General features: G+C 38.4%; 55 protein-coding genes (2 of these 55 only partly in view). 35 read left to right on the forward strand and 20 right to left on the reverse strand.

What is annotated here, in order from left to right:
- The 5 genes from BN8061_RS12375 to BN8061_RS12205 form a co-directional block, all read left to right on the forward strand.
- A protein-coding gene (locus BN8061_RS12375) for a four helix bundle protein (protein WP_317039022.1) crosses the window boundary here: on the forward strand, positions 1-62 show its final stretch. The gene continues 130 nt to the left of window position 1, outside the view; the window shows 62 of its 192 coding nt (coding positions 131-192); its start codon lies off the left edge, out of view; the stop codon is at positions 60-62.
- 59 nt (positions 63-121) lie between these two features.
- The gene (locus BN8061_RS12190) at positions 122-304 is read left to right on the forward strand and encodes a hypothetical protein (protein WP_235802712.1); all 183 of its coding nucleotides are present in this window, start codon (positions 122-124) and stop codon (positions 302-304) included.
- A gap of 3 nt (positions 305-307) precedes the next feature.
- On the forward strand, positions 308-556 hold the full coding sequence (locus BN8061_RS12195) for a hypothetical protein (RefSeq protein WP_235802713.1): 249 nt from the start codon (positions 308-310) through the stop codon (positions 554-556).
- 24 nt (positions 557-580) lie between these two features.
- Positions 581-805 (forward strand): HAMP domain-containing protein, encoded by a 225-nt coding sequence (locus BN8061_RS12200; protein ID WP_235802714.1) that lies wholly within the window; start codon positions 581-583, stop codon positions 803-805.
- Positions 806-983: 178 nt separating this feature from the next.
- A complete protein-coding gene (locus BN8061_RS12205) occupies positions 984-1,541 on the forward strand; it encodes a sensor histidine kinase (RefSeq protein WP_235802715.1) in 558 nt (185 codons plus the stop codon).
- Between the two features lie 177 nt (positions 1,542-1,718).
- On the opposite strand, the gene BN8061_RS08230 is transcribed toward BN8061_RS12205, so the two are convergent.
- Positions 1,719-3,884, reverse strand: coding sequence for a S46 family peptidase (locus BN8061_RS08230; RefSeq protein WP_068598306.1), 2,166 nt, complete (start codon positions 3,882-3,884; stop codon positions 1,719-1,721).
- Between the two features lie 102 nt (positions 3,885-3,986).
- On the reverse strand, positions 3,987-5,261 hold the full coding sequence (locus BN8061_RS08235; protein ID WP_235802716.1) for an exo-beta-N-acetylmuramidase NamZ family protein: 1,275 nt from the start codon (positions 5,259-5,261) through the stop codon (positions 3,987-3,989).
- Positions 5,262-5,297: 36 nt separating this feature from the next.
- Between BN8061_RS08235 and BN8061_RS08240 the strand changes: the two genes are divergently transcribed.
- From BN8061_RS08240 to lptB, 3 genes are read left to right on the forward strand one after another with little or no spacing between them, the layout of a single operon-like run.
- On the forward strand, positions 5,298-6,527 hold the full coding sequence (locus tag BN8061_RS08240) for an ABC transporter permease (RefSeq protein ID WP_068598308.1): 1,230 nt from the start codon (positions 5,298-5,300) through the stop codon (positions 6,525-6,527).
- The gene (locus BN8061_RS08245) at positions 6,528-7,889 is read left to right on the forward strand and encodes a pyridoxal-phosphate dependent enzyme (RefSeq protein WP_068598311.1); all 1,362 of its coding nucleotides are present in this window, start codon (positions 6,528-6,530) and stop codon (positions 7,887-7,889) included.
- Between the two features lie 15 nt (positions 7,890-7,904).
- Positions 7,905-8,633, forward strand: a complete 729-nt coding sequence (gene lptB / locus BN8061_RS08250) for an LPS export ABC transporter ATP-binding protein (RefSeq protein WP_068598312.1) — start codon at positions 7,905-7,907, stop codon at positions 8,631-8,633.
- A gap of 38 nt (positions 8,634-8,671) precedes the next feature.
- Here the strand turns inward: lptB and BN8061_RS08255 are convergent, their stop codons facing one another.
- The 3 genes from BN8061_RS08255 to BN8061_RS08265 are packed head-to-tail and all read right to left on the reverse strand — an operon-like array spanning position 8,672 to position 10,829.
- Positions 8,672-9,379 (reverse strand): nucleotidyltransferase family protein, encoded by a 708-nt coding sequence (locus BN8061_RS08255; RefSeq protein ID WP_068598313.1) that lies wholly within the window; start codon positions 9,377-9,379, stop codon positions 8,672-8,674.
- Positions 9,380-9,394: 15 nt separating this feature from the next.
- Complete coding sequence (locus BN8061_RS08260) at positions 9,395-9,820, reverse strand: RapZ C-terminal domain-containing protein (RefSeq protein ID WP_068598315.1); 426 nt, start codon at positions 9,818-9,820, stop codon at positions 9,395-9,397.
- Positions 9,813-10,829, reverse strand: a complete 1,017-nt coding sequence (locus BN8061_RS08265) for an aminoglycoside phosphotransferase family protein (protein WP_068598317.1) — start codon at positions 10,827-10,829, stop codon at positions 9,813-9,815. The genes BN8061_RS08260 and BN8061_RS08265 overlap by 8 nt, the downstream gene beginning before the upstream one ends.
- A 331-nt stretch (positions 10,830-11,160) precedes the next feature.
- Between BN8061_RS08265 and BN8061_RS08270 the strand changes: the two genes are divergently transcribed.
- The 7 genes from BN8061_RS08270 (at position 11,161) to BN8061_RS08300 (ending at position 19,524) form a co-directional block, all read left to right on the forward strand.
- Positions 11,161-11,583, forward strand: a complete 423-nt coding sequence (locus BN8061_RS08270; protein ID WP_068598319.1) for a hypothetical protein — start codon at positions 11,161-11,163, stop codon at positions 11,581-11,583.
- Positions 11,584-11,683: 100 nt separating this feature from the next.
- Complete coding sequence (locus tag BN8061_RS08275) at positions 11,684-12,238, forward strand: RNA polymerase sigma factor (protein WP_068598321.1); 555 nt, start codon at positions 11,684-11,686, stop codon at positions 12,236-12,238.
- Positions 12,222-13,538 carry a hypothetical protein gene (locus BN8061_RS08280; protein WP_068598323.1) on the forward strand — a complete coding sequence of 439 codons (1,317 nt, stop codon included), beginning with the start codon at positions 12,222-12,224 and terminating at the stop codon, positions 13,536-13,538. The genes BN8061_RS08275 and BN8061_RS08280 overlap by 17 nt, the downstream gene beginning before the upstream one ends.
- 29 nt (positions 13,539-13,567) lie before the next feature.
- The gene (locus BN8061_RS08285; protein WP_068598325.1) at positions 13,568-14,266 is read left to right on the forward strand and encodes a pseudouridine synthase; all 699 of its coding nucleotides are present in this window, start codon (positions 13,568-13,570) and stop codon (positions 14,264-14,266) included.
- A gap of 10 nt (positions 14,267-14,276) precedes the next feature.
- Complete coding sequence (gene tilS / locus BN8061_RS08290; protein WP_068598326.1) at positions 14,277-15,584, forward strand: tRNA lysidine(34) synthetase TilS; 1,308 nt, start codon at positions 14,277-14,279, stop codon at positions 15,582-15,584.
- Positions 15,578-17,668 (forward strand): protein-disulfide reductase DsbD family protein, encoded by a 2,091-nt coding sequence (locus tag BN8061_RS08295; RefSeq protein WP_068598328.1) that lies wholly within the window; start codon positions 15,578-15,580, stop codon positions 17,666-17,668. Before tilS ends, BN8061_RS08295 begins: the two co-directional genes overlap by 7 nt.
- Positions 17,669-17,985: 317 nt before the next feature.
- A complete protein-coding gene (locus BN8061_RS08300) occupies positions 17,986-19,524 on the forward strand; it encodes a T9SS type A sorting domain-containing protein (protein ID WP_068598330.1) in 1,539 nt (512 codons plus the stop codon).
- A 141-nt stretch (positions 19,525-19,665) separates the two neighbouring features.
- Here the strand turns inward: BN8061_RS08300 and pepE are convergent, their stop codons facing one another.
- Genes pepE through BN8061_RS08320 form a run of 4 tightly spaced genes read right to left on the reverse strand, consistent with a single transcriptional unit; the run spans position 19,666 to position 23,072 of the window.
- Positions 19,666-20,385 (reverse strand): dipeptidase PepE, encoded by a 720-nt coding sequence (pepE, locus tag BN8061_RS08305; RefSeq protein WP_068598332.1) that lies wholly within the window; start codon positions 20,383-20,385, stop codon positions 19,666-19,668.
- A gap of 48 nt (positions 20,386-20,433) precedes the next feature.
- Positions 20,434-21,759, reverse strand: coding sequence for an ABC transporter permease (locus BN8061_RS08310; RefSeq protein ID WP_068598334.1), 1,326 nt, complete (start codon positions 21,757-21,759; stop codon positions 20,434-20,436).
- Positions 21,756-22,688: an ABC transporter ATP-binding protein gene (locus BN8061_RS08315; protein ID WP_068598335.1), complete on the reverse strand. Its 933-nt coding sequence runs from the start codon at positions 22,686-22,688 to the stop codon at positions 21,756-21,758. Before BN8061_RS08315 ends, BN8061_RS08310 begins: the two co-directional genes overlap by 4 nt.
- A 60-nt stretch (positions 22,689-22,748) precedes the next feature.
- The gene (locus BN8061_RS08320) at positions 22,749-23,072 is read right to left on the reverse strand and encodes an MGMT family protein (RefSeq protein ID WP_068598337.1); all 324 of its coding nucleotides are present in this window, start codon (positions 23,070-23,072) and stop codon (positions 22,749-22,751) included.
- 20 nt (positions 23,073-23,092) lie between these two features.
- Between BN8061_RS08320 and BN8061_RS08325 the strand changes: the two genes are divergently transcribed.
- The 4 genes from BN8061_RS08325 (at position 23,093) to BN8061_RS08340 (ending at position 27,151) form a co-directional block, all read left to right on the forward strand.
- Positions 23,093-23,638 (forward strand): hypothetical protein, encoded by a 546-nt coding sequence (locus tag BN8061_RS08325; RefSeq protein WP_068598339.1) that lies wholly within the window; start codon positions 23,093-23,095, stop codon positions 23,636-23,638.
- 110 nt (positions 23,639-23,748) lie between these two features.
- Positions 23,749-25,518, forward strand: coding sequence for an arginine--tRNA ligase (argS, locus tag BN8061_RS08330; RefSeq protein ID WP_068598341.1), 1,770 nt, complete (start codon positions 23,749-23,751; stop codon positions 25,516-25,518).
- 138 nt (positions 25,519-25,656) lie between these two features.
- Positions 25,657-26,325: a monofunctional biosynthetic peptidoglycan transglycosylase gene (gene mtgA, locus BN8061_RS08335; protein WP_068599483.1), complete on the forward strand. Its 669-nt coding sequence runs from the start codon at positions 25,657-25,659 to the stop codon at positions 26,323-26,325.
- A 106-nt stretch (positions 26,326-26,431) separates the two neighbouring features.
- Complete coding sequence (locus BN8061_RS08340; protein ID WP_235802717.1) at positions 26,432-27,151, forward strand: transposase; 720 nt, start codon at positions 26,432-26,434, stop codon at positions 27,149-27,151.
- A gap of 5 nt (positions 27,152-27,156) precedes the next feature.
- Here BN8061_RS08340 and kbl read toward each other — a convergent pair whose 3' ends face one another.
- Entirely contained in the window at positions 27,157-28,356 is a 1,200-nt protein-coding gene (kbl, locus tag BN8061_RS08345; RefSeq protein WP_068598342.1) for a glycine C-acetyltransferase, read from the reverse strand.
- Positions 28,357-28,430: 74 nt separating this feature from the next.
- Here kbl and BN8061_RS08350 point away from each other — a divergent pair, with 74 nt between their 5' ends.
- The 4 genes from BN8061_RS08350 to BN8061_RS08365 all read left to right on the forward strand — a co-directional run bounded on the left by BN8061_RS08350 (position 28,431) and on the right by BN8061_RS08365 (position 39,213).
- On the forward strand, positions 28,431-29,270 hold the full coding sequence (locus tag BN8061_RS08350) for a GNAT family N-acetyltransferase (RefSeq protein ID WP_235802718.1): 840 nt from the start codon (positions 28,431-28,433) through the stop codon (positions 29,268-29,270).
- Positions 29,271-29,380: 110 nt separating this feature from the next.
- Positions 29,381-31,522: a M3 family metallopeptidase gene (locus BN8061_RS08355; protein ID WP_068598344.1), complete on the forward strand. Its 2,142-nt coding sequence runs from the start codon at positions 29,381-29,383 to the stop codon at positions 31,520-31,522.
- A gap of 121 nt (positions 31,523-31,643) precedes the next feature.
- Complete coding sequence (locus BN8061_RS08360; RefSeq protein ID WP_094745920.1) at positions 31,644-37,559, forward strand: alpha-2-macroglobulin family protein; 5,916 nt, start codon at positions 31,644-31,646, stop codon at positions 37,557-37,559.
- A 124-nt stretch (positions 37,560-37,683) separates the two neighbouring features.
- Positions 37,684-39,213 carry an IS1182 family transposase gene (locus BN8061_RS08365; protein WP_068596427.1) on the forward strand — a complete coding sequence of 510 codons (1,530 nt, stop codon included), beginning with the start codon at positions 37,684-37,686 and terminating at the stop codon, positions 39,211-39,213.
- A gap of 220 nt (positions 39,214-39,433) precedes the next feature.
- Here the strand turns inward: BN8061_RS08365 and BN8061_RS08370 are convergent, their stop codons facing one another.
- From BN8061_RS08370 to porX, 4 genes are read right to left on the reverse strand one after another with little or no spacing between them, the layout of a single operon-like run.
- Positions 39,434-39,817, reverse strand: a complete 384-nt coding sequence (locus BN8061_RS08370) for a hypothetical protein (RefSeq protein ID WP_068598348.1) — start codon at positions 39,815-39,817, stop codon at positions 39,434-39,436.
- Entirely contained in the window at positions 39,814-41,013 is a 1,200-nt protein-coding gene (locus tag BN8061_RS08375; protein WP_068598350.1) for an alanine dehydrogenase, read from the reverse strand. The genes BN8061_RS08370 and BN8061_RS08375 overlap by 4 nt, the downstream gene beginning before the upstream one ends.
- On the reverse strand, positions 41,013-41,423 hold the full coding sequence (tsaE, locus tag BN8061_RS08380; protein ID WP_068598352.1) for a tRNA (adenosine(37)-N6)-threonylcarbamoyltransferase complex ATPase subunit type 1 TsaE: 411 nt from the start codon (positions 41,421-41,423) through the stop codon (positions 41,013-41,015). The genes BN8061_RS08375 and tsaE overlap by 1 nt, the downstream gene beginning before the upstream one ends.
- The gene (porX, locus tag BN8061_RS08385) at positions 41,423-42,976 is read right to left on the reverse strand and encodes a T9SS response regulator signal transducer PorX (protein WP_068598355.1); all 1,554 of its coding nucleotides are present in this window, start codon (positions 42,974-42,976) and stop codon (positions 41,423-41,425) included. Before porX ends, tsaE begins: the two co-directional genes overlap by 1 nt.
- Positions 42,977-43,018: 42 nt before the next feature.
- On the opposite strand from porX, the gene BN8061_RS08390 reads away from it, so the two are divergent.
- The 8 genes from BN8061_RS08390 (at position 43,019) to sucD (ending at position 50,089) form a co-directional block, all read left to right on the forward strand.
- Complete coding sequence (locus BN8061_RS08390; protein ID WP_235802719.1) at positions 43,019-43,837, forward strand: HD domain-containing protein; 819 nt, start codon at positions 43,019-43,021, stop codon at positions 43,835-43,837.
- Entirely contained in the window at positions 43,834-44,238 is a 405-nt protein-coding gene (locus BN8061_RS12210; protein WP_235802720.1) for a hypothetical protein, read from the forward strand. The genes BN8061_RS08390 and BN8061_RS12210 overlap by 4 nt, the downstream gene beginning before the upstream one ends.
- Before the next feature lie 70 nt (positions 44,239-44,308).
- A complete protein-coding gene (gene lpxD / locus BN8061_RS08395; protein WP_068598356.1) occupies positions 44,309-45,331 on the forward strand; it encodes a UDP-3-O-(3-hydroxymyristoyl)glucosamine N-acyltransferase in 1,023 nt (340 codons plus the stop codon).
- A gap of 3 nt (positions 45,332-45,334) precedes the next feature.
- Entirely contained in the window at positions 45,335-46,723 is a 1,389-nt protein-coding gene (locus BN8061_RS08400; protein ID WP_068598358.1) for a bifunctional UDP-3-O-[3-hydroxymyristoyl] N-acetylglucosamine deacetylase/3-hydroxyacyl-ACP dehydratase, read from the forward strand.
- Between the two features lie 10 nt (positions 46,724-46,733).
- Positions 46,734-47,522, forward strand: coding sequence for an acyl-ACP--UDP-N-acetylglucosamine O-acyltransferase (lpxA, locus tag BN8061_RS08405; protein WP_068599488.1), 789 nt, complete (start codon positions 46,734-46,736; stop codon positions 47,520-47,522).
- A 16-nt stretch (positions 47,523-47,538) separates the two neighbouring features.
- On the forward strand, positions 47,539-48,105 hold the full coding sequence (gene efp, locus BN8061_RS08410) for an elongation factor P (protein WP_068598360.1): 567 nt from the start codon (positions 47,539-47,541) through the stop codon (positions 48,103-48,105).
- Between the two features lie 86 nt (positions 48,106-48,191).
- Positions 48,192-49,127 carry a UDP-3-O-(3-hydroxymyristoyl)glucosamine N-acyltransferase gene (locus tag BN8061_RS08415; RefSeq protein ID WP_068598362.1) on the forward strand — a complete coding sequence of 312 codons (936 nt, stop codon included), beginning with the start codon at positions 48,192-48,194 and terminating at the stop codon, positions 49,125-49,127.
- A 92-nt stretch (positions 49,128-49,219) separates the two neighbouring features.
- Positions 49,220-50,089: a succinate--CoA ligase subunit alpha gene (gene sucD / locus BN8061_RS08420; RefSeq protein WP_068598364.1), complete on the forward strand. Its 870-nt coding sequence runs from the start codon at positions 49,220-49,222 to the stop codon at positions 50,087-50,089.
- Positions 50,090-50,342: 253 nt separating this feature from the next.
- Here sucD and BN8061_RS08425 read toward each other — a convergent pair whose 3' ends face one another.
- The 3 genes from BN8061_RS08425 to BN8061_RS11910 form a co-directional block, all read right to left on the reverse strand.
- Entirely contained in the window at positions 50,343-51,095 is a 753-nt protein-coding gene (locus BN8061_RS08425; protein ID WP_068598366.1) for a T9SS type A sorting domain-containing protein, read from the reverse strand.
- Positions 51,056-51,322, reverse strand: a complete 267-nt coding sequence (locus BN8061_RS08430; protein ID WP_068598368.1) for a hypothetical protein — start codon at positions 51,320-51,322, stop codon at positions 51,056-51,058. Before BN8061_RS08430 ends, BN8061_RS08425 begins: the two co-directional genes overlap by 40 nt.
- Positions 51,323-51,471: 149 nt before the next feature.
- On the reverse strand, positions 51,472-51,621 hold the full coding sequence (locus tag BN8061_RS11910) for a hypothetical protein (protein ID WP_154662296.1): 150 nt from the start codon (positions 51,619-51,621) through the stop codon (positions 51,472-51,474).
- A 528-nt stretch (positions 51,622-52,149) separates the two neighbouring features.
- On the opposite strand from BN8061_RS11910, the gene BN8061_RS12445 reads away from it, so the two are divergent.
- Positions 52,150-52,260 carry a DUF7716 domain-containing protein gene (locus BN8061_RS12445; RefSeq protein WP_456293449.1) on the forward strand — a complete coding sequence of 37 codons (111 nt, stop codon included), beginning with the start codon at positions 52,150-52,152 and terminating at the stop codon, positions 52,258-52,260.
- A gap of 37 nt (positions 52,261-52,297) precedes the next feature.
- The gene (locus BN8061_RS08440) at positions 52,298-52,930 is read left to right on the forward strand and encodes an Imm43 family immunity protein (RefSeq protein WP_068598372.1); all 633 of its coding nucleotides are present in this window, start codon (positions 52,298-52,300) and stop codon (positions 52,928-52,930) included.
- Between the two features lie 361 nt (positions 52,931-53,291).
- On the opposite strand, the gene BN8061_RS08445 is transcribed toward BN8061_RS08440, so the two are convergent.
- The gene (locus tag BN8061_RS08445; RefSeq protein ID WP_068598374.1) at positions 53,292-54,797 is read right to left on the reverse strand and encodes a succinate CoA transferase; all 1,506 of its coding nucleotides are present in this window, start codon (positions 54,795-54,797) and stop codon (positions 53,292-53,294) included.
- 176 nt (positions 54,798-54,973) lie between these two features.
- On the opposite strand from BN8061_RS08445, the gene BN8061_RS08450 reads away from it, so the two are divergent.
- Both BN8061_RS08450 and BN8061_RS08455 read left to right on the forward strand, forming a co-directional pair.
- Positions 54,974-55,798 (forward strand): AraC family transcriptional regulator, encoded by an 825-nt coding sequence (locus BN8061_RS08450; protein WP_068598376.1) that lies wholly within the window; start codon positions 54,974-54,976, stop codon positions 55,796-55,798.
- Positions 55,798-56,460 (forward strand): alpha/beta hydrolase, encoded by a 663-nt coding sequence (locus BN8061_RS08455; protein ID WP_068598378.1) that lies wholly within the window; start codon positions 55,798-55,800, stop codon positions 56,458-56,460. The genes BN8061_RS08450 and BN8061_RS08455 overlap by 1 nt, the downstream gene beginning before the upstream one ends.
- Here the strand turns inward: BN8061_RS08455 and truB are convergent.
- Complete coding sequence (gene truB / locus BN8061_RS08460) at positions 56,457-57,161, reverse strand: tRNA pseudouridine(55) synthase TruB (RefSeq protein WP_068598381.1); 705 nt, start codon at positions 57,159-57,161, stop codon at positions 56,457-56,459. The two genes, BN8061_RS08455 and truB, sit on opposite strands and share 4 nt — an antisense overlap.
- A protein-coding gene (locus BN8061_RS08465) for an undecaprenyl-diphosphate phosphatase (RefSeq protein ID WP_068598383.1) crosses the window boundary here: on the reverse strand, positions 57,158-57,671 show its 3' portion. 365 nt of this gene lie beyond the right edge of the window; the window shows 514 of its 879 coding nt (coding positions 366-879); the start codon falls outside the window, past its right edge; the stop codon is at positions 57,158-57,160. The genes truB and BN8061_RS08465 overlap by 4 nt, the downstream gene beginning before the upstream one ends.

The raw sequence follows: 57,671 nt of genomic DNA on the forward strand, positions 1-57,671 counted from the left end.
ATTTTAGTACAGTTTATTCGATGCAAACGAAATATTTAAAATGCTTCGAAGCGCCATTATAACCTCAAAAAACAAACTCAAATAACTTATCACTTATCATTTATCATTCAAAACTAACAAAGTGAAAACAAGAACTCGCCTTACGATATTATTCACACTGATTACCGCAACTATTTTATTGGTGTTTGCAGCGGTGATCTATTATACCGCAAAAGAAAATCGAGAAAAAGAATTTTATACCCTTCTGAAAAAAGTAGCAATCACAAAAATCAACTTATATTTGAATGCAAGTGTGGATAAGTAAATTTTGCAGGACATTTACCTAAATAACCGAAAAATTTTAAATGAAGTTGAGGTCGCGATTTATGACACTGCATTTAATCTGTTGTATCATGATGCCGTGGAGATTGATTTTGTAAAGGAAACCAAGCAAATCACAGACGACACCAACAAAAAGGGTGAAATTAATTTTTATCAGGAAGATTGGCAGGTTATCGGCTTGCGTGACGAATTTCAAGACAAAAATTACATCGTTACCGCCACAGCCAAAGACTAGTATGCTTGAGGTAAATTGGATATCTTGTTCAAAACCATTGTAGTAATTTTCGTTATCTTTATTTTGGTTATTTATGTTGCAGGTCGTTTCTTTTTTAGAAAAGCATTCGAATCTGTGAAAGAGATGACCGAAAAAGCGAGGATAATTTCGGCTACAAATCTAGATTTGCGATTGCCGAGCAATGGCAACAAAGACGAGCTCTCGCAGTTGGTCAATACATTCAACGAAAAAGCTAAACCGATTAGATAATTCTTTTGAGGATAGAAAAATTTTGTTTCTAACATATCATACGAATTGTGCACGCCGCTTGCCGCCATTATTACCGAGTTAGAACTTTCGGCAGACAAAGAAAAAAGCAGAAGAATATAAATCTGCCATCCAATACGCACTGAACGATGCCCGAAAATTAGTCTGCCTTTCGAATAGTTTGTTGGATTTGGTTAAAGCGAGTTACGACCCTACCGAAATTGCTTTTAAACCAACCCGAATAGACGAAGTATTGTTGGATGCACGATTGCTGGTACAAAAGGCAAATCCGGATTATAAAGTAGATATACACTTCGAAAATGATTTTGAAGACGACAATCAAATCTCGGTAAACGGCAATGAATACCTCTTGAAAGTAGCGTTTACCAAGCTGTTCGAAAACGGTTGCAAGTTTTCTGAGGATAATAGTTATAAGGTTTCCATTGCATTCAACTCAGCCGAAATTATCCAATCAGATGCCAAAATCGTTAAATCGCCATCGTTCATTATGCTCCGTTTTCAAGACAAGGGAACAGGGATTTCGCCAGAAGATCAACAAAATATTTTTACGCCTTTTTATCGGGGCGAGAACAAAGCATTTGCAGAGGGCAACGGCATTGGACTTTCTCTTACCCAAAAAATTATCAGGCTACACCAAGGCGAAATCTCGGTACAATCCGAACCAAATAAAGGCACAACGTTCAGTGTTGAGCTGCCTTCGATCACAGAAAACGATTGATGAAGTGTAATCATCGGGAAAACTTTTAACGCTGTGATTTTCCAATTCAGAACCTCATTATAATAAACTTGGATAATAGTTTTTTTGATGCGATAAGGGGAGTGTAGGCATTAAAAAAAAAGCCGCCTCAGTTTTGAGACAGCTTATTGTGTTGGGTTGTGATTTGAAAATATAGTTTTATTCAACTATGGTCAACTCGTCGATGATATTGGTTGCTCCAGCAAATTTATCAACCACCCACAATACATAACGGATATCTACCGCAATGGTACGTTGTAATTTAGGGTCAAAGATTACATCACCAGCCATTGCTTCGATATTTCCATCGAATGCAATTCCGATCAATTCACCTTTACCGTTGATCACAGGCGAACCCGAGTTACCACCTGTAATATCATTATTCGTTAAGAAGTTGATTGGCATAAAACCAGCTTTGTCTGCATAACGTCCATAGTCTTTTTTCGCTGCCAAATCCAACAAGTGTTGTGGGTTTTCGAACTCTTCATCACCTGCTTTATGTTTAGCTACCAAACCATCCATAGTGGTGTAGAAGTTAGAAGCAGCATCTGGTTGACGGTTTGGGTTTGTACTTTTCGGTAACGATTGAATGGTACCGTAAGTCAAACGCAAGGTGCTGTTTGCATCTGGGTATCGAATGGCTGCAATGCCAGATTCGCGTAAACCTTGCACCAACAGACGGAAGTTTTTATTGTATTGATCTTGTAATTTTTTAGCTTCGTCCGAATTGTTGTTGTAACGATCGACCAAAGAAGACGATAACTGATACAACGGATCATTTTTCAATAAATCAATATCTGGGCTATTCAAGAAGTTCTCTACTTGTTTTTTATCTGCAAAGAAACTTCTACTGAAAGCATCTTTTACCCAAGCGGTGAAATCGTTATTATTCTGGCTAGCAAGCTTTGCTACATAAGGTGCCAGCCCAGCATCTTTCGCTTTGGCGCTATACAAATTAAGCTGAGCAATCAGAACATCTTGTTCCAAAGGCATATAGGCTTTGTCGTAAACGGCATTCAACAATTGTTGAATTTGAGGTCGTAATTCACTGCGTTTTGCCTCATTAGCGTTTGCATAGTTTTCCAACGCACTCCCGATTCGGTAGGGTGCCATGGCAAAAGCACTAGAGCGCATCATACCCGTGAGATAGTTATCGTGGCGAGCTGTGAGATTTGTTTTTTTATAATAATCATTCAACAAGGTGATAACGTTACCATAGGTTGCTTTGTTTGCTTTTTTATTAGCCCATTTATCAAATTTTCGTTCTGTTTTAGATTTTGCGGCTACTGTACCGTGCAACTTCAACGCATCAATCATTCCTTGACGATTTTTCCAATAATTGGCTACACCAGCGTATTTAGAAGCATAATTGATTTTTACTTCTTGTTTTTGGTCCATGTATTTTTTCATCTGATCCATGCCCACCTTAGACGCTTCTACCCATGCTGGGTATGCATAATCTACGTTTTGTGCAACGCCTTGTGCAGGCATCCAGCGGTTGGTTCGCCCTGGATATCCCAATATCATAGCAAAATCTCCTTTGTCGAAACCATTCAAAGAAATGGGTAAATAGTATTTTGGTTTCATTGGGATGTTGTCTTTAGAATACGGCGCAGGATTTCCGTCTTTATCGGTATAAACACGGAAGATTGAAAAATCTCCTGTATGACGCGGCCACTCCCAGTTGTCGGTGTCACCACCATATTTACCTATGGCATTTGGTGGCGTACCTACCAAACGCACGTCTTCGTAATCTTGGTAAACAAAATAATAATATTCGTTTCCTTGGAAGAAAGATCTCACCGAAACGATGTATTTGCCACCTTCGCTATTTTCTTGTTCGATTTTGGCAATTTCTTGGTTGATCACTTTTTCGCGATCGGCTTCAGACATCGATGCGTTTACTTTGCTCAGAATTCGATTGGTTACGTCATCCATACGAACAAAGAAGCGCACTTTTAGATTGTCTGGTTTCAACTCTTCGCTTTTGTTTTTAGCCCAAAAACCATTGGTTAGATAGTCGTGTTCTGGGGACGATAATTGTGCAATATTTCCATATCCACAGTGATGATTGGTCAAGACTAAACCTTGATCCGAGATGATCTCTGCGGTACAACCGCCTCCAAATTGCACGATTGCATCTTTCAAGCTGTTGTTGTTGATGCTGTAAATTTCTTCGGGAGTCAATTGCAATCCCAGTTTTTGCATATCGCGACCGTTGAGTCTTTCGATGTGCATCAAAAACCACATTCCTTCATCTGCTTTTACCTTAGCAAAGGGTACAACCAACATCATGAGGAATGTCGTAATTAAGAATTTTCTCATTTTTAAACAATTTTTACTATAATATTGCGAATTTAAGATTTTCTAAAGAGAACAGCTAAGAAAGTGACGTTTTTGATGAATTTTGTAGTGTTGTTTTTTTTTCTAATCCCGATAAATCAAATATTTGGCTCGAATGGTTTTGAATTTTTCTAAATCTTTTTGCCAAGTCGCCTTTATCTGCTCGGCAGTCCAACCTTCTTCGATTTGTTTACGCAATTCGTCTGTACCAGCGAGTTGATCGATCCAAAAGTGTTTGCCATTCTTGGTCCAAAAAGGTTGTTTGGTATTGTTCTGATAGGCTTTGATCAGCCAATCTAGGTTGATATAATCCAAATCGGGTGTATCTCGTAAATCTTCTCCATAACAGCGTTGATTTTTGAATTTTGGTTCAGAAGCGCCAGGTTTTGAAACGGGCGTATACTGAAACGGCATGTTTTTCAGGTGGGGAGACCCATAAACCTGAAACTGCATATCGGTTCCGCGTCCTTCGTTTACTAGAGTTCCTTCGAACAGGCAAACCGACGGATAAAGGTTGATGGATTTATCGTTCGGTAAGTTGGGAGAAGGTTTTACGGGCAAACTGTATTTTGACCGATGGGTATAATGGGCAATCGGAATGACCTCGAGGTCGAGTTTGTTTTTTACATCTAACCAGCCCTCGCCATCGATCATTTGCGCATATTCACCTATCGTCATGCCATAGACAATTGGCACCGGATGCATTCCTACAAAAGAGGTAAATTCAGGCTTCATCACCGGACCATCTACGTAGTGACCATTCGGATTCGGACGATCCAAAACGATGACTTTTTTATTCGATTCGGCTGCCGCTTGCATTACATAATGCAACGTAGAAATATAGGTGTAAAATCTAACGCCAACATCTTGCATATCAAATAATAAAATGTCGATATCTGTTAGCTGACTTGAAGTTGGTTTTCTGTTGTTGCCGTAGAGCGAAACAATAGGCAAGCCAGTTTTGGCATCTTTAGACGAGTTGACTTTTACCCCGGCGTCTGCATCTCCCCGAAAGCCATGTTCGGGTGAGAATATTTTGATGACGTTTACCTCATTTTTCAATAAAAAATCGACCAAATGGATGGTTTCATTATTCAGTCGCAAAATACCTGTTTGGTTGGTCACCACGCCAATTTTTTTACCGATGAGTTTTGGCAAATACAAATCAAAATTTTCTGCAGCTGGTAAGATACGTTCTTTTATCGTTTGTTTTTCGACCGTAGATTTCGGTTTTCTTGTTGTTTCTTGTGCATTAATCGATGCACAACTTCCAATTAATAGTGCAATTGATGTATATTTGACAAAAATTTTGAGCATGTTGTTATTTTCTTTTAGAATAGCATAAGCTGATTTGGTCATCTCGTTCATAGTTTCATTGTAAAAATAGAAAACAAATTGAATTTTACTTGGTGGTTTGCACAAAAAATAGCAAAAGATCGCAATAATAAGAATAATCTGGCGAAGACGATCATCACGGTAGGTCGGGTGGCAGTAGCTTTGGGCATCATCGTTTCAATGATTTCTATCTCTACTGGTGTTGGAGCTCGCAAAGCGATTAAAAGCAAACTGGCCGATTTCAACGGACATGTGACCATCAAAAATTACAACAGCAACATTTCGCTCAATTCAGATTCTCTATCCATAAAACAGGCTTTTTACCCAAACTTTACCACTGTTCCAGAGGTTGAGCACATACAAGCTGTTGCCATGCGTAGTGGCGTGATAAGAACTGCAGAAACTTTTAGTGGCGTGGTTTATAAAGGAGTTGGAACTGATTTTGATGCAAATCGATTCGAAGATTTTTTGATAAAAGGAAGGATTCCGGCTTTGAAATCGAACGAATTTTCGAATGAGGTTGTGATCTCAGAAAAAATTGCCAACGAACTCAAATTGGATGTCGACAGCTCTTTTGTGATGTATTTTGTAAAAGATGAATCCAAACCAATTTACCGCAGATTTGATGTTGTGGGATTGTATAGAACCGACATCAAAAATTTTGATGATGTTTATTTAATCGGCGACATCAAGCACGTGCAACGACTCAATGAATGGGATATTCTCACAGTAGGATCGTTTGAAGTTTTTGTAAAGGATATCGAAAAAATAGACGCCGTAGCCGATAAAATAAATGATGAAATCGGCTATAATCTCTATGCAGAGTCGGCTTCGCAATCTTTTGCACAAATCAATGATTGGATCAATATCTTCGATAAAAATATTGTGGTCATTGTGATCATCATGTTGTTCGTGGTGGTCATCAATATGATCATGGTGCTGTTGATTTTGATTTTAGACCGTACTCCTTCGATCGGATTGTTGAAGGCTTTCGGCGCAACAAACTGGCGAATTCGTAAGTTGTTTGTAAATTATGCAATTTTGATAATGATTCCGGGGCTTATCGCCGGGAATTTCATCAGTTTAGGATTTCTTCTTATTCAGAAATATTTCAAACTCATCAAACTTCCATCAGAAAATTATTATTTATCCTATGCACCTGTCTACTTAGATGTTAAATATATCATATTGTTAAATTTAGGAGCGATTATAATTTGTGCAATTGTGTTACTTTTGCCAACATATCTCATTGCCAAGATTTCGCCATCAAAAGCAATAAATTTTAAATAGATGAAATACGCAAACAACATATTAGAAACCATTGGGAATACCCCACTGGTGAAAATCAATCACCTGACCAAAGACTTACCTTGTACCGTCTTGGCAAAAGTAGAATATTTCAATCCAGGACACTCTTGTAAAGACAGAATGGCTTTGAAAATGGTTGAAGACGCCGAGCGAGATGGACGATTGCAACCCGGCGGCACCATCATCGAAGGAACGTCGGGCAATACTGGTATGGGACTCGCCTTGGCTGCAATTGTAAAAGGTTATAAACTCATCTGTGTCATCACTGATAAACAATCGAAAGAAAAAATGGATATCTTACGGGCAGTGGGAGCAGAAGTCATTGTTTGCCCTACAGATGTAGAGCCAGACGATCCGCGTTCTTACTATTCGGTTTCGAAAAGATTGGCCGAAGAAACGCCTGGAGGTTGGTATGTCAATCAGTACGATAATCCTTCGAATACACAAGCAAATTACGAACAAACCGGGCCAGAAATTTGGCAACAAACCGAAGGGAAAGTAACGCATTTTGTAGTAGGAGTAGGAACGGGCGGAACCATTTCTGGTGTGGCTAAATATTTGAAAGAACAAAACCCGAAGGTTAAAATTTGGGGTGTCGACACCTACGGTTCTGTTTTCAAGAAATACAAAGAAACTGGGATTTTCGACGAAAACGAAGTTTATTCTTACGTTACCGAAGGCATTGGGGAAGATATTTTACCTCAAAATGTTGACTTCGATTTGATCGATGGATTTACCAAAGTTACCGACAAAGATGCCGCAATCTACACTAGAAGATTGGCTTTGGAAGAAGGAATTTTTGTAGGAATGTCTTCAGGTGCTGCCATTAAGGGATTGTTGCAATTGAAAGACCAATTTGGTCCAGACGACGTGGTGGTGGTCTTGTTCCACGACTCGGGTTCACGGTATGTGGGCAAAATTTTCAACGACGATTGGATGCGAGATCGAGGATATTTAGACCAAACCTTTTCACAAGCGATCAATCTTATTCAAAATCATGTCGATACGCCTTTGGTTGTTGCACGCACAGAAGAGTTGGTTGCCCATGCTTTGGATCGAATGCGACAATACAAAATTTCTCAAATTCCGGTAAGAGATGCCGAAGGATTTGTAGGCAGTTTAGACGAGTCGGCACTATTTCAAGCCTATTTATCTGATCGTAACATAGCCGAAAAACCGATAAAAGATTTGATGGGTAAACCTTATCCAATTGTACAAGAAAATACATCGATAGAGGAGGTTTCGAAATTAATAACCAATGATAATCAGGCGGTTTTGGTGGAGTTGGCAAACGGAAAATTTCACATCATTACCAAGCACGATATCATCAATTCTATTCAATAAAAACAACCCAAGGGCATGATATTAAAAGGACAAAATCTTGTCAAAGATTACGGTAAAAAACATGTGGTAAAAAACGTTTCGTTCCAAGTAGAACAAGGAGGAATCATTGGTTTACTCGGCCCAAATGGAGCAGGGAAGACGACCTCGTTTTATATGATTGTGGGTTTGGTAAAAGCAACGGCAGGAAAAGTTTTTTTGGACAAGCATGATATTACCGAAGATCCCATGTACAAACGTGCCCAAAAAGGAATTGGATATTTGGCGCAAGAAGCATCAGTTTTTCGAAAACTCTCGGTAGAAGACAACATCAAGTCGGTGTTGCAGTTTACCAAATATTCTAAAAAGGAACAGCAAATGCGCACCGACGCTTTGATCGAGGAATTTAGTTTGGAACACGTTCGTACCAATCGAGGCGATTTGTTGTCTGGAGGTGAACGCCGAAGAACAGAAATTGCTCGTTGTTTGGCGACCGAGCCCAAATTTATCTTGTTAGACGAGCCTTTTGCTGGTGTGGATCCGATTGCGGTAGAAGACATTCAGAAAATCGTTCGCTCGCTGAAAGATAAAAATATTGGAATCTTGATCACCGACCACAATGTTTCGCAGACCTTAGCCATTACCGATAAAACCTACATCATGTTCGAAGGTAAAATCTTGAAAGAAGGTTCGCCAGAAGATTTAGCGAACGACCCAGATGTTCGTCGTGTTTATTTAGGTGAAAACTTCCATTTTCAACAGATATAAAAAAACAAATCCTCTAAGTTTTCTCAGAGGATTTTTTTTTACTTAAAATATTTTTCGGCCTCCAAGACACTTTCGGGTCGGCCGACATCTATCAGCTGATAGTCACTATGGTTGTAACCCAAAATTTGCTCGTTTTTCATCAGCTGCATATAAACTTGCATGATCGAGAATTTCCCTTCTTTTTCCATCAAATCAAAAAGTTTTGGATTGATGACGTGAATGCCACTAAAAGCGTATTCATACAAGCGGAGTTCAGTATTTGCGATGATTTCTTCTTCCGTTTTCAGATTACGCCAACCTTGTAAACGCATGTCGTTGGTAAACAACAATTTTCTCGATGATTGTCGTTCGCTTACTGCCAAACTTACCAATGGATGATGAGTTTGATGAAAGGCAATGAGTTTGCTCAACGGAAAATCGGTGAGGATATCGACATTCATGACCAAAAAATCGTCATCGAAATATTGTCTTACATTCAGCAATCCTCCGCCAGTTTCCAAAACTTCGGGTTCATATACAAGTTGAATGTTGATACCGAAATTTTTATTTTTATCTAAAAAATCTTCAATCTGATCGGCAAAATGATGGGTATTGATGATAATTTCGGTAACACCAGCGTTTTTCAAATATTCAATATTGCGTTGCAACAATGTTTTCTGGTTTACCAAAGCCAATGCTTTGGGATGTTTCAAGGTAAAGGGCTGCAAACGAGTGCCTAGACCAGCAGCAAATAACATAGCTTTCATGGCGCAAAATTGTATTTAATAGGGTTGATTGATCCAGTTTTTGGCTTCCTGAACCACATGTTCTACGGTAATATTCGCTTCAGGGAATTTTGTTGCAATGTGTTTTGCAGTGGCATCAGCAGCGTAAACCGATCGGTGTTGCCCGCCTGTACAACCAAAATTGATCTCTAAATTTTCGAAATCTCGAATCAAATAATCTTCAATCGAAATATCGATGACTTGAAAAACTCCTTCCAAAAAGGTCAACATTTTAGTTTCGGTTTCTAGATAATTGATAACGTCTACATCTCGACCAGTTTGCGTCTTGTATTCGGCAATTCTACCCGGATTCAAAATGCCGCGACAGTCGAATACAAAGCCTCCGCCATTGCCAGAATGATCGGTCGGGATACCTCCCTTTTTGTATGAAAAACTTCGCACGTTTATGTTCAGTTTAGCCATTGATTTTATGATTTATATGTTCTAATGTCCTTGGGGCAATCAACAGATTGATAATGTGTTTCAATTCGTTGTAATCATCTAAAATCGAATAGGAAGTTATGGATTTTAGATTTTCTAATCCATACGCAATACTCTCTACAAAATGTGGTTTTCGTTCGATCAAACCTCGCAAACCGTAGGCTCCCAAAACCTGTAACAATCGAGCAACAACGCAATATTGATAAGAGCGTTCAGCATCTTCGGCTTTTACGGTGGTATCGCATTTCATCACCTGATCCAAGTAATAATGGTATAATTCTTCTTTGAAATTTTGATCCAAATTTGCTTTTGCTTGCCAAATCAGCGAAACCAAATCATAGAAAATTGGACCGAATAATCCTCCTTGATAATCGATAAAATAAGGCTTTTGATCCTTAATCATGATATTTCGCGACTGAAAATCTCGAAAAACAAATCCGCTTGGCGAAAGCTGATCGAATTGGACAGCAAACGAATCAAAATCGGCAATCATTTTGCCTTGATTGTAATTGATTTCTAAAAGATTCAAGAAATAAAACTTGAATTGAAATAAATCTCTTAAAATCAGTGTTTTATCTAATTTTGGGTACGAAAATGTTTGATGAAAATCGATCGCAGTTCGACCTTTGAGCTGAGCTTCTGCCAGCCTCGATACAATTTCGAAATAATAGGTTTTTGCTTGATTCGAATCCCGAGATAGCACATCCATCAAGCTGGTATCGCCCAAATCTGTTTGCACATAAAGACTCTGATCTTCGTTGCAAATCAAAACTTTGGGATAATTTGTGCCAACTGTATTCAAACGCTCGGTAAAATCAATGAAAACTCGATTTTCTTCTAAATTATCACTTTCTGCCAAAATATAGGATTGATTTGCTGACCAAAATCGGTAATATTTCCTCGCCGATCCGCCACCCGATAGCAATTGAAGGGTTTCGATTGCCGTATTGGAAAAATGTTGATTCAGAAACTGAATGATTTTAGGATTCATACTGCAAATATCTATATTTTTGAATGAAGTCTAATTCTAAAATCGATTTTGTTTGTTGCCATTCAATTAATCTTTGTCGATTGAGCATTAGCCCAAAAAAAACTTCTGTTAGATTGAATTCCATTCGATCGGTTTTATCAATTTTACAGAATCGAAAAATGTAAGAACAGAAATTTTATACAAAAAAATAAGATGTAATATGTTGGTTAAGAGATTTTATAATTTATATCAATATAAAAAACAATCTAAATTTTGAAAAAAAACAATCATGAGACGCAACCTTTCTGCATTTGATTCATCTTATAAGTATAAGAATTAAAATTTTAGACACATGAGAAATTTAGTTGTAGGAGGATTATTATCGTTGGGATTATTGTTTACAAGTTGTTTGGATGACGAGTTCGAAGGGCCAAACACCACATTAGAATATTTGGCAACAGACAGCATACAAGTAGATAGCGTGTATAGTATAAGAACCAAGATTCCGTTTAAGGTCTTTTATACCTTACCAGCTTCTAATTATAGTTTTTACAATTTTCAGGATATTCGAACAGATCGTACTCAAGACAGTGTACAAGAAGTTGCCGTAGTGGTGGCAAAGAAAGAAGGGATATCTGACAATACTGTAAAAGCAGAAAACAGAACTTTGGTGTTTTCGCCGTCGAGAACGGGTAAATATGTCTTCAAGTTTTACTCGGGAAAAACACCAGGCGGAACTCCAACTTTTGTGCGCAAAGAAATTCGAGTAGAATAAACTGAAGTTTTGTTCTTATCAAGACGGATTGTGAATTTATCTCTTATTTTTATAGAGGCTAAGATTCACCATCATCAACACGTTAATTGTTTGACAAACTTTGAAGCTTTCTATCGACCATATTATACTAAAATGTCAGCGAAATGAGGATCAAGCACAGCGAGAATTATATCAATTATATTCTCATGTGCTTTTCTCTATTTGTAAGCGTTATGCCGCGAACGATGATGATGCAAAAGATTATTTTCAAGAAGGATTCATTACCATTTTTCAGAAAATAGATCAATATAAATTTCAAGGTTCTTTTGAAGGTTGGGCAAAACGCATCATGGTCAATACTTGCCTCGAAAAGTTGAGAAAAACCGAAGCCATACACGATGAATTGAATGATAATACCATTGCTGGAGAAGAATGGATTGATGAAGAAGCCTACACGATTTCTTACCAAGAATTGCTCGATATCGTAAGACAACTTCCACCCCAATACCGCAAAGTTTTTAACCTGTATGTTTTCGAAGAACTGAAGCATCAAGAAATTGCGCAAATGCTTGGAATTTCGGTCAATACATCGAAATCAAATTTGGCACGAGCACGGCAAATTTTAGTACAAAAAGTAGAAGATTTTAATAAAAAGAAGAATGAAGAAAATAGATGATTTGTTCAAACAACAACTGACGCAACCGCAAGAACCACCTGCAGATTCTTGGGCTACGATAGAAGAAGCTTTGCATCCTAAAAAGAAAAAAAACAGAGCGATTCCGCTTTGGGTTTATGGGTCGACGGCGGCGAGCCTGTTGCTGGTCGGAATCTATTTTTATTTCGATAGGAATCCAATTCATCATACCGAAAAAGAAAAACATTATACCAACTCGAAAATCGTAAAACAATCGGGAAATACCAAGATTGAAGATAATTTAACCGAAATAGAAGCGATTGAGGCGAAAAATGAAATCAGAGAAAATTTTGAAAATTCAACTCAAAATTCGAGTAAATATTCTTTCAATCCGATCTATTTTCATGATGAATACGATCATCTGTATTCAAAAGTTGAAAATAATTATTTAACTGAAAATCAATTAACTTGCTGTACGTTTGTCTATCAAATAACACGTGAACAAAACTTGATAGATTTACAACCAGTAGCAGAAAATGCAAAAAACGAAGATGATATTTACCAAGCTATTCAGCATCACGAAATGAATTTATCTAAAGCCAAACCAAAATCGTCCACTGCCCAATGGAAGGTGATGGGTTATACTTTGGCCAATAAAATAGCCAATCAAAACCAATCGTTGTTGTTTGACGATGCTCGCTCGCAACAAATTCAAAATCAGTTGGTTGTGGGCTATGGTGCAAAAGTCAGTTATCAATTGAATGATAAATTGGCGCTTCGTACGGGTATTGCAAAATTAGATTTTCGACAACAAACCCAAAATATACAAATAGAAAGCGTGGGTGCTCGAAATGCGATGATAAATTCAAAATCAGAGACTTACAATTCCAACATCCGTTACAAAAACAATGTGAGGGTTTTATCTTCCAAAGGCGTGGTAGATCAGCAGTTTCAGAGTGTTTCGAATAGAACCAATTTGCAAAATCAACTGATTCAACAAATCGGTTATCTCGAACTACCAGTAGAGGTTGAGTATAAATTGCTCAATACAAAGCGCTTAGAACTTGGTTTGGTCGGAGGGACGAGTGCGATGATTTTAGCAACGAATCAGATTTCGGCTAGAATAGCAGAGAACGAGGTTGTGGATGTTGGCGAAGCCAACAATTTGAATCCCATCAGTTTTAGTGGAAATGCAAGTATGAAATTGGGGTATAAGGTGAATGAACGAATTTCACTCAACCTCGAACCTTCTGTGCATCATCTATTCAATGCGGTGAGTAATGTACCATCAAAAGATCAAACAATTGTAGGAATCAATACAGGATTATCGATAAATTTTTAAACTATCGAGCTTCTTTTTATTTTTGTTCGATGTTAGAAATTCTATACCGAGACCAACGCCTAATTGCCATCAACAAACCAGCAGGATTATTGGTTCATCGTTCATACTATGCACGCGACGTGAAGCAATTTGCGGTGCAAGAACTGCGAAACCAAATTGGTCAACATGTTTACCCAATTCATCGATTAGACAGAAAAACTTCGGGTGTCTTATTGTTTGCACTCGATACCAAAATGTTAACCGAGATGAATACGCTATTCAACACACGTGAGGTAGAAAAAGAGTATTTTGCCATCGTGAGAGGGTATACCATCGATCGAGAACTTATCGATTACCCTTTGACCAACGATAATGGTGTCTTGCAAGAAGCACAAACCTATTACGAAACCTTATATCGTGCCGAGATCGATTTGCCGTTTGGGCAACATCCAACCTCGCGTTATTCGCTCGTAAAAGCTTTGCCACAGACGGGTAGAATGCATCAGTTGCGCAAACATTTTCGTCATATTTATCATCCGATTATCGGCAGTAGACCACACGGATGCAACAAACAAAATAAATTGTGGGCAGAGCAATTCGACCTGCATCAAATGATGTTGTGGGCAAGGGGTTTACGGTTCACTCATCCCGAAACAAAACAATCTGTAAGCATTAGTTCTTCTCCTTCGGATGAATTTCAGCGCGTTTGCAAAATTTTAAACATTCCATTAGCCAATTTTATTTCCTAATTTTGCTTAGATGGAAAAACAGCAACTCAACATTCATCTTCAACAACTTCTCTCCAAGCATCAGTTGCAACACAAACGGTTTTTGCTTGCCGTGAGCGGTGGCGTCGATAGCATGTTGTTGTTGGATGTATTTCTGAATCTTCGATTAGATTTTAAGGTGGCGCATGCCAATTTTCAATTACGGGGCGAAGCGTCAGACGCCGATGAAGATTTGGTGAAAAAAATCTGTAATCGAAATCATATCGAATTGTTTACCAATCGCTTCGATGTGCAAGCTTACCAACAAATCGGAAATTATTCTGTAGAAATGGCTTGTCGAAATTTGCGTTACAATTGGTTTGAAGAATTACTGCAGCGAGAACAGCTCGAGGTTTTGGTAACGGCTCATCATCTCAACGATCAGTTGGAAACGTTTTTCATCAATCTTTCTCGTGGTTCGGGGATCAAAGGATTGGGGGTTATGCAGACTTATCAACATGCTATTTTTCGGCCTTTTCTGACTTTATCACGTGATCAAATCGAGCAGTTGGCACAGGCATTGGACGTCGAGTGGCGCGAAGATGAAACCAATCTGACCAACGATTATTTGCGAAATTACATTCGGCACGAAATCAGTCCGAAACTAGACGAATTACATCCGACTTTTCTATCCAACTTTCAAAAATCCGTCAGGCATCTTCAAGACGATTATCAGCTGATTTTACAACAGATAGAAAGCGTAAAAATACAATTGTTTAACACTGGAAATGATGAGGTTATAAAAATAAACATCGCCCAATTAAAGGCTTTGCAACCTCGAAAAGCCTATCTGCATTATCTTTTCAAAGAATACGATTTCGAAGCAAAGGCAATAGAAAAATTGTTCGATGCCTCAACAGGAGCCGAGCTCAGCAACTCAAAATTTAGGCTATTAAGAGATCGAGATTTTTTGTTATTAGCTCCAAAAAAACAAGATTTTTGGAAAGAATTAACCTTTCATGTTAGTGAAAATCCTTATTATTGTGCGAATTTTGTTTTTCAAAAATCTAAAAATCATCCCTTATATTGGGATGAAACTTTGGATGCCGATCTCATACAATCTCCTTTGACGCTTAGAGAAATTATACCAGGAGATACTTTTTACCCGTTGGGAATGACGAGGAAGAAAAAAATAAGTAAATTTTTGAAGGATGAAAAAGTCTCTAAATTCGATAAAGAAAAGGTAAAAATCTTGGTAGATGCAGAAGGCAAAGTATTGTGGGTTGCGACCTATAGAATCGATAATCGTTTCAAAATAAGTGAAAACACCAACAATTTTTTAAATATCAAATTATGTTAAAATACATCTGGCTCTTTTTATTACTACCCTTTACATTGAATGCGCAGTTCTTCACGCCTGTGAAATGGACTACTAGCGTAAAAGAGGTAAGTCCGAAAGAATTCGACATCACCGTTTCTGGTAAAATCGATAAAGGTTGGCACCTTTATTCGATGAAGCATCCCGACGGCGGAATTGGTATTCCAGCGAGTTTTACGGTAACGCCCCACAAAGGAATCCAATTGGTTGGAAAACCAAAAGAAATAGGAAAGTTGATTGACAAATACAGTACAGTTTTTGAGCAAGATGAAAAATATTACGAAAACAACGTACAATTTGTTCAACGGGTAAAAGTACTTGGAAATCAGCCAACTGAAGCGACTTATTTAGTGGAGTTTCAGATGTGTGATGCCGAAAAATGCTTGCCTCCAGATGAATATTCTAGTCAGGTAAAATTGATTTCTGAGCTGAAAGAAGTTGTTGAAGAACAAGCCGAAACGGTAAAAGAAGAAGCCAAAGAGCTTGTTGCGTTACAAGAAATAGATTCGGTGAATCTTCAACAAGCCGAAAATTCGAACGATAGCCTCATTGCACAAGACACCGTTGCTACTGCTGCGAAAAAAATAGCAGTTGATGAGTCGTATCTTTCTGATGCTGAGAAAAATAAAAATGGTTTGTGGCGGATATTCATCCTTGGATTTTTGGGCGGATTAGCTGCTTTGCTCATGCCGTGTATATTCCCAATGATTCCGCTTACGGTGAGTTTGTTTACAAAACAGAGCAAAACTAGAGGCGAAGGAATCGGAAAAGCAATCATTTACGGGCTTTCGATCATCTTCATTTATGTATTGCTGGGACTTGTGGCAACGAAAATTTTCGGAGCTTCTGCCCTTAATGAAATGTCGACCAACCCGTGGGTGAATTTAGCATTTTTTGCGGTATTCATTGTTTTTGCCCTGTCATTTTTTGGCGCTTTCGAATTGACTTTGCCTAGCAAGTGGATCAATTTTGCAGACAAAGGAGCAGACAAAGGCGGCATGATCGGGATTTTTTTCATGGCGTTTACCTTGGCTTTGGTTTCGTTTTCTTGTACCGGTCCAATCATCGGGACGCTCTTGGTGCAAGCTACACAAGAATCCAATTATTTTGCTCTCATTATGGGGATGCTTGGATTCTCTTTAGCATTGGCAATACCGTTTACCTTATTTGCCATGTTCCCGAGTGCCCTCAATGCTTTGCCAAAATCTGGAGGATGGCTCAATACCATCAAGGTTTCTTTAGGATTTTTAGAATTAGCATTGGCATTCAAATTTTTGTCAAACGCCGATTTAGTATGGCAATTACATTGGCTCGAGCGTGAATTGTTCATCGCTATTTGGGTCGGAATTTTTGTATTGCTTGGATTGTATTTATTAGGAATGTTCAAATTAACTTTAGACAGTTCAGATCAGCGAATTGGCACTACGCGTTTGATGTTTGCAGTACTCACCTTTTCTTTTGTTTTTTATCTCCTTCCAGGACTTTGGGGAGCTCCAATAAAATTGTTGAGCGGACTCCTACCTCCGTTGCAATACGCCGAATCGCCAAATGGTTTAGGCGGCAGCATGAGTACGACTTCGGAAAATACCACACGATTCGACGATCCTCATTTGATGAGCGGACCACACGGAATTCCGGTTTTCAAAGATTTCGATTTCGCTAAAGAATATGCTCAGAAAGTAAACAAACCGATTCTGATAGATTTTACAGGTCATGCTTGTGCAAACTGTAGAAAAGTAGAAGATAGGGTTTGGATAGATCCGCGAGTGAAAAAAATTTTGACCGAAGATGTAGTTGTCGCTTCTCTATATGTCGATGAACGAAAAGAATTGCCCGAGTCTGAAAAAGTATTTTCAGAAGCTTTGGGAAGAAATCTACGCACAATCGGGAACAAATGGACAGCCTTCGAAATAGAACACTTCAAGGCGAACGCTCAACCATATTATATTTTGGTAGATGAAAATCTTACGCGTTATTCCAAACCGATGGAAGCCGAATATGATATTGATGTCTACCTGAAATGGCTAAATGATGGCATCGAACAATACCGATTGAAAAGGAATTAATCAAAATAAATTCAGTGCTTTTGCGCTGGATTTTTTTTTAAATTTATGTAGCGAATTATTTAGTTATAATGAATCTTGCTGTGTAATTATTTTTTTACCAACTTTTGTTCATAGATTTCAATTCACTTGTTAGCAGTAATTTTTTTATTAAACCATAAAAAAGAAGTGCAAATTGTTAAAAATCAATTGTATAAAATGATTTATTTGTAGAAAATTCTTCTATCAATACTTATTTAAGGCGATATGTATTCTAGAATCGTTCTTTTATGCGTTATTTTTATTATACTTTTGCTTTTTGATAAAAAATTGAATAAAACATGAAAAAACATCTTTACTCCCTCGCCTTTTTATTGAGTTCCCTTGCAATGGGGCAAATCCACATCGGAAATGACACTTATTCTTCCAATCTTCCCATTTCTGTTTTCTATAATTATACCTATTCGCAATCGATCTACAAAGCTACTGCTATAGGTACTGCCGGAAATATAAATGCGATAGAATACACCATGAAAGCAGGTAGCAATCTGAATAATTCTGATCTGGTCGATGTCTATTTGTCACACAAAAAAGACGACGAATTCCTTTCGACAACCGATTGGTCGCCTTATTCTGAGTTGACCAAAGTGTATTCTGGTAACTTGGTTTTGGGAAGTGACAACAAAGTGAAAATTGTTTTCGACCAAGAGTTTGCTTACAATGGTGTAGATAATTTGGTGGTTACCGTGCACGAGAAAAAAACTGGATATGGCAGTTTTTCAAGCGCTTTTATAGGAACGATGGCGTCGAGCAATTCGTCATTGTATCGTAGAGAGTTGTCTGATTCTAGTGTTATCGATCCTGCAAATTTAGGAACGGGAATATTGTACAATATTCTTCCCAATATCACGATTTACGGATTAGAAAGAGAGAATTCTGTGCCAAGTTGTACCAAAGCAGTACTACCAGCAGATGGTGCAACCAATCAGATTTTTTTACCAAAAATAGTTTATGATGCAGCGGCCGGAGCAGAAAAATATTTGGTTTCGGTAGGAGATGAAGAAGGAAACTGGAACATCGCCAATCGTGTTGATAATGAAGATTATTTGGACTTTTTCTTCGTTTACGAACTGAAACCGAATACGAAACATTATGTGCAAATAACGCCTGTAAATGCTGTAGGAGAAGCAGAAAATTGTCCGATCACAACTTTTACTACGGCGATGCCGGTAGAAAACGATAATTGTTCTACGGCAGAAGTAGTTGGTGGCTTGCCTTATGCTAAGGATATTGACGGAAGCTTTGCTTCTAACTCAGAAGGTCCTGTAGAATGCGATGGCGTTGGTGTTGCAAACGACGGTTTGTGGTACGTGGTAGAAGGGAACGGAGGCGATATTACCATAAAAGTAACCCCTACCTCTTTTTGGGATCCGCATATTGTAGTAAAAGAAGGCAGCTGCCAAGAGAATTTATGTGTGGCAAATGTAAACGATCATTCTTTTTCTCAGGCAGAAACGGCAACTTTGTACAATACAGTAGAGGGTAAAAAATATTATATAAATATTGGAGCAACCTCTATTATCGATTTTACAGCAGGAAAATTCAATCTAGAAATTACCACCAACAAAACGATGGGCGTTTATGATGTTCATTTGAATAAAACTAAAGTTTATCCGAATCCAACAAAGGATTTTTTAACCATAGAAAATGCTGAAAATTTCGTTGCATACGAATTGATTGATGCGATTGGAAGAAGTGTTAGAAGTCAGCAACTTGTTGGAAAACAAATAGATGTGCAGAACCTTTCGAATGGGGTTTATATCCTGAAATTAATAACCAAAGACCGCAAAGAGATTGTACAAAAAATTGTAAAAAAATAATCGTTTTTTTTGTACGTAATTGTGTTAACGCAAAAGGTGAGCCTGTGGCTCACCTTTTTTAGTATTACAAAAATATAGCAAATGCAATTGTTGGTCTATTTTTTTTTGGTAATGTGACTTGTGCAAAATGCGTTTGTCGCGTTACTGTAGAAATGAAAGTAAAGAATTGTCAGGTAAAATGCTAAGCAGCTGAAAGGGTTTGGTAAAAAGTAAAGCGTCCAAATGACCTTTCAAAATAATATCGCCATTTTCTACTTCGAGCCAGCTACCTTCTTTCAATCCGAGAACAGCAATATCGTTTTGCGTTAAAAACTCTTCGATTCGTTGTTCGCGCGTTTCACCTTTGTGTGTCGAGTTTGGATCTGCAACCAAAAAATGCGGATTGATGTTGAACGGTAAGATGCCCAATGCCTCAAAACTTGGCGGATACACAATGGGCATATCGTTGGTCGTGCCTATCGTTTTACCCGTAATATTGCTACCAGCGCTGGTCCCAATATAAGGTGTACCTTGCAGAATGGTTTCTCGCAAACAGTCTACCACATCGAGGTTGTAAAGCGTTTTGAGTAACAAAAATGTATTGCCACCGCCAGTGAAGATCGATTTAGCGCGTCGAATTGCGGTTGGTTTATCTTCGAATTCGTGCAGTCCATAAACCTTTATCTGCAGGTCTTTTACAGCCTCCTGTACCTTTTGGGTGTAGGCTTCGTAGCTTATTCCGCCGGGTTGAGCATAGGGAATGAAAAGTATTTCGTCGGTTTGGATGAATTGTTGAATTTCTTCTCGAATGTATTCTAAAAATCCACTTCCGTAGATGGTACTTGTACTGATGACCATCATTCTACATACCTTGTTTATCATACTTGTTTTTTTGTAAAAAAATCACGAAATGCTTCGGGAATGTTTGGGTTAGTTTTTATAATTAATCCATTTCAACATTTCTTTTAAACTTGGTTTTTTACCAAACATCAGAATACCAACTCGGTAAATTCTCGCTGCAATCCAAATCATCAAAATAGTGCTAATCGCGAGTATGCTAAGCGATAATAAAATTTGCCAAAATGGTACGTCGTAGGGTAATCGAGTCATCATCGAAATAGGCGAGGTGAGCGGAAACATCGATAACCAAAATGCTACAGGACCATCTGGATTTTGCACCGTAGACATACTGCCATACAAGCCTATCATCATTGGAACCAAAGGTAAAAAAGTAAATTGTTGGGTGTCGGTATCATTGTCTACTGCCGAACCTATGGCGGCAAAAATACTGCTGTAAAACAAATATCCTAAAATAAAAAATCCTATAAAAGCAAAGATAATTAATGGATAATTCAAGTCGAGCAGAGCCATAGAAACCGAATTGATTTGCTCCAAAACATCGGAGTTGTTGGTAAGGTTTTCCATGTCGGAATTTGCCGCTAAGCTGCCCTGATTCATTTCTATTCTCGAAGCCATCAACGCCGGAAAAGCCAACGCCAAAATCAAAGTCATGGCAATCCAAATGATGAATTGGGTTGTGGCAACCATTGTGGTACCCAATATTTTACCCATCATCAGTTCGAACGGTTTTACCGAAGAGATGATGATTTCTACTACTCGGTTTTGTTTTTCTTCTACCACAGAGCGCATCACCCGCACGCCATAAATCATGATGAACATGAAAATGATGTAACACAAAAACATCGACAAACCTACTTTTACAGCCAAGCCGTTATCTTCCTTGCCTTCTTTTACATTGAAAATTTTGAGGGCAATATTCGATTTTGAATTTTCGATCGCTTTAGCATCCACTCCTCTGTTGTGGAGTTCCATTTCTTCTATTTTCTTGTCGATTACCGTTTTTATTGCAAGTCGTTCGTCCATACCCAAATTTCCGTTGGTATAGAGTTGGGTGTTGGTTTTTATGGCGTTCAAATTGGTTTCGTTTCCAACCGGTATATGCAGCAAAGCGCTCACATACTCACTACCGTTCAAGGTGTCTTTGATACTGTTGAGCTCGTCTTTGGAATAAAACGAGTAAGAGGTATTGGCGTCCGATTTGAAGCTGGTGATAAACAACGAACTCTCATCGACAACTGCTATGTTTTGATGTTGTTTGTTGATGACGCTAAACCAAACAATCGCTGCAATTGCTAAAATGATGAGCAAAGGCGACATGATGGTCATGATGATAAAAGATTTGTTTTTTATTTGCGTAAGAAATTCGCGGTAGGCAACTAATAAGATTTGTTTCATAATGTAGGATGATTAGAAGCATGCACTGCTTGTAAGAAAATATCGTTCATCGATGGGATGATTTCATTGAATTGATGAATCTCTCCAACTTGGGTCAACTGTTTCAACAGATCATTTGGTGACGTGGTTTTGTCTAATTGAATATCGAAGCTGTAAAAATCATTATTTTCTGAAATATTATGCAATTCATTCGATTGTTTGAAGTTTTCGAATACAGAAGCATCTACCCGGTTCAACCATACTTTGTATTTTCCTGTTTTGTACAAATTTCTCACTTCTTCAATCGTTCCGTCTAAAACTTTATTCGACAGGTTGATTAGTGCTACGTGGTCACACATTTCTTCAACCGACTCCATGCGATGGGTAGAGAAGATAATGGTCGTGCCTTTGTCGCGCAGTTCCAAAATTTCGTTGGCAATCAAATGAGCATTTACAGGGTCGAATCCACTGAAAGGTTCGTCGAATATCAACAAATCGGGTTCGTGAATTACGGTAATCACAAATTGTACTTTTTGTCCCATCCCTTTCGATAGTTCGCCCAATTTTTTGTTCCACCAAGAAGAGATTCCCAGTTTATCGAACCAATATTGTGTTTTTGCTTTGGCTTCGGCGTTAGTCATCCCTTTGAGTTTGGCAAAATACATGGCCTGTTCACCAACTTTCATGTTTTTGTAGAGTCCACGTTCTTCGGGCATGTAGCCAACGTGTTGTATACTATCTTTACCAAGGGGTTTTCCGTTCAACAAAATTTCACCTTCATCTGGCGCCGTAATCTGATTGATGATTCGTATAAAAGTTGTTTTTCCGGCACCATTCGGCCCAAGTAAACCGTAAATAGATCCTCTCGGAATGTTCAGGTCAAAAGCATTCAATGCAGTTTTGTCGGCATATCGTTTGGTAACTTTCTTTGCTTCTAGTAAATAGTCCATTTTATCGTTATATCGTTCACAAAGTTAGTAATCCTTCGGGTGATAATGTTACATCCCGATTTAAATTTCTGGCCACAAATTTTCTTCGAAGTTCATGATTTTATCATTTTCTACAACAAATCCTTCATTTTCTAATAATTGTTGCATCAATTCTGGTGGGTGAAAATGTGCTTTGCCAGTCAGCAAACCATTACGATTCACTACCCGATGCGCTGGAATTGTTTCATCTAGATGGGCGTGATTTAGAGCATATCCCACCATTCTAGCCCCAGTTTTTCCGCCAACGATTTCGGCAATACGCCCATAAGTAGAGACTTTTCCTTCAGGAATTTGTCTTACAATTTTATAAATTTTATCGTATATTGACTCTCGATTGTCCGTCATATTGTTGTAAATTTATTCAAATGAAAGATAATAATCATAAAGTTCATATAAAATCGATACGATCGCGTCCACGATTCAAAGTTTTTTCGACGAGGAGCAAAAAAGTAGTCGAAGAATTGATTCGCAAACATTTGGCATTCAATCCAGATTTGGGCGGCTATTGCAACGATTTGCAAGCGATAATTCGTGTACGAAAAGAAAAAAACAAATATTGGTCGCCACAATTACAACTCAAACTCGAACCAAATGAAGACGATCAGCAGGTTTTGGAAATGCGCGGCGTGCTGGGGCCAAGACCGAGTATTTGGACGTTTTTTATGTTTTCGTATGGCTTTGCTGGCGCTTTGACGCTCACCGTGGGGATTTATGGTTTGGTAGAATGGATGTTGGGCATGGGTAATTTTTGGATTTGGTCTTTAGTTTTGTCCGCCCTTATAACGGCGCTTACCTATGCGGCTGCGAAATACGGTCAACACTTGTCAAAAGATCAGCTCGAGCGTTTGCATCAGTTTATAGACGATATTTATGCCGAGGGTGGTTTTTCGCATCATCATCCGAAAAATTAATTTATAATGCGTATCAAAAAAAATTGATGCTTTTTTCTACCGAAATACTGAGAAATTTCACTATTCAAGACTCAGAATGTTGTAAATTTGCGCCATTAATAATGATAGCGATGAATACCAAACAACAATTAATCCTCCAACTTCTTTCTGCGATCGAAAATTTATACCAAATCAAAGTAGAGCAAATCGAAATTCAATCGACCCGAAAAGAATTCGAGGGTGATTATACCTTAGTTGTTTTTCCATTAATAAAATCTCTGAAAAAGAAACCCGAAGATATCGGACAAGAAATCGGTGATTATTTACTTGCACAACAGCAAATTGCAGCCTACAACGTGGTGAAAGGTTTTTTGAATTTGAGTCTAAAGGATTCTGATTTCTTATTGAACTTCGACCAAAATGTGAATAATCCTACGTACGGACTCGCTACTGCTGGTGAAAATGCTAAAACCGTAATGGTCGAATACTCATCACCCAACACCAACAAACCGCTACATTTGGGGCATGTGCGCAACAATTTATTGGGCTATGCTGTTGCCGAAATCATCAAAGCCAGCGGGGCGAACGTGATCAAAACTCAAATTGTAAACGATCGAGGAATTCATATCTGTAAATCGATGATTGCTTGGGAAAAATTTGGGAATGGTGAAACGCCAGAAACTTCGGGAATCAAAGGCGATCATTTGGTAGGAAAATATTATATAGAATTTGATCAGCATTATCGCGAGCAAATAAAAACGCTAATGTCGCAAGGCATGACAGAAGAGGAAGCTAAAAAACAAGCGCCAATCTTTTTAGAAGCGCAAGAAATGTTGCGCAAATGGGAAGCAAACGATGCCGAAGTGAGAGCCTTGTGGGAAAAAATGAACACTTGGGTTTACGATGGTTTCGAGGAAACTTACCGCAGACTGGGCGTCGATTTTGACGAGTATTTGTACGAAAGTAATACCTATATTTTGGGTAAAGATTTGGTAGAAGAAGGCTTGGCAAATGGGGTATTTTATCGCAAAGAAGACGGCTCGGTTTGGATAGACCTCACCGAAGACGGACTGGACGAAAAATTGGTTTTACGATCAGATGGTACATCGGTTTACATCACGCAAGATTTTGGAACTGCTGTCGAACGATTCAAAAAACACAAGCTGAACGAATTGATTTATGTGGTTGGAAATGAGCAAGATTATCACTTCAAAGTTTTGTTTTTGATCCTGAAAAAATTGGGGTATGATTGGGCAGATCATCTCGAACATTTGTCGTACGGCATGGTCGATTTGCCACATGGTAAAATGAAATCACGCGAAGGAACCGTGGTGGATGCCGATGATTTGATGCAAGAGATTTACGAGACAGCAAAAGAAATTTCGGAAGAATTGGGCAAACTCGACGGTTATACCCAAACCGAGAAAGAAAAGCTCTATGAGATTATTGCGATGGGAGCGCTCAAATATTTTATTTTGAAAATCGACCCTAAAAAACGAATTCTTTTCGACCCGAAAGAAAGTGTAGATTTCAACGGTAATACCGGTCCTTTTATACAATATACCTATGCTCGAATTCAATCGCTGTTGCGAAAAGAAACGCCACAAAAAATGGATTGGACCAACTTGCAATTATCGTTGTTGGAGAAAGAAATTTTACGCGCATTGAACGATTTTGAAGAAACGATTCAGAAAGCTGCCAAAGAATTGAGTCCGGCAATTATCGCCAATTATGTGTACGATTTGGTAAAATTATTCAATTCATTCTATCAAAACACGCCTATCTTGAAGTCTGAAGATGAGCGCACAAAACATTTCAGGCTCAACCTTTCGTTGATGGTAGCCAATACCATCGAATCTGGACTGAGACTGTTAGGAATTGGCGTGCCAGAACGCATGTAATAATTAACCATAAAAAAGAGTTATCGCTGAAGGCAGTTTTTATCTGTGTTTTGTTCATTTTTTTGTAGGTTTGATCGAAGCTGTGGCAAAAAGAATATTTATACAAAAATTTTACAATTTTAAAGCTTTTCAATGATTATCATACGATTTCTCAAACGATTGTTGCTCGTGCTCTTGATTTCGCATTTGGTTTATCTAATTGCGCTCAAATGGGTAAATCCGCCGATTACCATTACTCAATTATCCCAAATGATCAATCAAAAAAAATTGAAACGCGATTATATTGCGTACAACGACATGGGCATCAATAGCAAATTGGCGGTCATTGCATCGGAAGATCAACTGTTTCCGACACATAACGGATTCGATTTCAAAGAGATGGAGAAGGCTTATCAAGATATTCAGAAAGGAAAACGATTTAGAGGCGGTTCTACGATTTCGCAACAAGTTGCAAAAAATGTTTTTTTGTGGCAAGGACGATCTTGGGTGAGAAAAGCTTTAGAAGCCTATTTTACCTTTATGATCGAGATGATTTGGGGAAAAGAACGAATTTTGGAAATGTATTTGAATACGTCGGAAATGGGAATTGGCGTTTTCGGGATAGAAGCGGCTTCGGATTATTATTTCAATAAACCAGCAAAAGACCTTACAGCAAGCGAGGCGGCACGTATTGCTGCAGCTTTGCCAAATCCAAGAAAATATCGGGTGAATCCTCCGTCTCCTTACATTAGTGCTCGAGCGTCTGCCATTCAGCGGCATATGCGAAACCTGAGAGGTTCTAAAGTTTTTGAAGAATTATTAAAATAAAAGAAGCCGTCTCACAACTGAGGCGGTTTTTTTATATAAATAATGGATTGATTATTAGGTGGTTAATATAGAATTCACTATATTTAACTACTTAATTTTCAGCGAAATGAACTATAGAATTAAAGAATATAACCAATCCCAAAACTGGTTATTTCCACCTTCGATAGAAGAATTAATTCCGACTAATCATCCAGTAAGAATCGTAAACAACGTAGTTGAGAAGATAGACTTAAAACCTCTTTTAGAAACTTACAGTCGGGAAGGTCATCCTAGTTATCATCCTAAAATGATGCTCAAAGTGATGGTTTACGCTTATATGGACAATATTTATTCCAGTAGAAAGATCGAAAAAGCCCTCAATGAGAACATAAACTTTATGTGGCTTTCTGGTAGAGAAAGCATCGACCATAATACGATAGCCCGATTTCGAAGCAATAAGTTAAAAGCCGTATTCAAAGACATCTTCAAACAAGTGGTATTGCTTTTGGCAGAAGAAAAATTAGTGAGTCTCAAACGAGTTTATACAGACGGCACCAAAATAGAATCGGTAGCTGGAAGATACACCTTTGTCTGGGGAAATTCCATCAAGACCAATCGGGAGAAAATGATCAAACAATTAGAGGATATGTGGCAATACGCGCAGTGCGTTGCTGATGAAGAAGACCAAGATCCCGAGCCACCGGAGTTCAAAAAACTTGATCCTGAAAAAGTCCAACAAGCCGCAGATAAAATCAACCGAATCCTAAAAGAAAAGTCTGACGATCCAAAGAAAAAAGCCAAATCCCGTTACATCCAAAAGAATTTTGCGCCNCATTATCCTTTCTAAAAAAATTATTTTATTACGCCCAATTCTTTTCCTACTTTGGTAAAAGCAGCAATCGTATGATCGAGTTGTTCTTGTGTATGAGCTGCAGAGAGTTGTACACGAATTCGAGCTTTCTCTCTCGGTACTACAGGGTAGAAGAAACCAATCACATATACGCCTTCTTCCAACAGTTTGTCTGCCATTACTTGCGACAGTTTCGCATCGTACAACATTACCGGTACAATTGCAGCATCGCCTTCTGGAATATCAAAACCAGCGGCAAGCATTCCTTTACGGAAATAATCTGCATTCCACATTACTTGATCTCGTAGCGAGACGTCTTTGTCCAACATATTCAGCACTTCCAATGCAGCACCTACAATTCCAGGAGCTAGAGAATTCGAGAACAAATATGGTCGCGAACGTTGACGCAACATTTCGATCACTTCTTTTTTACCCGAAGTGAAACCACCCATCGCGCCACCAAGTGCTTTACCCAAGGTAGAAGTGATGATGTCTACTCGTTCCATTACGTCGCAGTATTCATGCGTACCACGCCCTGTTTTTCCCATGAATCCTGTTGCATGCGAATCGTCTACCATGACCAAGGCATCGTATTGTTCTGCCAAATCGCATATACCTTTCAGGTTGGCAACAATTCCGTCCATCGAGAAAACTCCGTCGGTTACAATGATTTTGAAACGGTGTTTTTTTTCAGACGCAGCTTTCAACTGAGCTTCCAAATCTGCCATGTCGTTGTTTTTGTAACGATAGCGAGCAGCTTTGCACAAACGCACTCCATCGATAATGGAAGCGTGGTTCAACTCGTCTGAAATTATCGCATCTTCTTCGGTAAACAATGGTTCGAATACGCCACCATTTGCATCGAATGCAGCCGCGTATAAGATGGTGTCTTCCATGCCCAGAAAATCTGCGATTCTTTTCTCCAAGGTTTTGTGAATATCTTGCGTTCCGCAGATAAATCGTACCGATGACATTCCATATCCACGCTCGTCTAAGGTTTTTTGTGAAGCCTTGATTACAGAAGGATTATCAGAAAGTCCTAAATAGTTGTTGGCACAAAAATTCAAAAGTTTTTGTCCGTTTTCTAATGTTATTTCGGTACTTTGCGGAGAAGCAATGATTCGTTCTTTTTTGAAAAGCCCTTGTGATTCTAAATCATCCAATTGAGCTTGTAAATAGTTTTTAAAGTTTGTACTGTACATTTCACTTTTGTTTATGAACAAATATAAAAAATACAAATAAGAATTGCGTAAATTTGAACGCTAAGAAAGATTTTATGCTCGAAATTTTATATTTAATTTATATTGCTTTTCGTTTTGGCTTGTTAGCAAAGCGTTACAGTCGCAATGTATACCTCTGGGTTGTTTTGTCTGGAATTTTTTATATCGTGTGTTTGATGTTTTTGTCGTTCAACGTAACGCTTTTTTCAACACTCAAAGTTCTGCCGTCTATCGAAGAAAACAACGACCAATACATGGTATGGTTGCCTATAATTGCTGGATTGTTGGTGGCTTTCGGAATTCATAAAATTGTAGAAATGTCTTTTCAGAAAGATCAAGCGTTCGAAGAATTGGACCGCACTGTCGAGAAAAAATCGATCGAACCCGTGCCAAAACCAGATTATTACTATTACTTTCATCAAGTAAATTTGTCAAACGTTCATCATATTAGACCTTTGGCAGAGAAAATTTGGGCAAATACTTATGGCGAAATTCTCTCGCAGGATCAAATCGAATACATGATTCCCATGATGTACGACACCGATAAAATCTTACAAAATGTAACCGATGGGCAACAATGGGAGATTCTGAAAGTTGACAATGTTTCCGTTGGCTATTTGCATTATTATATCGAAGAGGATTCTAAAATATTTCTGTCTAAGCTGTATTTGGATCCCGATCTTCAACACAAAGGATTGGGCTTTGCGATGTTGCAACATGTGATAGATTTTGGTAGAAAACATCAAGTAAATTCAATCTATCTCACCGTAAATCGAAACAACACGAAGGCGATAAAGTTCTACGAGCGCAACGGATTTAGCAGCGTTAGGGAAGAACAATTTGACATCGGTAACGGATATATCATGGATGATTTTATCTATCAATTATCGATCTAAAATCATCCTTTTTTATCCAACAGCGTCAATTCTAAATTCAAGAATTGGCGTTTTTTTATATGATTTTAGGGTAGAATGATTAACTTTACTTGAATTTATTATATAAAAAAATGAAAAGAATAATCTACACTTTAGGGATGGCAAGCATGCTCATCGGTTATAGTTGCAATTCTTCGAGCGTGATGAGTGAGCAGAATACTACAGAAAAATTGGATCCTAAATATTCCAACAATCCGTTTTTTGTCAAAAGTTCTTTGCAGTATCAAGCGCCAGAATTCGACAAGATAAAAAATGAGCATTACAAACCAGCATTCGATTTTGGTTTGGCTCAACAGTTGAAAGAGATAGAAGCTATCTTGGCAAATAACGATAAACCAACCTTTGAAAATACGGTTCTTGCTTTAGAAAACAGCGGTGAAGTTTTGGGACGAGCACAAATTGTTTTTTACAATTTAGCCAGTGCCAATACCAACGATGAAATACAAAAGTTACAACGAGAATACGCTCCGATTTTTGCTGCACATCGCGATAAAATTTATTTGAACGAAGCTTTGTACAAACGTTTCAAACAGGTAGAGACCTCGAAATTGGATGCCGAAAGCAAGCGCTTGGTAGAATATTATTTACAAAATTTTGAAATTGCGGGCGCTAATCTCAATGCCGATCAAAAATCGAGATTAAAAACCATCAATCAAGAGTTGGCAAGCCTTTCGACCGAATTCAGTTCGAAATTGTTGAAAGCTCGTGAAGAAGGAGCTGTGGTATTTGACCATATAGCAGATTTAGACGGTTTATCGTCTGATGAAATAGCCGCGGCAAAAGCTGATGCTGAAGCTGCAGGTTTCAAAGGAAAATACCTTCTGAATTTACAAAACACTACGCAACAACCCGCTTTACAAAGTCTGACCAACAGAAAATCTAGAGAAAAACTGTTCAAAGCTTCTTGGCAAAGAGCCGAAAAAGGAGATGCCAACGATACCCGTGCTACGATTGATAAAATAGCGAAATTACGTTTAGAAAAAGCACAACTCTTTGGTAAGCGAAATTTTGCCGAATGGAAGTTGCAAGACCAAATGGCAAAAACACCCGAAGCGGCTTTCGAACTGATGCAACAATTGGCAAAACCCGCAATAGAAACGGCTAAAGTTGAAGCAAAAGAAATTCAATCTTTAATCGATAAACAAAAAGGCAACTTCAAATTAGAGCCTTGGGACTGGAATTTCTATGCAGAACAAGTCAGAAAAGCGAAATACGATTTGGATGAAAACGAAATCAAACCTTATTTCGAGCTGAATAATGTGTTGGAAAAAGGCGTGTTTTACGCTGCTGAAAAATTTTACGGATTGACCTTCAAAAAACGAACAGACCTCCCTGTATATCATCCAGATGTGATGGTGTATGAGGTGTTCGACCGCGATGGTTCGTCTTTGGCGTTGTATTATTTGGACTTTTATACGCGCAACAACAAAGGCGGTGGTGCTTGGATGAATAATTTTGTGGAGCAATCGCATAATTTGAATCAGAAACCTGTCATCACGAATGTATACAATTACCAAAAACCAGCTGCAGGCAAGCCGACTTTATTAACGTTTGATGAGGTCATCACGACTTTTCATGAGTTCGGACATACCTTGCACGGATTATTTGCCGACCAAAAATACAAATCACTTTCGGGTACCAATGTCCCACGCGATTTTGTTGAATTCCCTTCGCAAATCAACGAGCATTTTGCTTTGGTACCAGAGGTATTGGCAAATTATGCATTGCATTACGAAACCAAGAAACCCATGCCCAATGCATTGGTAGAAAAAATAAAGAAAGCAGCAAACTTCAATCAGGGCTATTATACCTCCGAATTGGTGGCAGCAGCAATGCTCGATATGACCTACCATACGGTGACTTCTGCCGATGAATTGATTCCAGTTTTGGAATTTGAGAAAAATGCCCTCAATCGATCTGGATTGAACATGAAAGAAGTTCCGCCGCGTTATCATTCACCCTATTTTGCACATGTTTGGGGTGGTGGCTATTCAGCAGGATATTACGCTTATATTTGGTCAGAAACCTTAGACTCTGACGCTTGGGAATGGATAGAAGCTAATGGAGGAATGACGAGAAAGAATGGCGATCGTTTCAGAGCGTATATTTTATCTATCGGAAATGCAAAAGATTTGAACAAAGCCTTCGAAGATTTTACAGGTCGCAAACCCAGTATCGATCCATTGTTGAGACGTAGAGGTTTCAAAAAATAAACATAAAAAAGCGGTCGAATCGATCGCTTTTTTTTGCGTTATCAAGTTGTGAAACTCAATTTTTATTAGACCAAAACCAAGCTTTTTTGGTTAACTTGCATCTAATTAATATCCTTTCACTATGAAAAGAATCATCACCCTATTTACAATAATCCTATCATCAGTTTGTATGGCTCAAAAAACAGATTTAGTCAACCTTTGGAATACGATAGAAAAAAACTATAAGGCTGGAGAATTGAAATCGCTTCAGCCACAGATCGCAATGGCAATCGAAGAAGCTAGATTTCAAAAGAATTATCCCTTGTTGGTAAAAGGTTTGTTTTATGATGCCAAAATAAAGGTGGCGACCAGTGATGAGGAGGATGATGTGAATTTTGTTTTCGAAAATTTCAGTCAGGAAGTTGCCAAAAACAAAGGCGTAGAACACGATATTTTGAAGGCTTTTTTGGCAAAATTATATCAGCTTTACTATCAAGAAAATCAATGGAAGGTGCAGAGTAGAACCAATACCGAAGCACAAACTTCTGAAGATGTTCGGTATTGGACGGCAGAAAATTTTACCAAAAAAATCGATGCCTTGTACCAAGAAATCATCGATAATAGGCGAATGTTGCAAGCCGAAAAATCGGAGAAATGGACCGGTTTTTTAGAGGATAGCAAGCAACTCACTCAGGTTTCGTTGAAAGAGAATTTGGAGATTATGCCAACCTTGTTCGACATCATCATGCAAGATTATGTACAATATTTGTATGAGCAGAATGATGATGAAAAGGCTCAAAAAAACCTCCTAATGCTTTCGAATTATCATGCACAACATCAGCATCAATCAGCATTTTTATACAACGAAGAGCGCCTGCTCAACCTGAAACGCTCGACGACGGGTGATGAACAATTTTTCGATTCGTTGGAAAAACTCGCCGAGAAATACCCATCCAATTGGTATACCGCAGAAATCTATGGGCATTTGGTTTCGTTCTTATTTTCGACGTCTACCGATGATAAAGCGTTGAAAGCGCAACGCGATCTCCGAATCTTGAAGATTTATGAAAAAATGAAATCGAATTTCTCTGGAACAGCTGCTTTCAAAAATGTACAAGAACATGCGAATTTTGTAAAGTTGAGCGAAATACGTGTGCAAACAGAGCAGTTTATTTTGCCAAATCAGGTTAGTCCAATCAAAATAAAACATCGAAATGTCGCGCGAGTTTATGTGAGAATTTTGGATTATAATGTTGGGGTAAACGACTTGGATGCTCGGGATTTAGACGAAGCTTTTTCGGGGAAATACAAGGATTCTAAAAAGCGTTACGAACTTTTTCTGGCCAATCACAAAACCATTCAAGAATACAGTATCGAGCTCAAAGCCTTTGCCGATCATCAATTTCATTCGGCACTTTATCCGCTTCGAGCTTTGCCCAAAGGTCGATATGTGCTTTTGGTGAGCAATCAGCCCAATTTTTCATACGACGAAAAGTCGCCGATTGCGTATGCCGAGCTCAAAGTGACAGACAAAGCGATTTTGAATAATGATAACCAAAATTTGCGAGTGGTTGGGCGTAATGATGGTGAAAATCTATCGAATCAAACGGTAGAATTTTATGAAATGCGATACGATTTTAAAAAAGGAAAAAATCAGTACAATTTGGTCAAAACCCTTACAACTGATGCAAAAGGAATGGGGCAGCTCGACAGAACGAATCAATACTTTTATCGTTTAGCAGACGAACAGGTTTTTTACAGAAGTTATTTCAATCGCAAAAAACCAGAAAGAATTGAAAAGCCAGTCAACTTTTTGAAAATCTTTACCGATCGGGCGATTTATAGACCAGGGCAAACGGTTTATTTCAAAGGGATTTTAACCAACAGTTTCAACAAAGAAGTTACCGTCATACCAAATCAGAACGTGACAATTTCGCTGAGGGATGTAAATGGAAAAACTTTGCAAGAGTTAGATTTGACGACCAATGAATTTGGCTCGGTTCATGGTGAACTTATTTTACCATCGAGTGCATTGACGGGCAATTTTAGTATACAATCAAATTACTCGACTTATCATAATATTCGGGTAGAAGAATATAAACGTCCAAAATTTCAGGTCGAAATAGACAAACCAAAACAAGTCTATCGATTGGAAGACGAGGTAAAGGTAAGTGGGAAAGCGATTGCTTTTTCGGGTGCCAATATCGACAATGCCAAAGTAGAATATCGCGTATTTCGACAAGCGATTTATCCATTTTATTTTTGGGGCAGAAGACCAGCTCCCCAATTTGAGGCAGAACAAGAAATCACATTTGGCACGTTAACAACCGATAAAGATGGAAAATTCGAATTTGACTTTAAAGCCATTCCAGCGCGCAATAAGCAAGATAAAAAAGACCTTAGAACCTATGTTTATCGAATCGAAACATCGGTTACCGACATCAACGGCGAGACGCAGTTTGGCGCTAGTAGCATCAGGGTTGGCGATCAGAGCATTGTGTTGTCGACCAACATAGCGTCATCGACAAAGGTGGAAGATTTGAAAGAAATAGAAGTTGTAGTAAAAAATCTTAACGATCAAGACTTGTCGAAAGAAGGACAATTGAGCGTAACCAAACTTCAAGCGCCAACTCGTGTGTTGAGAGATTCTCCGTTTTCTACCGATTACGAAGCTTTTAGCCAATCAGCATTCGAAAAGCTTTTCCCACATGAACCTTTCGGAAAAGAAAATTTACCAGAACAATGGGAAAAGGGACAATTGGTTTTCCAAACTAATTTCGACACCTCAAAAACTTCTAAAATTACCATTCCCAATGCGACCAAATGGCAAGAAGGATATTATCTTGTAGAAATGAAAACCAATGAAAAGGGTGAAGAAGTCGCCAACGCACAATTGGTTTACATCAAAAATGAGCAGAATTACGACCCACAAACCTTACTCACTTACGAACTCAATCAACCCAAATATAAAGTCAACGACTTGGCGAAAGTTAGTTTCCGCACCAAAGCAAAGCAAGTCGAGGTTTTGGTGAGATTGGAAGCCGACGGAAAAATGATAAAAGAAGAACTCTTGAAGGTAACACCCAAAGGTGCTGTATTTCAGTTTCCGATAGAAGAAAAATACCAAAGTAGTGCATTTGTACATTATCAAATGGTAAAATACAACAGCAAAGTAGAAGGTGGCGTCTCGATCGAAATACCGTTCGACGACAAGAAATTGCAAATTACCACCTCTAGTTTTCGCGACAAATTGACACCAGGAGCAAAAGAAAAATGGACGATCACAGTAAAAGGCAATCAAAAAGATGAGCTACTTGCCGAGGTTCTGAGTACGATGTACGATGCATCTCTCGATCAATTTGAGGGGCATTCGCTGGATTATTTTCCATACAATTTCAGACGTTACGCCCGATATGCGCTGAGGGATACTGGTGGCGGATTCGACCTTAAAAATAGCAGTTCTGTTTTTGATAATAATATGGGATTAAATACCGACGCTATTTATCCGTTGCTTGGACTGAATAGCTATAACTTCAGTTTTGAATCCTATAATTATCATTCTGAATTTTATTTGCGCCATATCCAACCTGAAGCTGATCTAACACGATTTCCAACAGAAGTAGCCAATGCAAAAATGGCAGTTGGAGCAACTTCTACTTTTGATGATGAAATAATGATGGAAGAAATTGCCGAAGACGAATCGAATCTTGAAGCTGTAGAGCTCAAGTTGAATGCAGTGCAGGCGCGTAAAGCCTTGCAAGAAACAGCCTTTTTCTATCCCAATCTTCGAACAGATAAAGATGGAAATGTTTCGTTCGAATTTACTGTTCCCGAAAGTTTAACCGAGTGGAAATTCATGACGTTGGCACACACGCCCGATATGAAAACTGCTTATCAGGAATGGCGAACCAAAACCCAAAAAGAGTTGATGGTTGTGCCGAATTTGCCTCGTTTCTTGCGCGAAGGTGACCAGATCAAAATTTCGACTAAATTGGTGAACTTATCCGAGCGCTCACTTTCTGGGCAAGCCAAATTGATGCTGTTCGATGCCGTGACCAACCAAGCCTTGGATGCAGCGTTTGACAATTTGCAAGCGGTAAAAAACTTTACGACCGCAAAAGGAGAATCGGGTGAAGTCAATTGGATGATCAAAGTGCCTCAAAACATTCAAGCCGTTAGTTATCGTATCGTAGCTTCGGCAGGTGATTTTAGCGATGGCGAAGAGAGTGTTTTGCCAGTTGTGACCAATCGCATGTTGGTGACCGAGACTTTGCCGTTGCACATCAGAGAAAATCAGAACAAAACCTTTGTGCTCGACAAATTGCTTCAGGGCAAGTCCAACAGTTTGAGCAATTTTACCTATACTTTCGAGATGACGACCAACCCAATTTGGTATGCGATTTTTTCTTTGCCTTACCTTCGAGAATATCCATACGAATGTTCCGAACAGGTGTTTTCTAGGTTATACGGAAACCTGATTTCAGAAAATATCATTTCGTCGAATCCTAAAATCAAAGCAGTTTTTGACGATTGGAATCGAAAAGGACAATTGAAATCTAAATTGGAATTGAATGAAGAACTGAAAGCCATTTTACTCGAAGAAACGCCATGGGTGCGAAATGCTGTAAACGAAGAAGAACAAATGAAACGCATCGCCGTTTTGTTCGACCTCAACCGCATGCAACTCGAAATGCAATCGGCTTTCCAAAAACTGAGTCAGAAACAAAAAGCATCGGGCGGATTTTCGTGGTTCGAAGGCGGCTACGAAAACGATTATATCACCATGCATATCGTGAGCGGATTTGGGAATTTGAAAAAAATGGGAATCGATTTTCGCAAGTACAATATCGATATCCAACCTCTGTTGAGTAAGGCAATTCACTACTTAGATCAACAACAAATCCGATATTATAATCAACAAAAAAATCTAAAGAAAAATGAACTGGATTATGCAAACGGAATTCATTATTTGTATGCAAGAAGCTTTTTTTTAGACCAAAATCCGATTCCGAAAGAGTTGAAAGCGTTACAAGAAATTTATTTTCAGAACATAGAAAAATCGGCAAAAGAGCTTTCACTTCAGACCCAAGCCATGGCGGCTCTTGCACTGTATCGTTTTGGGAAACCAAACGAAGCACAACGCATTGTAAAGACCCTCAAAGAGAAAGTAGTAGAATCTGACGAGATGGGCATGTATTGGAAAGAAAACCGAGTAGGATGGTTCTGGTACAACACACCTGTAGAGACGCAAGCAGTTTTGATCGAAGCGTTTGATGAGGTGTTGAAAGATCATGTTTCGGTAGAATCGATGAAAGTTTGGTTGTTGAAAAATCGTCAGACCAACCAATGGCATTCGACCAAAGCCACTACCAAAGCAGTCTATGCACTGATGAACACAGGAAAATCTTGGATGGATGCCGAGAAAGGAATTACCGTGAAAATTGCCGACAAACCAATTGATTTAGAAACGCCAAATGCACAGGCTGGCTCGGGCTATGTGAAGCACGTTTGGACGAAAGAAGAAATAAGTCCAGAAATGGGTAGGGTAGAAGTAAACAAAACCTCTGCAGGTGTTGCTTGGGGAGCTGTTTATTGGCAATATTTCGAAGATTTGGATAAAATTACCTCAGCAGAGACTGGAATCAAGTTCAACAAAAAATTATTTGTAAAACAAAACACAGCAAGCGGTCCTTTGTTGAAAGAAATCATCTCAGAATCAGCCATAAAGGTTGGCGATATCGTGACCGTTCGATTAGAAATTAGCCTTGATCGCGATATGCAATTTGTGCATATCAAAGACATGCGAGCAGCTGGATTTGAGCCGGTAAATGTGTTGTCTGGCTACCGATGGAATGGCGAGTTTGGCTATTACGAAAGCACGCGTGATTTGGCAACCAATTTCTTTGCCGATTTTATGCGTAAAGGAACTTATGTTTTCGAATACGATTTAAAAGCGAATAATGCCGGAACTTTCTCTAACGGTATAACCTCGATGCAGAATATGTACGCTCCAGAGTTGAGTGCACATAGCGAAGGAGTTCGGGTAGAGATTAAATAAGCAGCGCTGTTTAAAGAACGAAGCCGTCTCACAACTGAGGCGGTTTTTTTTATATAAATAATGGATTGATTATTAGGTGATTAATATAGAATTCACTATATTTAACTACTTAATTTTCAGCGAAATGAACTATAGAATTAAAGAATATAACCAATCCCAAAACTGGTTATTTCCACCTTCGATAGAAGAATTAATTCCGACTAATCATCCAGTAAGAATCGTAAACAACGTAGTTGAGAAGATAGACTTAAAACCTCTTTTAGAAACTTACAGTCGGGAAGGTCATCCTAGTTATCATCCTAAAATGATGCTCAAAGTGATGGTTTACGCTTATATGGACAATATTTATTCCAGTAGAAAGATCGAAAAAGCCCTCAATGAGAACATAAACTTTATGTGGCTTTCTGGTAGAGAAAGCATCGACCATAATACGATAGCCCGATTTCGAAGCAATAAGTTAAAAGCCGTATTCAAAGACATCTTCAAACAAGTGGTATTGCTTTTGGCAGAAGAAAAATTAGTGAGTCTCAAACGAGTTTATACAGACGGCACCAAAATAGAATCGGTAGCTGGAAGATACACCTTTGTCTGGGGAAATTCCATCAAGACCAATCGGGAGAAAATGATCAAACAATTAGAGGATATGTGGCAATACGCGCAGTGCGTTGCTGATGAAGAAGACCAAGATCCCGAGCCACCGGAGTTCAAAAAACTTGATCCTGAAAAAGTCCAACAAGCCGCAGATAAAATCAACCGAATCCTAAAAGAAAAGTCTGACGATCCAAAGAAAAAAGCCAAATCCCGTTACATCCAAAAGAATTTTGCGCCAAACTTAAAGAAATACCAAGAACAAGAAAAGTTACTACAAGAACGCAACTCCTACAGCAAAACCGATCCCGATGCGACCTTTATGCGCATGAAGGACGACCACATGCAGAACGGACAATTAAAACCCGGCTACAATGCACAAATCAGCACCGAAAACCAAATCATCGTCAACTATACCTTACATCAAGACACCAACGACATTCATACTTTAAAACCTCATTTAGAAAACCATAAAAAACTCTACAATGAGCTTCCCGAAGAACTCACCGCAGATGCAGGATACGGAAGTGAAGAAAATTACGAACTTTTGGAGGACAAAGCAATCAAAGCCTTTGTAAAGTTCAACACCTTTGACCAAGAACAAGGCAAATCAAAGAAAAGAAAAAATCCCAAACCCTTTGAACGAGACTCACTCTATTATAATGAAGCGCAAGATTTTTATGTATGCCCGATGGGACAACGTATGGAAAAGCGCGGTGAGCGAAAAGTCCAAACAAAGTCAGGATATAAGCAAACCTATAGTTGTTATAGCGCTAAAAACTGCAATGGATGTCCGCTCAGAAGCCAGTGCTTCAAGGGGAAAAACAACAGGACAGTAGAAAGGAACCATAAATTAGAATACCACAAACAAAAAGCAAGAGAACTTCTCACATCCGATATCGGAGAAATAAGAAGAAAACAAAGAACTGCTGATGTCGAACCTACATTTGCCCAACTCAAACACAACCGAAACTTCAAAAGATTTACCCTAAAAGGAATTGAAAAAGTGGAATTAGAGTTCGGATTGCATGCTTTAGCTCATAATCTGAAAAAGATGAGTGCGTAAACAAGAATAATAACTCATCTTTTTCTAAATTATTAAATTGAGTTGGTTTTTGACCTCAATTTTTTAATCATAAAAAAACCGTCCCGATTTTATAAACGAGACGGCTTCGTTTTAGTCAAAATGTTTTTTAGAATGATCTAAAAATTCTTTTTTAATAATCGGTTCGATTGTTATTATTTTAAAATTAACCTTTTTTTTAAAAAAAAGTTTGAAAATCGATTTATTTCAGCTTTATTTTTTCGAGATAGGCAGAATCTTTACAAATTTTGAAAACAAAATCTAAGTTGAGTCCAGACAAATCGTTTTGATAATCTGCGCGATAAGTTCTACAAGGTTTTGTTTTCACTTCATCGGAACCAAAGTTGGTAATCTTACTTTTTTTGAATAATTGATTTTTTACCCAAACGGTGTCCAAGCCATGAGTTTCTAAAAAAGTTTCAGCTTCGGGCGAATAGTTTAGCCCTCGGAACTTTGCCTCTTCCAAAGTTCTAGAATTCGGGAAGTACGAACATTGAAAAGCTCTCGGCCCGAAAAAAATCAAAACTACAAATGTTCCTAATCCAATCCCGATTAGGTAGTATTTCAATCGTTTAAGAAAACTCATAACAGCAACAAATTTATATCATGAAAAGGAAGGTCGAAACGTTCGCCCAAACTGCGATTTACCAATCGACCCTTGTACAAATAGATTCCGTTACGTACCGTTTTGTCGCAAACCACCAAACGGTCGAACCCGCCGTCGTTTGCAATCATCAAAATATAGGGTAAAAAAAAGTTACTCAATGCCTTGGTCGAGGTTCTTGCTACCCTCGAGGTGATGTTTGCCACACCATAATGTACGACACCGTGTTTTATGAATGTTGGGTTGTCGTGTGTTGTAATTTTAGATGTTTCGCAACAACCGCCATTGTCTATCGACACGTCGATGATTACGGCACCTTCTTTCATGCGTTCGACCATTGTTTCTGTTACCACACAAGGCGTACGAGAGTCGCCACGCAATGCACCGATGAGTAAATCGCAGCGCATTAGTGATTTGTTCAGTTCTTTTGGATCTATGGTTGAAGTAGGGAATAGGCTTCCTACATTTTTTTGTAATCGTCTCAATCGAGAAAGCGAATTGTCGAATACGCGCACCGATGCTCCTAGACCAAGAGCTGTTCGAGTTGCATTTTCGGCTACCGTGCCTGCACCCAAAATCACAACCTCTGTAGGTCTTACGCCAGTGATGCCTCCCATCAAAATTCCATTGCCACCATGAGCCGTAGACATCAATTCACTGCCGATCAATACAGAAGTTGTTCCAGCAATTTCGCTTAATAATCGTACAACTGGCAATTGGTTTTGTTCATCTCGAATGTATTCGAATCCGACACAAGTTATTTTTTTCTTGCTGAGTTTTACAAAATAATCTTGGTTCAAGATGTTTGGGGTTACGCTCGAGACTATGAAACTCATTGGTTTGATCCATTTTAATTCATCGCTCGTCAACGGACCGACTTTCAAGATGATCGGATTTTCGAAGACTTCTCTTGTGCTGTAAGAAATTTGTGCGCCAGCCTCCGAATATTCTTTGTCGTTAAAGTGAGCACCTTCACCAGCACCCGTTTCGACCATGACCTGATGACCGTTGCTTACCAATACTTCTACAGCGTCGGGGGTGAGCAACACGCGTTTCTCTTGATTATTGGTTTCTCTTGGGATGCCAATGCAAAATTTTTCTTTCTTACGAGGAATCTCGAGTAATTCGGCTTGAGGGATCATTTCCTCTTTCGAAAATGGGGTGAAAATTTCGTCCATTAGTTGTCCAGTGTTAATTTACGAACGCCATCTTCGATTTCTAGTCGAATCACATGGTGTTCTTTTGGTACAAAATTAATGATTTTATCTGGCCATTCGATCATGCAATAAGCATCAGCATACAAATAATCTTCCAACCCTATATCCAGCGCTTCGGTTGCATCATGGATGCGGTAAAAATCGAAATGATAAATCTTTTTTCCGTCTACCGTATCGTATTCATTTACCAACGAAAAAGTTGGGCTGCTGACATCGTCTTCGCTACCAAAAGCTTGTATCAAACCCTTGATGAAAGTGGTTTTGCCAGCTCCCATTTCTCCTTCGAAGCATATGATTTTGTGTTGCAATTGTTTTGCGACTTCTTGTGCAACTCTTGGGATATCTGCTATAGATTTTAAGAAATAAACCATTAATTTTTTGGTGTTAAAATAGCCAAAGGAATTATCATTTCTTCTAAAGAAATTCCACCGTGTTGATAGGTGTTTTTGTAATAATTTACAAAATGATTGTAATTCTTTGGGAAGGTTAAAAATAAATTTTCTTTTGCAAAGATATATTTAGAACTGATATTAACCTTAGGTAAAAAGAATTTTTCGGGTTGTTCGATTGCAAAAACATCCTTTGGGTCGTATTGTAATTGTCTACCCAACTTGTATCGCAGATTGGTGCTCGATTCTTTATCGCCAATTACTTTGGTAGGCTCTTTTACGAAAATAGTACCGTGGTCGGTGGTTACAATAATTTTTATACCCTCTTGGGCTGCTTTTTTGACGATTTCCATAAGATATGAATTCTCGAACCAATGTTTGGTAATCGAACGGTAGGTTTTATCGTCTCGAATCATTTCGCCTACGATTTTGTTATCGGTTTTGGCATGCGAAAGGATGTCTATAAAGTTGTAAACAATGACATTGAGGTTGTTGTTTTTGTAATTATTAAAATCGTCCGAAATTTTTCGTTCGAAATCAGAATTTAGAATTTTGTAATAATTCATACTCAGATTTCCCAAACCGTAACGTTTCAGTTGATCGGCCAAGAATTCTTTTTCATAGTTGTTTTTGTTGCCCTCTTCGTTGTCATTCAACCATTGATCGGGATAATTTTTCTGAATATCCAACGGCGTGAGTCCAGCAAAGAAAGCATTGCGAGCGTACTGGGTAGCCGATGGTAAGATAGAAGAATAGATGTTCTCTTTGGCGCTATTGTAATAACGGTTGAAAAGCGGTTCGATGACCTTCCATTGATCGTATCGTAAATTATCGACCATGATCAACAACACTTTCTCGTTTTCGCCCAAATGCGGCACGACCATTTCTTTGAAAACCTGATGCGAAAGCAAGGGAGCCTCTTCATCGCCATACAACCAATTTTCGTAATTGCGCTCGATGAATTTGAAAAATGCTGCATTTGCTTCTTCTTTTTGATTTTCGATGATTTGCATCAATGCTTGGTCGTTGATGTTTTCTAATTCGAGTTCCCAGTAAACGATTTTTTTATAAATCTCTTCCCAATCTTCGAAACTGTTGGCAGCAATGATATTCATCGAGATTTCTCTGAATTCTTGTTGGTAGTTGACAATGGTTTTTTCAGAGATTATTTTGCTGCTGTCCAATATTTTTTTCAGGCTGAGTAAAATTTGATTGGGGTTTACAGGTTTTATGAGGTAATCGGCGATATGCGATCCAATGGCGTCTTCCATTATCTGCTCTTCTTCGCTTTTTGTAACCATGATTACTGGTAATTGCGGGCGTATTTCTTTTATTTTGGGCAAAGCTTCCAATCCGCTAAGTCCGGGCATATTTTCGTCGATGAGTACGGTGGCAAAATTTTCTTTTTCTATGATTTCCAATGCGTCGGTTGCATTGTTGATCATGGTGGTCTCGTATCCTTTTTTTTCTAAGAAAAGGACGTGTGGCTTCAATAAATCGATTTCATCATCAACCCATAATATTTTTATTGACATAAATGTTTATTTTTGTTTACTAACTATTAAAATTTTATTCATTTGGATTTCTCAAAGACCAATAAATTCAAAATTGTAAACGATCCAGTGCATGGATTTATTAGAATTCCGAACGATTTAATCTTCGATATCATACAACATCCATATTTTCAGCGTTTGCGCAGGATTGCTCAAACCGGACTTACCGAAATGGTTTATCCTGGAGCAAAACATTCGCGTTTTCATCATGCGCTTGGCTGTCTGCATTTGATGCAAAATGCCGTATCTACCCTGAGAGCAAAAAATGTTCCGATATCAGACGAAGAAGAGACGGGCGTTTACATCGCGATATTGTTGCACGATTTGGGGCATGGTCCTTTTTCGCACGCTTTGGAGCATTCGATCATCGAAAATACGAATCATGAGGCAATTTCGTTATTACTCATGAAGAAATTGAACGATTTTTTTAACGGAAAATTAACGACTGCGATTGAAATATTTAACGGCACCTATCCTAAAAAATTCTTGAAACAATTGGTCTCGAGTCAGCTCGATATCGATCGGCTGGATTATTTGCGACGCGATAGTTTTTATACTGGTGTGGTCGAGGGTAACATCAATCCAGACCGCATCATCTCGATGATGCATGTGCACGACAACGAATTGATCTACGAAGCCAAAGGGCTTTATAGTATAGAGAAATTTCTGATGGCAAGAATGTTCATGTATTGGCAAGTTTACATGCACAAAGCTTCGTTTACGGCAGAACATCTTTTGTTGCAGGTGCTGAGAAGAGCGAAATTTTTAGCTAGGAATGGTGTGGAAATCCCATCGACTTCGTCGCTCAAATTTTTTTGTACGAAAGCCATTACGATTTTATGAATAATGCTGAAGCAATTGAGCTTTTTACCCAATTGGATGATAGTGATGTGATGGTTTCGATAAAGGAATGGTGCCAACATAAAGACGATATTTTACGAATTTTATCAGATAGTATTGTGAATAGAAAAATTCCGAAATCGATTTTGGTAAAACAAGAAATAAAACAAGAATACCTCGATCGAGAATATAAACGAATACAAACACACTATAAAATAGACGATGCAAGTTATCTGATGTCGTACAACACTATTCACGTTTTGCCCTACGACGAATACATTTCACCGATTAAAATTTTGGATAAAAACGGTTTGGTAAAAGCTTTGACGCAGGTTGAACATCAGTTGATTAGCCAATATTTGAGTAAAGAAAGTACCAAGTTTCATTATTATGCATTTGGATAATGCGATTCGGATATCAAATAAGTAATAGAAGTATTTCAAAATCTGAAATAAATTAATAATTTTGCAGACTATGAAATTTACAGCAATTCAAATTGCAAATGTTTTGAATGGAACCGTTGAAGGTGATGACCAAGCAACCGTTTCGAATCTTGCTAAGATAGAAGAAGGAAAAGCAGGAGATATTTCGTTTTTGGCAAATCCTAAATACGAAGAATATTTGTATTCTACGCAGGCAAGTGTGGTCATTATCAACCATGATTTAGCCTTATCAAAACCCATAAAACCTACCCTTATAAGAGTAAAAGATGCCTATCAGGCTTTTACCAAGCTACTCAATTTTTATCAACAATCGATCTACAACAACAAAGTTGGAGTTGAAGACTTTGTGAAGTTGCCCAGTGAAACCCAATTGGGCGAGAATGTCTATATCGGTAGTTTTACCTCTATTGGCAGCAACGTGAAGATCGGAAATAATGTAAAAATTTTTCCTAATTCTGCCATAGGCGACAATGTAATTATTGGAGATCATACCATCATCTATAGCGGTGCACAAATATGTTCAGAAACAAAAATAGGCGAGCATTGCATCATTCATAGTAATGTAGTCTTGGGAGCAGACGGTTTTGGTTTTGCCCCCAAAAGTGATGGTTCTTACGACAAAATTCCGCAAATAGGAAATGTGTTAATCAAAAATCATGTAGAAATCGGTGCCAATACCACAATAGATCGTGCCACCATGGGCTCTACCATTATAGAAAACGGCGTGAAATTGGACAACCTGATACAAATTGCCCACAATGTTCATATTGGCGAGAACACCGTCATTGCTTCACAAACAGGCATTGCAGGCTCTACCAAAATTGGTAAAAACTGTGTCATAGGCGGTCAGGTTGGTATTGCAGGTCATCTCACCATAGGAGATTACGTGCAAATTCAAGCTCAATCGGGCATCATTACCAATGTAGCAGACAGAGAAATGCTCTACGGTTCACCTGCAATTAAAGCCAGTGATTTTAGAAGATCATATGTATATTTCAGAAAATTTCCCGACATTGTAAAAAGGTTGGAGGAAGTCGAGAAACAAAAAAAATAAATAATGGTTGAAAATCAAAAAACTTTAGCCAAAGAAATTACCTTAGAAGGTGTTGGATTACATACAGGTAAAACAGTAAAATTAACCCTAAAACCTGCCGAAACAGATACAGGTTTTGTCTTTGTTCGTTCCGATTTAGAAGGTCAACCTCAAGTCGAGGCAGATGCGCAATATGTCGTGAGCACAGCCAGAGGAACAACCCTAGAAAAGAAAGGAGTCAAAATACACACCACAGAGCATGTCTTGGCGGCGTTGGTTGGGATGGATTTGGATAACTGCATTATCGAAATCAACAATACCGAAATTCCAATCATGGATGGCTCATCAAAATATTTTGTAGAAGCAATAGAAAAAGCGGGCATTGTTGAGCAAGACAAAGAAAGAGAGTATTTCAAAATAAAAGACATTGTAACCTATGTAGATCCCGAAACAGGATCTGAGATTACGGCGATACCAGCAGACGAATACCAGATTACAACAATGGTAGATTTTGGAACTAAAGTTTTAGGAACCCAAAACGCAACCCTCAACAGCATTCATGCTTTCAAAGACGAAATTGCCAATTCGCGTACCTTCTGTTTCTTACACGAATTAGAACAATTGTTAGAAGCAGGCTTGGTAAAAGGAGGCGATTTGGACAATGCCATTGTATATGTTGACAAAAAAATTACACCCGAAACCAAAGAAAAGTTATGTCAAGCATTCAACAGAGACAATGTTGCCATCAAACCCAACGGAATCTTAGACCATTTGACTTTGCATCATCCGAACGAAGCAGCAAGACATAAACTACTAGACGTTGTAGGAGATTTGGCATTGATCGGAACCAAATTGAAGGCAAAGATTATCGCCAACAAACCTGGTCATAAAATCAATACAAATTTTGCAAAAAAATTAAACAAACAGATCAAACTAGCACAGCGCAACAAAATTCCTGAATTCGATTTGTCGAAAGAACCAATTTATGACATCAATCAAATCATGAAATTGTTGCCGCATCGTTCGCCATTTTTATTGATCGACAAAGTATTAGAAAAAACAGAAACCACTTTGGTTGGCGTGAAAAACGTCACCATGAACGAACCTTTTTTCGTTGGTCATTTCCCAAAAGAGCCCGTGATGCCTGGAGTATTGCAAATAGAAGCAATGGCACAATTGGGCGGATTGTTGATTTTAGGAGAGTTAGAAAATCCACAAGATTATTCTACTTATTTTATGAAGATAGAGAACGCCAAGTTCAAACAAAAAGTAGTTCCGGGCGATACATTGGTATTCAAAATGGAACTTCTAGCACCGATCAGAAGAGGAATTGTACATATGCGAGGCCAAGGATATGTAAACAACAATTTAGCGGTAGAAGCCGAAATGATGGCCGTAATAACTAAAGAATAACATGGAAGTAATGAATCATCCAATGGCATATATACATCCTACGGCAATTATTGGAGAAAATGTTACCATAAGTCCCTTCTCGTACATCGCAAATGATGTAGAAATTGGCGATGGAACTTGGATTGCTCCAAATGTAACCATAATGGAAGGCGCGAGAATAGGACGAAACTGTAAAATATTTCCGGGTGCAGTAATTTCTGCAGAACCTCAAGACCTGAAATACAAAGGAGAAAAAACCCTCACTTTTATAGGTGACAACACCACGATAAGAGAATGTGTTACCGTAAACAAAGGCACCGATGCATTGGGCTATACCAAGGTTGGAAACAATTGCCTCATCATGGCAGGCGTTCACATAGCACACGATTGTATTTTGGGTAATAATGTAATTTTGGTCAATGGTGTAGGGCTTGCTGGTCATATCGAGGTTGGTGATTTTGCTTTTGTCGGCGGAATGACAGGCGTGCATCAATTCACCAAAATTGGCGCTCACGCCTTCATCGCAGGTACATCTCAGGTACGCAAAGATGTTCCACCATATGTGAAAGCGGCAAACTCACCGCTTGCTTTTGTAGGAATAAATGCGGTCGGACTCAGACGTCGAGATTTTTCGTCCGAAACCATCTATGAAATTCAAAGCATTTACCGCATACTTTTTCAACTGAATCATAATGTATCACAAGCATTAGAAATAATAAAAACAGAATTTCCAGCGTCAGAAGTGCGTGATAATATCATCAATTTTATAGAAACAAGCGAAAGAGGAATCATGAAAGGATACTCTGGAATTACACAATAAAAAAGAATAAATACACATGGCAACAACAGCTGATATCAGAAAAGGATTATGTATCAATTGGAATAATGATACATGGAAAATTATAGATTTTTTACACGTAAAACCAGGAAAAGGACCTGCGTTTGTTCGAACCAAACTAAAATCTGTAACCAACGGTAAAGTCTTAGAAAACACATTCTCTGCAGGACACAAAATAGACGATGTAAGAGTAGAAACCCGCAACTATCAGTATTTGTATGATGATGATAACGGTTTCCATTTTATGAACAACGACGACTTCTCGCAAGTGTACATCAACAAAGGTCTGATAGATAATGCACAATTCATGAAAGCAGGCGATGAGGTGAAAATTTTGTTCCGTGCAGAAGACGAAATGCCTCTATCTGCCGAATTACCAAACACCGTAATCTTAGAAGTGACCTATACAGAGCCAGGACTCAAAGGTGATACGGCAACCAACGCAAGCAAGCCAGCAACAGTAGAAACAGGAGCTGAAATTCGTGTTCCATTGTTTATCAATGAAGGCGACAAGGTAAAAATCAATACCGAAGACGGTTCTTATGTAGAGCGCGTAAAAGAATAATGTTTAGAATAAAATCATATAAAAAAAGGAAGAGGTATATACGTCTTCCTTTTTTTATGATATTTGTAGCAAAAAGATAACACGAAATGAAATTTCCAAGAATATATACCCTAAAAGAAATCGCGGCAATTAGCGATACCAAAATGGTCGGAGATGAAAACTTTCCCGTTCACGGACTCAATGAAATTCATCGTGTAGAGGCTGGAGATATTGTGTTTGTCGATCATCCCAAATATTATGACAAAGCCTTGCAATCTGCAGCGACCATTGTACTGATCAACAAAGAAGTCGATTGCCCAGAAGGCAAAGCCTTGCTCATATCAGACGATCCTTTTCGCGATTTTGTGAAGATTGGACAATACTTCAACCCATTTCAATCAGCCAGTCAGTCAATTGCAGCCGATGCCGAAATAGGGGAGGGAACCATTATCCAGCCCAATGTTTTCATCGGTAATCGTGTAAAAATCGGAAAAAACTGCATCATTCATGCTCATGTCACCATCAACGACGACACCATTATTGGCAATGATGTGATCATCAGAAGCGGAACCGTTTTGGGGGCAGACGCCTTTTATTATAAAAAACGAGAACAGGGTTTCGACCGATTGAAATCTGTCGGCAATGTCATCATCGAAGATCATGTCGAAATCGGAGCAAATTGTACCATAGACAGAGGAGTGACAGCCTCTACAATTATTGGACAAGGCACCATAATGGATAACCTGATACAAATAGGACATGATACCATTATAGGTAAAAAATGTTTGATTGCTTCGCAAGTCGGCATTGCAGGTTGTGTAATAGTAGAAGACGAGGTGAGCATTTGGGGACAAGTAGGCATCACAAGTGGTGTCACCATCGGCAAAAAAACCATACTCTATGCCCAATCTGGCGTAACCAAATCATTAGAAGGTAACCTTTCGTATTTTGGATCGCCAGCAGAAGAATCAAAAAAAATGTATAAAAAAATGGCGACCAACCAAATCATGCTGAAAGAATACCGAAACAAAAAAAATAACTAGCATTAAATTTAAGTAATAAATATCGTAAATCGTTCGAATAATTTTTATAAATGTAGCGAAGACATTATATTTGCTCAACAAAAAAAATCACAATGGCAGTATTAGTAAACAAAGATTCAAAAATAATTGTACAAGGCTTCACAGGTAAAGAAGGTACTTTCCACGCAGAACAAATGATCGAATACGGAACCAATGTAGTAGGCGGAACTACTCCAGGAAAAGGTGGTACCGAACACCTGGGACGCCCTGTATTCAATACCGTACGCGAGGCAGTAAAAGAAACAGCTGCAGACGTAAGTATTATTTTCGTGCCACCTGCATTCGCTGCTGATGCGGTAATGGAAGCTGCTGATGCTGGAATCAAAGTAATCATCTGTATTACAGAAGGAATTCCGGTAGAAGACATGGTCAAAGTACAGGCTTATGTAGATAATCGCAATGTAACTCTAATCGGACCAAACTGTCCGGGAGTGATCACGGCAGAAGAAGCAAAAGTCGGAATCATGCCAGGATTCATTTTCAAAAAAGGTCGTGTCGGAATCGTTTCGAAATCGGGGACATTAACCTACGAGGCAGCCGATCAGGTAGTGAAAGCTGGTTACGGAATCTCAACTGCTATCGGTATCGGTGGAGATCCAATTATCGGAACTACAACCAAAGAAGCGGTAGAACTGTTTATGAATGATCCAGAAACAGATTGTATCGTAATGATCGGTGAGATTGGTGGACAATTAGAAGCGGAAGCTGCTCGCTGGATTAAAGAACATGGTACAAAACCTGTAGTAGGATTCATCGCTGGGCAAACTGCACCAAAAGGTCGTACAATGGGACACGCAGGAGCTATCGTAGGTGGAGCAGACGATACAGCACAAGCTAAAATGAAAATCATGGCAGAATGCGGAATCCATGTGGTAGAATCACCAGCTCATATCGGTGAAACAGTAGCCAAAGTTTTAGGATAAAAAAACAGCTAATCAAGCATAGAAAATAGGAACTTATAAATTTTAAGTTCCTATTTTTTTTGATACCATCCAAACAGAAATTCTCTTCTTCTCGTTGCCAAAGTTGGTAAAAGCCCTTCCATTCAACTTTTTTAAACTCTTATTAAAACGGTTATAAAAATGGTTTAAAAAATTATATCAAAAAAAGTTTGCCTCAACATGGAAGCAAACTTTATCATCAGCAATCAATTTAGTGCTACTAAAGAAGTAAATATTAGAGCAAAAACTTCTTCGTTACGACTCCGTTCGTGGTAAGCATTTTGATGATGTGCACACCTTTTTGCATGCCCAAGACAGAAGTTTGAGAAGCATTTTTACCAGATTTCACAAGTCGACCCGTGATAGCGTATACCTCGAAATGATGAGCCTTTTGATTCCATTTTACTTGAGAATTCGCACGATCTACATAGACAACAAGCTCATGTTGCTTCACATTATCGACTCCCAAAGATGTATTGAACGGAAGGCTATAGAATTCTGTGAAAAGATTGTAAGTCGATGTGAGGTAATTCGTGGCACGATAGATCGGTTTCGAATTGGTTTTGTCGTACGCCAAACTGCTCGACCATATATCGCCCAACTCTGCACTGCTGGCAAGGCTCAATAGATCGTTTCCGTTTTCTTTGGCAATCGCAAAAACATTGTAAACCTGATTGGTGTTGTTGTTTCTTTTTTTATACGAATACGCAAATTCGTACAGTTCATCTTCATCAAAGAGATCCGTCTCCAATAATTCTGAAGATAAAATAAGAATAAAGGTAAGCGGTGAGTCTGCGAAAAAAGTAAAAAGTTTAGAAGGTTTGGTGATACTTTTCTTTTGTGTAAAATGTGAATCGTAAAGATTGAGCATCACCTCGTTCTGATTGTCATAATAGGTTAAAATATCCCAATCATCGTAGTTTTTAAGAATAAAAGCACTGTTCGTCTCTAGTTCATAGATTTTATTTCCGTCTTCATGATTACCCAAATTTCATTCTTCTGAAAATCTGGCCTTACTCCTCCTTCGAAATAATGAATAAAAAACATGAATTTTTTCTTTCCGTCTTGGTCTCCAATATTTTTTGTCGTTTGGCTCACGATCTGCAAATCGTTGGCAGTATCTGGAATCGAAAAGCTGAAAGATTTTACCACAGAAAGATCATCATTCATCAGGCTTACGACAACGCTTGCATTTTGCCCAAAACTATAATCCATGCGAAAAAGCTGTTGCTGATTGCTGTCTAAATTTTGTAATTGTCCCCAAGTTTTCGAGCTGAATACACCATAAGGGTTTTGAGCATTTTCATTGTTTTTATCGCTAAAACCTATTTGTGGCGATGCTTCGAATGGAGTTTCCTGTAGTTTTACAAAACTCTGGGTAGTGTGGTGTAGTTGCGCAAAATCTTCAAGTTTTTTTTGATTTGATTGATTTTAAACGGCGAAACATTTTTGGGAGATTGAGCGTAACGCGATAAGGTAACGGGTGAGAGTAAAAGGATTAATACTATTTTCATATTAAAATTTTATTGTTTATGATCACAAATTTATACTTATATGATTTTTTTGAGAATGATTAATTTTTATTTAACCTTGTTTTATTGCTTTCTCAGACTTCAAAAGAATATCTTCCTCTCGTTATCTGTACGTTTTTTCATTGTTATGTATCAGTTAATTACATGATTATTTAGTGTTCGTGGTGCTCAAATTATTTAAATTTGGTTATAGCGTCAATACGTGGCATCATCATGAAGATGGAAGAACAGAAAAACTTGATGACCGCACAGGTAAACCAAAAGAAAAGGGGTCAAATATATGCTAGTAATGAAAAGATTTTATGGTATAGATCAATTAGTTGATGCACTTAAAGAGGACTTATAACTAGGCGATCAATTTTGTGTTTACACCAAACCTATTGTCAAAGCGTTTTTGCTGAATGAAATATATTGGGTTGATGGTTACCCAGATATTGATGACGATGATAATAAAGTCTTTCCAGCTGAGGTAGTTGATAATCAGTTGGTTTATTTATATTCGGGTCAACAATTGCAGATGTCATCTATAACGTTAGAGAACAAAAGAAAGATGCGAGTCTGTGTGATTATATTAATGCTTTAAATTATTACAATAAGTATGATAATTTCATCGATTTTTAAACTACTTGAAGCTTCAAAGTTAAAATGATAGATTAGTATGTCAAAAGAATTGTTAATCTGGGGCATCCCGATTGAAAAGGTAGATGAGGCACGAGACTTAAATATCCCGTTGAGTTCTTCGGTGGATATCGGTATTTCTGAAGTTTTTAATTCTAAAAATACCCATCCAGACTTTGTTTTTCCATGGGTTGGAGGCAATCCTGTCAAAACCGTGGCATCGATGCCCGAAGAGCTGGTGATTTGTTTAAAGCGGGTCAAGAGGGTTTCATTTGATTTACTTAATTACAGTAATTTTTTAATTGTCTCCAAAGCTCTTTATGATTATATGATTGCATATGGTTTTGATTATGATGAAGATAAAAGCCGAGCACGATTGGTTGATCCTAAAGGCAATGCGTTAACCGATGAAACTTTTTATTTGCTCCGATATTATTGGTGGAACATTAAACATAATGAAGTACAACTGATTCGCGATGAGAACAATCATGATGTGATAACGGCTTATACAGAATCTGCTAAGGATTTTTTGATGACCGATCATAGAGAGTATTGTAATGAGTTATTTGTAAATGCCGATTTAAAACAAGAAATCACCACCTTATTCAGAAACCCGATGCTATTTAGCTTGGAAGAATGGAACAAGCTAAATAGCGATGATTGGGGGTTTTGATGATGGCGTCTACCTATCAAAGATCTAATCGATTGTCAAAAAGTCTTTGCTATATTGAAAAAGATTGAAAAAGTATCAATGTTTTTAGAAAATACTCAACAACATAGGCCTTGAAGCAAATCAAATAAAAACCGCCGACATTTTGAAAGTCACACATTACCGCTAGAGCAAAGGAGCGCTTGAGGTTTTAGGCTCGGGAATTCCATGGTTCAAACAGGAACTCTTGTCCGATTTTGCATTATTGAAAATCAGACTTAGCAGAGATCTGTTTTTTTTTTAATATTATCATGATGAACCACAAAACTATAACTTTATCACCTTTGTCATCTGCTATTGCTCTCTCAAAACTTTCAGCGCTAAATTAAGAATTGAGCATCAACGATTCTTTTTTCATGCTTCCTGTCTCTCGCATTCTTTGATGAAAAGAAAAAGCCTCTTCTAAAATATGTGGCGTTTGTCCGCCTCGCTCTTCGCAAGCTCTTTCAAAATAAGACAACAATTCTTCTTTGTAATCTGGGTGTGCACAGTTTTCTATGATTATTCTAGCTCTTTCTCTCGGAGCTAAACCGCGTAAATCTGCCAAACCTTGTTCGGTAACAATGACATCTACATCGTGTTCGCTATGATCGACATGCGTCACCATGGGAACAATACTGCTGATATTGCCGTCTTTGGCGGTAGAAGAGGTTACAAAAATAGAAAGGTAAGCATTGCGTGCAAAATCACCCGAGCCACCAATACCATTCATCATGTGCGTACCATTTACATGAGTAGAATTTACATTACCATAAATATCGCATTCTAACGAAGTGTTGATGGCTATTACACCCAATCTGCCAATAATCTCGGGCGAATTGCTGATGTTTTGTGGACGAAGAACGATTTTGTCTTTGTATTGATCGATATTGTGGATTACGCGGTCGTAGCAAGCCGATGACACCGTAAGCGAAGAAGCTGATGCAAAAACCAATTTGCCAGAATCTATCAAATCGAAGGTAGAATCTTGGAAAACCTCAGAATACATGCTTAGATTTTCAAAATCCGAATCGATAAGTCCGCCCAAAACTGCATTTGCAACTTTACCTATACCGCATTGCAAAGGTTTTAGAGAGTTGTCCAATCGGCCTTCTTCAACTTCTTTTTCTAGAAATTGTACTATATTTTTAGCAATTGCTTCTGTTTGCTCGTCTAGCGGAGCAATATCGCCAGGCGCATCTTGTATAGCTTGAAAAACAATGGCAATTATTTTATCGGGGTCTACTTTTATGGTATTTATACCAATACGGTCGCTTGCCTGGCAAATATTCAGAGGTTTACCTTGGTTTTGTGTAAGAGAATAAATATCGTGAATGCCGCGAATATTGGTGGGTACAGCGGTATTGATTTCGATGATTAGTTTTTCGGCATTTTCGGCGATGGCTACATTATTCCCAATTGAGGTTGTGGGCACAAGCTCGCCATTTTCTAAAATTTCTGTAACCTCCAAAATCCCAATATCTATCGGGAAAGATCCGTTGGTGATAGATGCTGATGTTTCGCTCAAATGTTGGTCTATAAACAAGATATTTCCTTGGTTGATTTCGTTGCGCAAACTTCTATCAACCTGAAAAGGTAATCTTTTTTTCAGGACATGGTTTCGGGCAAGTGAGCCGTCTGTATCGTGTCCTAAAGAGGCTCCCGTAACCAGCGTTATTTTTATTTCTTCTGTTTTGTTTCGTTCGGCAAGTGCTTTTAAAACTACTTTAGAATCGCCTCCTCGTGTAAAACCACTAGAGCCGACAATCATTTGGTTTGTAAAAAGTTTTGCAGCATCTTCTGCCGACATTACTTTAGATTTTAGTGGTGAAAGGTGAATTCTATCGTCCATAATACACAAAATTTCGTTTCTTATTTTTTCCTGGTCAACAAATTTCGATTTTATTGTTTGTTACTTCAAATCATAAAAAGACATATATTTATCAAATCAGGACATGTTTTTTGTGTATTTCGTACAATGATCGAAATATATTGCTATATTAGATTCATAAAACAAGACGCATTTTCATGGCATTTGATGAGCATCATAAATTAGAACCACGTTACTATCTATCTGAGATTGACAAAGATCCCAGCTCGATTTTTTGTTATCATTTCGAGGTAAACGAACCCTATGTGGTCGATCATCAACATGAAAAAGGACAATTTTTGTATTGCGAAGGCGGTATTGTCTATGTGACAATAGGAAAGGAGACGTATTATTTGCCAGCAAGACATTATATATGGATTCCGCCCAAAGCGATTCACAGCATTTATCCCAATTCTTCTGATATCATCATGCGCAATTTGTATTTTCCGATACAGGAACATGATGATAAAAACTATTTTCATCAGGTAGGAATTTACCCTGCCAATAATTTTTTGATTGAATTTATTCTCTATTCGAAGCGTTGGGTAGGAGATATCACCCCGAAAGATCGGGCTACTTTTGTGATTGCTTCTGCATTCAAGGAACTTTTGCCAAAGTTGAGCCGAAACAGTTTGAAATTGTCTTTGCCCTATCCTAATGATGATCGGTTGAGAAAAGTGATTGCTTATCTGAACGATAAAATGGATAGCTCGATAACGATGAACAAAGTTTCGACAGAATTCGGATTCAGTGAGCGTTCGTTGTCTCGGCTTTTTCAGAAAGATGTGAAACTCACCTTTGTACAGTATTATACAGTACTGCGAATGTTGAGGGCTTTGGAATTGCTGATCGAAGACAAGTATTCGATAAGTGAAGTTGCTAATATGGTGGGTTACAGTAGTTTACCAACTTTTAGCAATACCTTTCAGAAGGTGGTTGGTGTGCGACCAACCGATTATGCTAAGAAAAAAGATATTTTGTAATGAAAATTTACAACATCAGTGGGTTAGGAGCAAACGGAAAAGCATTCGATAAACTGCAGTTGAATGCAGGCTTCGAAATGGTTAATATTCCGTGGCTTTTGCCCGAAAACCAGAATGAAACCTTGACGCATTATGCCGAGCGAATGGCCGAGAAGATAAATCCCAATGAAGCATTCATGTTGATGGGTTTATCTTTTGGTGGAATCCTAGTTCAGGAGCTGAATCGCTTTGTGAATCCGGTGCATAATCTGCTCATTTCTACCGTAAAAAATCGTGAAGAATTACCTTTTTTCATGCGGTTTTCTGCTCGTACCAACGCTCATCGTCTGATGCCTATGGATTTTATTGCTTCTAACCAAATCTTGTCCTATACCATGATGCGACGACTGTATTACACCAAGAAACAAGATGCGTTGGATGATATTTTCGAATTTCGAGACAAAGACTACCTCAAATGGTCGATACACAAGATCGTAAATTGGAAACATTCTGAGGCGTATAGCGAAAAAAATGTGACGCACATTCACGGCAATCGAGATATTGTCTTCCCGATACAGCACATCAAAGACCCAATCGTGATCGATGGTGGAACGCATATCATGGTCATGCAAAAGCCGAAACAAGTAAGCTGTGAAATTAATAAAGTTTTGGAAAAATATTAATCCTGGGTAGAAAACTGCTCGAAATAGGTCAGGTCGAGTACTTCGTTATTCGAATTTGCTACCGAATAATCACCAATTTTAGTTCGCCTCAAAGCGGTAAGGTATCCGCCCGAATTCAAAGCTTTTCCAAAATCGTTGGCGATGGAGCGGATGTAAGTTCCTTTGCTACATTCGATCTCGAAATCGACATAAGGCAATTCGATTTTTGTGATTTCGAATTTTTTTATCTGCACTTTTCGAGGCTTCAATTCTGCTGTTTCGCCTGCTCTTGCCAATTCGTATAAGCGTTTTCCGTCAATTTTTATCGCCGAATGCATGGGTGGGAATTGCTCGATTTCTCCTAAAAATTGAGCAGTGGTTTGATGGATATATTCGGGAGAAATATGGTCGATAGCAAAGTGATGATCTTCCTCAGATTCTAGGTCGTAGGTTGGGGTAGTTGCGCCCAATTTTATGGTTCCGGTATAGGTTTTTTCTTCAGCTTGAATCAGATCGATTTGTTTGGTCATCTTCCCACAACAAACAATTAAAAGTCCAGTTGCTTTAGGATCCAAAGTACCCGCATGTCCCACTTTTATTTTCTTTATTTTGTAGGCTTTTCTTAGGTTCCAACGTATTTTGTTCACCACATCAAAAGAAGTCCAATCTAGTGGTTTATCAATCAAGAACAGCTGACCGTTCTGTATTTCTTCGACGGTCATTTTTCGGTGTAATTATAGGTATAATCTGATATTGGGTTTGCAGTATAAACCTCTTTTTTATCCTGATTCCAGAAATAGACCAAGAGCACAATACCGATGATTATTCGATACCAACCCCACGCCTTGAAGCCGTATTTTGTAAGAAATGCAATAAATGTTTTGATGGCAATCAGCGCGACGATAAAAGCTATGATATTGCCCAAAGCAAAAAGCATGATATGGTGATTGTCTTGCAAAATCATTTCGTAACCTTTCATTTCGTTGGGTGTTCCTTTTCCCCAAGTTTTTACAAAAATAGAATAGACTGTTACCGCCAACATGGTTGGTACAGCCAAGAAGAAAGAAAATTCTGCTGCGGCTTTTCTGCTCAAACCTTGCGTCATACCGCCTATAATAGATGCTGCCGAGCGGCTTGTGCCAGGCATCATGGCGAGACATTGCCAAAAACCGATGATGAATGCCTTTTTGATAGAAATGTCTTTTTCGTTGAGAATTTTAGGATTTTTGAAC

The organism is Vaginella massiliensis (assembly GCF_900089075.1).
GTDB classification, from domain to species: domain Bacteria; phylum Bacteroidota; class Bacteroidia; order Flavobacteriales; family Weeksellaceae; genus Weeksella; species Weeksella massiliensis_A.

What these genes read in the sequence shown, in the direction of transcription:
- BN8061_RS08230 (WP_068598306.1), bottom strand. Translation starts at nt 3,884, where the DNA reads ATGAGAAAATTCTTAATTACGACATTCCTCATGATGTTGGTTGTACCC.
- BN8061_RS08235 (WP_235802716.1), bottom strand. Translation starts at nt 5,261, where the DNA reads ATGACCAAATCAGCTTATGCTATTCTAAAAGAAAATAACAACATGCTC.
- BN8061_RS08245 (WP_068598311.1), top strand. Translation starts at nt 6,528, where the DNA reads ATGAAATACGCAAACAACATATTAGAAACCATTGGGAATACCCCACTG.
- lptB (WP_068598312.1), top strand. Translation starts at nt 7,905, where the DNA reads ATGATATTAAAAGGACAAAATCTTGTCAAAGATTACGGTAAAAAACAT.
- BN8061_RS08255 (WP_068598313.1), bottom strand. Translation starts at nt 9,379, where the DNA reads ATGAAAGCTATGTTATTTGCTGCTGGTCTAGGCACTCGTTTGCAGCCC.
- BN8061_RS08260 (WP_068598315.1), bottom strand. Translation starts at nt 9,820, where the DNA reads ATGGCTAAACTGAACATAAACGTGCGAAGTTTTTCATACAAAAAGGGA.
- BN8061_RS08265 (WP_068598317.1), bottom strand. Translation starts at nt 10,829, where the DNA reads ATGAATCCTAAAATCATTCAGTTTCTGAATCAACATTTTTCCAATACG.
- BN8061_RS08270 (WP_068598319.1), top strand. Translation starts at nt 11,161, where the DNA reads ATGAGAAATTTAGTTGTAGGAGGATTATTATCGTTGGGATTATTGTTT.
- BN8061_RS08280 (WP_068598323.1), top strand. Translation starts at nt 12,222, where the DNA reads ATGAAGAAAATAGATGATTTGTTCAAACAACAACTGACGCAACCGCAA.
- BN8061_RS08285 (WP_068598325.1), top strand. Translation starts at nt 13,568, where the DNA reads ATGTTAGAAATTCTATACCGAGACCAACGCCTAATTGCCATCAACAAA.
- tilS (WP_068598326.1), top strand. Translation starts at nt 14,277, where the DNA reads ATGGAAAAACAGCAACTCAACATTCATCTTCAACAACTTCTCTCCAAG.
- BN8061_RS08295 (WP_068598328.1), top strand. Translation starts at nt 15,578, where the DNA reads ATGTTAAAATACATCTGGCTCTTTTTATTACTACCCTTTACATTGAAT.
- BN8061_RS08300 (WP_068598330.1), top strand. Translation starts at nt 17,986, where the DNA reads ATGAAAAAACATCTTTACTCCCTCGCCTTTTTATTGAGTTCCCTTGCA.
- pepE (WP_068598332.1), bottom strand. Translation starts at nt 20,385, where the DNA reads ATGATAAACAAGGTATGTAGAATGATGGTCATCAGTACAAGTACCATC.
- BN8061_RS08310 (WP_068598334.1), bottom strand. Translation starts at nt 21,759, where the DNA reads ATGAAACAAATCTTATTAGTTGCCTACCGCGAATTTCTTACGCAAATA.
- BN8061_RS08315 (WP_068598335.1), bottom strand. Translation starts at nt 22,688, where the DNA reads ATGGACTATTTACTAGAAGCAAAGAAAGTTACCAAACGATATGCCGAC.
- BN8061_RS08320 (WP_068598337.1), bottom strand. Translation starts at nt 23,072, where the DNA reads ATGACGGACAATCGAGAGTCAATATACGATAAAATTTATAAAATTGTA.
- BN8061_RS08325 (WP_068598339.1), top strand. Translation starts at nt 23,093, where the DNA reads ATGAAAGATAATAATCATAAAGTTCATATAAAATCGATACGATCGCGT.
- argS (WP_068598341.1), top strand. Translation starts at nt 23,749, where the DNA reads ATGAATACCAAACAACAATTAATCCTCCAACTTCTTTCTGCGATCGAA.
- kbl (WP_068598342.1), bottom strand. Translation starts at nt 28,356, where the DNA reads ATGTACAGTACAAACTTTAAAAACTATTTACAAGCTCAATTGGATGAT.
- BN8061_RS08350 (WP_235802718.1), top strand. Translation starts at nt 28,431, where the DNA reads ATGCTCGAAATTTTATATTTAATTTATATTGCTTTTCGTTTTGGCTTG.
- BN8061_RS08355 (WP_068598344.1), top strand. Translation starts at nt 29,381, where the DNA reads ATGAAAAGAATAATCTACACTTTAGGGATGGCAAGCATGCTCATCGGT.
- BN8061_RS08360 (WP_094745920.1), top strand. Translation starts at nt 31,644, where the DNA reads ATGAAAAGAATCATCACCCTATTTACAATAATCCTATCATCAGTTTGT.
- BN8061_RS08365 (WP_068596427.1), top strand. Translation starts at nt 37,684, where the DNA reads ATGAACTATAGAATTAAAGAATATAACCAATCCCAAAACTGGTTATTT.
- BN8061_RS08370 (WP_068598348.1), bottom strand. Translation starts at nt 39,817, where the DNA reads ATGAGTTTTCTTAAACGATTGAAATACTACCTAATCGGGATTGGATTA.
- BN8061_RS08375 (WP_068598350.1), bottom strand. Translation starts at nt 41,013, where the DNA reads ATGGACGAAATTTTCACCCCATTTTCGAAAGAGGAAATGATCCCTCAA.
- tsaE (WP_068598352.1), bottom strand. Translation starts at nt 41,423, where the DNA reads ATGGTTTATTTCTTAAAATCTATAGCAGATATCCCAAGAGTTGCACAA.
- porX (WP_068598355.1), bottom strand. Translation starts at nt 42,976, where the DNA reads ATGTCAATAAAAATATTATGGGTTGATGATGAAATCGATTTATTGAAG.
- BN8061_RS12210 (WP_235802720.1), top strand. Translation starts at nt 43,834, where the DNA reads ATGAATAATGCTGAAGCAATTGAGCTTTTTACCCAATTGGATGATAGT.
- lpxD (WP_068598356.1), top strand. Translation starts at nt 44,309, where the DNA reads ATGAAATTTACAGCAATTCAAATTGCAAATGTTTTGAATGGAACCGTT.
- BN8061_RS08400 (WP_068598358.1), top strand. Translation starts at nt 45,335, where the DNA reads ATGGTTGAAAATCAAAAAACTTTAGCCAAAGAAATTACCTTAGAAGGT.
- lpxA (WP_068599488.1), top strand. Translation starts at nt 46,734, where the DNA reads ATGAATCATCCAATGGCATATATACATCCTACGGCAATTATTGGAGAA.
- efp (WP_068598360.1), top strand. Translation starts at nt 47,539, where the DNA reads ATGGCAACAACAGCTGATATCAGAAAAGGATTATGTATCAATTGGAAT.
- BN8061_RS08415 (WP_068598362.1), top strand. Translation starts at nt 48,192, where the DNA reads ATGAAATTTCCAAGAATATATACCCTAAAAGAAATCGCGGCAATTAGC.
- sucD (WP_068598364.1), top strand. Translation starts at nt 49,220, where the DNA reads ATGGCAGTATTAGTAAACAAAGATTCAAAAATAATTGTACAAGGCTTC.
- BN8061_RS08430 (WP_068598368.1), bottom strand. Translation starts at nt 51,322, where the DNA reads ATGGATTATAGTTTTGGGCAAAATGCAAGCGTTGTCGTAAGCCTGATG.
- BN8061_RS11910 (WP_154662296.1), bottom strand. Translation starts at nt 51,621, where the DNA reads ATGAAAATAGTATTAATCCTTTTACTCTCACCCGTTACCTTATCGCGT.
- BN8061_RS08440 (WP_068598372.1), top strand. Translation starts at nt 52,298, where the DNA reads ATGTCAAAAGAATTGTTAATCTGGGGCATCCCGATTGAAAAGGTAGAT.
- BN8061_RS08445 (WP_068598374.1), bottom strand. Translation starts at nt 54,797, where the DNA reads ATGGACGATAGAATTCACCTTTCACCACTAAAATCTAAAGTAATGTCG.
- BN8061_RS08450 (WP_068598376.1), top strand. Translation starts at nt 54,974, where the DNA reads ATGGCATTTGATGAGCATCATAAATTAGAACCACGTTACTATCTATCT.
- BN8061_RS08455 (WP_068598378.1), top strand. Translation starts at nt 55,798, where the DNA reads ATGAAAATTTACAACATCAGTGGGTTAGGAGCAAACGGAAAAGCATTC.
- truB (WP_068598381.1), bottom strand. Translation starts at nt 57,161, where the DNA reads ATGACCGTCGAAGAAATACAGAACGGTCAGCTGTTCTTGATTGATAAA.